This is a genomic window from Ewingella sp. S1.OA.A_B6 (genome assembly GCF_049889095.1).
Lineage (GTDB): Bacteria > Pseudomonadota > Gammaproteobacteria > Enterobacterales > Enterobacteriaceae > Ewingella.
The window spans coordinates 1-57,671 of the sequence record NZ_JBLJFK010000008.1 but is presented as its reverse complement, the minus strand read 5'-3'; the positions used below and the strand labels follow the sequence as shown (position 1 = coordinate 57,671).

Below are 57,671 nucleotides of genomic sequence, written 5' to 3'. Positions count from 1 at the left end.
CTGAAGCCGGCATACCGGACGGTTTTGAAATCGATCTGTGGGCGATGCCGGTTCAACGGCCATATAACCCGAACGCCCGCCGCATGGCGGAGATGATCCAATCTGACTGGGCGAAAATTGGTGTTAAGGCCAAGATTGTCAGCTTTGAGTGGGGCGAGTACCAGACCCGTGTGCGTAATGGAGAGCATATGGCGGCCTTGATGGGCTGGACTACTGCCAACGGTGACCCGGATAACTTCTTCGGCCCGCTCTTTACCTGTAACGCAGCTAAAGGTGGTTCTAACTCGGCCAAATGGTGTTATCCGCCGTTTGACAAGTTAATCACCGAAGCTAAAGAAACTACCGATCATGGCAAACGCGTAGCGTTGTACGAAGAAGCTCAACAGATGATGCACGACCAGGCACCTGCGGTCTTCATCGCCCACTCGACAATTTTCGAGCCAGTACGCAAAGAAGTGACGGGTTATGAGATAGACCCGTTCGGGAAGCATATTTTCTATCAGACAGATATTAAGGAGTGATGAAGGGAGGGCGGCCCTTGGGCCGCTTCAAAATTATGGGCTGCTGCCCAAACCTACCTTTTAAATTCAAATTCAAGGTCGTGGGCGTCGGCCCACACCGGGTGAGTTTGAGCTGCGACTCAGTTCGCTTTTAAATTCAACGTCAAAACCTTGGGTTGCCACCCAAACTGGCTTTAAGAGGCGCCTATCGCCGCGCCTCTTAAAAATCTCCGGCTCTTTTAAAAACAGCAGCTGCGCAGGTCACAATGGCCGTGTTTCAGTCACTGATGTTATAGCCGTAAAATGTCAGCCCTTCGGGCTTCCCGGCTGCGGGTTCGAGCCAACGATAAAGAGGTTGTCTCTCCACCGACTTGCCGGTGACATTTTGAATACGGCCGAAGCTTGTTTAAAATCCAAATCCAAATCCAAATCCAAATCCAAAAAAGATCTGTTTTGATTTTTTTAAAATGTGTGGGCCGCGTTCAAAACGACGTCGAGGGAGCGGTGGAAAACCGCGCATCTTTTCGCGCGGGTTGTAACCCGAACAGAGAGTACCGCGCAGCGGCGGAGTTTGCGGCTATAACGGAAATACCTGAAACACGGCCATCCCGATTCAGCGATAGCGCGGAGTTAAAAAAGCTCGGATTGTTAAGGCCCGAGCGACTGCGGGCCTTAACGCGGGTTTGGGCGGCAGCCCAAGGTCTTAAAAAAGCGAGTTCGGGGTGCAATCCGAAACCAGCCAGTGTGGGCGGCGAGCCCACGACCTTGAACTTAAAGAGTTAAAAGCGGGTTGCCGACGCTCACGGCTTAAGAAACGTGTTGCAGGAACTCGCGCAGGCGTTCGCTTGGCGGGTTAGCAATCAGTTCTGCCGGTGGGCCATCTTCGGCGATACGGCCTTTGTCGATGAAGATCAAACGCGAAGCCACTTTCTCAGCAAAGCCGACTTCGTGGGTCACGATAACCATCGTCATCCCTTCGTCAGCCAACTGCTTCATGACGGTCAACACTTCGTGACGCAGTTCCGGGTCAAGTGCAGACGTAGGCTCATCAAACAGCATCAGCTTCGGTTTCACCGCTAGCGCACGGGCAATGGCTACGCGTTGCTGTTGCCCACCGGAAAGTTCCGACGGATAGTGATGCGCACGTTCAGACAGGCCCACTTTAGCCAGCAGCTCTTTCGCCAGTTTATTGGCTTCATCTTTTGATGCGCCACGGACGCGGATCGGGCCGAAGGCCACGTTTTCCAGTGCGGTTATGTGCGGGAAAAGATAAAACTGCTGGAATACCATGCCCGCTTCCTGACGGATCAGACGTTCGTCCACTCTTGGGTCATTCACCTTTAGGCCATCAACAATCAGATCGCCGGAAGTGATCTCTTCCAGTTTGTTGATGCAGCGCAGCAAGGTGGATTTACCCGAGCCGGATGGCCCGATGATCACTACCACTTCACCCTGAGAAATATTCAGATCGATGTCGTGGAGCACCTGGGTTTTACCAAAGTGTTTTGAGACGTTCTTGAATTCAATCATATGATTTTCAGTTTGCGTTCGAGGCGGCGCAGAACAAAGCTCAGAGCCAGCGTGATGATCAGATAAATAACGGCAACCGCACTCCAGATCTCCATTGCGCGGAAGTTACCGGCAATGATCTCCTGGCCCTGACGGGTGAGTTCCGCCACACCGATGACAATAAACAGCGAAGTATCTTTGATGCTGACAATCCATTGGTTACCCAGCGGCGGAAGCATGCGGCGCAGCGCTAAAGGCATAATGATGTAACGTAGCGTGGCGCGGCGCGACAGACCCAGCGCCAGACCGGCTTCACGGAAACCGTTATGAATCGACAAAACGGCACCGCGAGTAATTTCTGCGATATAAGCGCCGGAGTTAATGATAATAGTCACCACCGCAGCGGTGAAGGGATCAATGCGTAAACCACTGACCATCATCGGCAGGGCGAAGTAGATAAACATCACCTGTACGACAATCGGTGTACCGCGAATAAGCTCAATAAATACCAGTGCAATGTTGCTGGTCAACCAGCCGCCAAACGCGCGGGCAAAACCCGCAATCACACCGATAATCAGGCCGCCGACCAGACCGAGGACTGAAATCCACAAGGTCAGTTTGGCGCCTTCGAGCAGGATAGGCAGAGCGGGCCAAATAACGCTCCAGTCAAACTGCATGTATTCTCTCCTGGTAAAGCAACCTGCTCAGCATTTTTTGCTGGCAGGCATTAATTTAACAACGGCTACAACATCAGGTTCGATAGATTTTATTTAGGTTCAGTGTCGAACCATTTTTTATAAATCTTGGCGTAGGTGCCGTTTTCTTTGATGGTTTTCAGCGCAGCATTGGCTTTTTCACGTAATGCACTGCCTTGCGGGAAGGCGATACCGTATTGTTGACCCGCCAGAGAGTCGCCAACCGCTTTGAACTGACCGTTACCGGCAGTTTTGATGAAGTAGTGAATGTTTGGTGTATCGTGCATCACTGCGTCAGCACGGCCGGTGCTCAATTCCATATAGGCGCTGTCGATATTCGGGAACTGACGCAGATCTTTGGTTTTCACATTAGCTTTCATGTAGTCAACCGAGCTGGTACCGCTTTTCACTGCCACCGTTTTGCCTGCCAGATCGGCAACGCTTTTGATGGTGTCGTTGTCTTTTTTAACCATGATCATCAGACCGCTGTTGTAGTAGCCGTCAGAGAAGTCGATGGCTTTTTTACGTTCTGGGGTAATCGTGATACCAGCCAGAGCCAGGTCGATGTTATGGGTTTGCAGGGCAGGAATGATGCCGCCGAAGTCCATTGGTTTCAGTTCATAAGAGACTTTCATCTCTTTAGCAACGGCGTCCCATAAATCGATATCAAAACCGACGTATTTATCGCCTTGCTTAAATTCAAAAGGTACAAACGCAGTGTCGGTAGCTACGATTAATTTTTTTTCTGCGGCATGGGAGCTAACGGCAAAGGCCAGCGTCAGTGCGGCCAGGGAAACTTTCAACAGTGACTTCATCAGTTAATTTCCTTTGTACATATTATGGGAACGATATAAGTGCTGCGGTTAATTCTATGCAATAAACGTGCCACTTATCAATTTTGTTATATTTCAATAATCTATGTTTTTGCTGAACCGAGTCAGTCAAGAAAATAATCCACTGCGCACTACGATGGTGCGCAGTGACAACGTGGCATGGCTCGTTATGGTGCAACGCTTTATCATTAACCAAATGTCGTGTTTTAAACAATCGTTAATTAACAATCGCGTTTCGTTATTGCAGCCTTACTCTAACTTTTGCATGAAAGCTCTGAAATATACGCTTAAAAATGAAGCATGGCTGCGATGTACATCCGGTGAACACTGCGGATATGAGGGGAAGAGTGAGCTATTTTGGTGCAAGCCAATAGTCATTTGCAGATATTGCAGAAAGATCAGCGCAGCTGGCTGTCTTTACTTCCACGACGGTTATAGCCAGCGCTGGCTTGTTGCTTTTTATCGAGTGCCGTCTGACAGGTAATACAGTACTGCACGCCCGGAAGCGCCTTGCGTCTTGCCTCAGGGATCGCGTCTGCGCATTCATGACAGAACTCGGCACTTTCTCCGTGTCCAAGCGCCTGTCGTGCGCGCTGAACGGCATCTTCTACTGTGGAATCAATCTGATCCTGAACGGCGCCATCTTGCGCCCATCCGCTAGCCATAAATCCTCCTGCATGGGAAATAATGAAATGATTATTTATCGATATCCAATGCAAAACGGGTTGGCAACTCTACGTCGCCAACCCGCGTAATTGCCGTATACCGGCAAAACAGCTCCAGGGCCTGAAAAGCTTATGTCTGCCCCGCACGACGGTATCGCAATTATTCGATATTTGACTCAATAAACCACAGGAATTTATCCAGGTCGCGTGATGCAGCGGTCAGGATGTCTGCGGTATCTTCATCTTCAACTGTAGTGATCGCTTTACGGGTTTCGTTGGCGGTCACGGCATAACGTTCAGCCAGCGCTTTCAGATGTTCCTGCACGGTATGAATGTTAGTCGGGTAGCTTTTCAGCGGGGTCTGGTCATTGACGATCTGCACAGTACCCAGCGCGATGCCACCTAACTGTACGATACGTTCTGCCATTGTGTCCTGATGATCGGTGATCGCCGTACGGAACCCGTCCAGCATTTCATGTACACCGATGAAGTTCACGCCACGCATGTTCCAGTGGGCCTGCTTGGTGATCAGCGACAGATCAATATATTGTGCTACCAGGCGGTTTAAAACTTTAATGGTATCGAGCTTGACGCTTTCTTCTACGTCATTACGGGTATAGATAAGCTCAGAAGATTTCGTTTTTACCAGTTTAGCGGTGCTCATATTGATATCCTCTTCAGTGAGTAGTGGTGAGTGCACAACCCTATGTCATTATATGTTGCCACTCTATTACTCGATCATTTTTATTAACAATCTGTAGGTAAACAAGACTGGAATAAGTATAGCAACTTTTACCCACTCTGCCTGAAATTCTCGGCTATCGGTGAGATAGATGAAACCTAATAACTCTTTAATGTTTGTGAAGGGCTATTGTTCCCTCATTAAAATAGGGTTTCAACATATTCACCAGTGATGTTAGTTAGGCAGTCATTCTGTGTACTAAATACAGTGGATCTCATCGTGGTTGATTTCAACCTTTGAGATGAATTTTCGTGTTATTTTATTGTTTTTTAAGTATTTTTATTTATCACTTTTTCCTGGTATTCACTGTTAAAAATAATGATTTATATTCTCATGGGAAATTACATTTTTCAGTAGTAGATATTTTTAGCGTTATTTTTAAACTTTGTTATTTCAAGATGCTTGCTGTTCGGGGAGTGTAATGCCATTTTCAATGTAATAACCTGAGGTTAATAATTCATGATATTTCTTTGAGTGTCTAAATATTTATATCCCGTCATATTAATGACGGGCGTTTTTACGGGCGATCATAAACAGGCGAGGGAAGGCCAGCATCACGCTACGGTCGGCGCGTGGCAGGTAAACCTGCTCAAGCTCTTGCCGGTATTGGGCGAGGAAAACGTCCTGTTGGTCACCATCAAGCGGTGCAAGAAACGGTCGTAAACCGGTAGCGCTCAGCCAGTCGACAATCGCTTTAGCCGATGGCATGACGTGATAATAGGTGGTGCGCCAAATATCCACCCGTGCACCATGACTGGCCAGCAGGTCGTAGTACTGCCCGGCGCTCAAAAGTGGTTTGCGCGAATTCTCTATATTGCCAATCTGTGCTTTCCAGATGTCGCTCTCCGCGACTCGATGCATCAACTGGTGCGAAGGCTGGTCAAGGTTATCCGGCATCTGTATAGCGAGGATCCCCTCCGTTGCCAGCTGTCCCATCAGGTGCGGTAGCAGTTGTTGATGGCCGGTTACCCACTGCAGCGAGGCGTTGGCGTAAATGATGTCCTGCTGCTGCTGTGGTTGCCACTCGCGGATGTCCGCCAGCTCAAAGCGGCAGGAAGGCAGACGGTCACGGGCCTGCTCCAGCATAGCTTGCGAAGAGTCGATGCCCGTGAGCAGTGCATCCGGGTAAGCGTGATGCAGCAGCTCGGTACTGTTACCGGGGCCGCAGCCCAGATCGGTGATAAATTTGGCATTCGTGTGCATTGCGCGAGCTAATAACTCTGCCGCAGGACGTGTGCGCTCGGTTTCGAACTGACGATAAAGATCCGGATTCCAGTCTTTCATTGCATGTCCTTACAGCAGTACCTGAGATAAATCCCTGCGCGCAGAGTGCAGCGATCCATGTTCCTAAATCCTAGACTGAGTTCAGGCTGCTGGCGAATTTGTGTTCAGGCGATATTGATATGAGCAAGGGGAAAGAGGTGCCACAAGGGCAAAAAAACGGGGCAGCAGGTTATCAACACTGCCCCGGTAAAAGTCGTGAAATTCTATTACATTGATCGTCAAAAGGTTAATGATTAAAGTGCAATCGCGCCGCTGTACAAGACAGCGCCGGTCGGTTGTCCTGTTGGGGAACCACCCTGCGGTTCAAGGCTGATGGCCAGCGTTGAACCAGGGTCAGGCATCCTTGCCGCCAGCGTCAATTGCGTTGGCGACGCATCACTTAACAACCCGAGCGAGCGCGGCTTGCCGCCTGCCGGGATTGTCCACAATTCAAGACTGTGATCCTTCGCGATTTCATGGGTATGCAGCGGAGTCAGCATCAGGGTGCTGCTGCGCTGGTCGACACTCACCACCCACTGTCCGGCATCATCCACTGTGCCATTGTTCGCCAGTATTGCGACCGGGGTAATGGCAGTCGGCTGAACCAGCAGACGCGGTACCAGCAGCAGCGCCGCCAGTCCGGCAGCCAGCGCCCAGCCGAGATAGCCGCGCCACGGCGTGTTCGCCGCAGGCATGGCCTCAGGGCGTTCAGGTACCGGGCCGAGCTGTAACTGAATTCTTTTCCACACCGACGCGGGTGGGGTCACCGGGGTCAGAGTGTTGTCAAGCTGGGTAAAAGCTTCCTGCCAACGGGCGACCTCGGCCAGCAGCTCAGGATCACTCTGCATGCTTTGCTCGAACTGCCGTCTGGCTGCGCCGCGTAAGGTTCCGAGCGCATATTCCGCGGACAGAGCGGCATGGTATTCCCGTCTGTTTTTCATAGGCCCACGCAGCTCTTTAAGTGCTCCAGGGCGCGACGGATCCAACTTTTGATCGTGCCAAGAGGTTGTTGTAAATGGTCTGAGACTTCGCCGTGCGATAGCCCCTGATAATATGCCAGCACCAAACTTTGCCGCTGCTCTGCCGGTAAATGCCCCAGACAGTCAGCCAGCACTTTGGCATCATTATCTTGTTGCAGCTGGCGCAGTGGTTCATCGCTGTTAACCGACAGGCTCTCTTGCATACTTTCGTCGAGTTCTGCCAGCTGATTGTCACTGCCGCGCATCCAGTCAATCGAACGGTTACGGACAATGTGTGTCAGCCACGTCATCGGTGAACTGAGCGACGGATTATATGAGCTCGCCCGGTTCCAGGCGGTGATGAAGCTATCGTGCAACACTTCTTCTGCCCAGGCATGACGTCGCAACATTCGAAGCGCTACGGCAAATAGGCGCGGTGACGTCAGGCGGTATAGTTTTTCAAATGCCTGACGGTCGCCGCATGCCATGCAGCTCATCAAATCGCGTAAAACATCCTGTGCCTCGTCCGGCGCAGATTTCACTACCAGATTGTCATGCATTCGCCAGTCCTGAAACCTAAAGTGAGCAGTGCCTGCGTTGGCACTGCTCCCAGTATAGACGGTTTTATTTAGGCATCAGCACTGTGTCGATGACGTCGATCACACCGTTCTTCTGTTGCACATCATAGGTGCTGATATTGGCAACATCGCCTTTGGCATCTTTCAACTGGATATTGTGCGGGCCATTGCCAATCAGCCACAGTGCCTGGCCATTGACGGTTTTCAACTCAGCTTTACCGGCACCCTGTTTGATCAGCTTTTGCAGATCTTTCATCTCATATTTTCCTGCTACCACGTGGTAGGTCAGGATGTTAGTCAGCGCAGTTTTATTTTCAGGTTTCACCAGATTAGCCACAGTACCTGCCGGTAGCTTGCCGAAAGCAGCATCAGTGGGAGCGAAGACGGTAAACGGCCCTTTGCTCTGCAGGGTATCGACCAGACCTGCGGCCTTCACTGCGGCAACCAGGGTAGTGTGGTCTTTGGAATTGACCGCATTTTCGACAATATTTTTGGACGGTAACATTGCAGCTCCGCCGACCATGGTGGTGTCGGACATCATTGCGGCCATTGACGCGCTGCTGAACAGAATTGAAGCACAGATTGCGGTACGGATAAGCGTTTTCATGATGTGATCCTTTTTATTGAATGGGTAAGGTCTTGCCTCACATCAGTACATACGATTCAACATGCGGTTTTGGATGCAGGAAAAAGCAGATATTTTCGAATTAAAATTAAATTATTATTAACTTATTGATTATAATCAATAAAAAACCACGCAAGGTAGCGTGGTTTTCCGTCTGACAGAGAGAATTACTTCCCGGATGGCCGGTTGCCTGCCACTTTTACCGTTTCAAGTTTGATTTTTCGCTGAATCGTCAGGGTAGAGCCCGCAGACGCTGCGATGATTGCCGCCAGTGCCAGCCATTGGGTCCCGTTAAGGTATTCGCCGAGGAAGATAATGCCTGACATGGCCGCCATCGCAGGTTCCATGCTCATCAGCGTACCGAAGGTTTTCGCTGGCAAGCGAGTCATGGCCATCATCTCCAGAGAGTAAGGCACCGCCGAGGTCAACAAAGCGATCAGCAGCCCGAGCGGCAGGATAGACAGGCTGAAAATCGAACTATGTGCCTGAATTGCGCCAATGGGGAAGAAGACCATTGCACCAATTAGCGAGCCTATCGCCGCTGTACCGGGACCATAGCTGCTGCCTGCGCGCTGACCGGCCAGAATGTAGATAGCCCAGCAGGCGCCAGCAAACAGCGCCAGGCAGGCTCCTTTCGGATCGATGCTGTCCGTATCATGGCCGAGAGGCAGCAGGAACCATAACCCGGCCACCGCCAGAATCACCCAGACGAAATCCACTGGGCGACGTGATGAGAACATGGCTACCGCCAGCGGGCCGGTGAATTCGAGGGCCACACCGATACCCAGCGGCACGGTCTGGATTGCCAGATAGAAACTGTAGTTCATGCTGCCGAGTGCCAGCCCATAAATCAGCAGTGCGCGCAGATTGCCGCCGCGTACTTTCATTCTCCACGGACGGAACCACGCCAGCAGGAGCAGGGAGCCAATCCCCAGACGTAATGCGGTAACGCCTTGTGGTCCGACCACCGGAAACAGGGTTTTTGCCAGCGACGCACCGCCCTGCAGGGAAAGCATAGCAATCAGCAACAGCAACACGGCGATGAGCGGAGAGGCGGTTTTTGGTAACACGGGTAGCGCAGGCGTGCCGAAATGCTCTGTATCCGCAGGGTACTTGTCTATAGACGAATCGCCTGTTGATACGTTTTTGTCTAACTTGGTCATCCTTTGCGCCTTAAATGTGATCCCGGTCCGGGGAATTCTTGTGTTTGCAGTGAAATATAAAAACGATGTACACGCGATGATCTACTGTAGAGTGAAAAACAGAGCGGGAAAATCCATAAAAAAGTTTTTTTAGAAAATGATTTTGCAAAAAATAGCTTATTTTTGGTCAAAAAGCGCCCAAAAAATTAAGAATTATCTGCTAAGCGAAGAAAGTTCAATAAGTTTTGCTTATGCAGTAAAAGTTTAAAAATAACATGTAATCAAATGGATAGGGCTAAGTGGAAACTTCTTGTTACACCATTTAGCGCTTTGGACACCTTATACAAGGCAGAGTTTCACGCTGCTTTTTGTTATATTTTGATGGTGAAGTTACTTTTGTTTTCCATTTGAGGTGGTTGTTATGAAAAAAATCGCATGTCTTTCCGCATTAGCTTGCGTAGTAGCACTGGGCGCTTCCAGCGCATTCGCTGACACCAGCACAGTAACCGGTGGTTACGCGCAGGGTGATATGCAAGGCGTTGCTAACAAAGCAAACGGCTTCAACCTGAAATATCGTTTCGAGCAAGACAGCAACCCACTGGGTGTGATCGGTTCTTTCACTTACCTCGAGAAAGATCGTTCTGAAGCTGACAACGGTTACGGCAAAGCACAGTACTACGGCATCACTGCAGGTCCAGCTTACCGTCTGAACGACTGGGCTTCCATCTACGGTGTAGTGGGTGTGGGTTACGGTAAATCTCAGGGCAGCACTGATACCAGCTCTACCGTTCTGCGTGACAAAGCTGGCACCAGCGATTACGGCTTCTCTTACGGCGCGGGTATGCAGTTTAACCCAATCGAAAACGTTGCTCTGGACTTCTCTTACGAGCAGTCTCGCATCCGTAGCGTTGACGTTGGCACCTGGATCGCAGGCGTGGGTTACCGCTTCTAATTATTCGAAAACTGTAGCGCTTTGACGCTGCCTTTCTTTTGGAAAGAAAAGTTTCGAAATTAAAAATCGCCTCTAGGGGCGATTTTTTTATGGTTTCTATTCAGGGTGTTCGGCCAGCCTTGGTATAAAAAGTGGCGTCAGATCCCGCTGTACCAGTTATATCCCTGATCTTCCCAGTAACCACCGGGATATTCGTTGGTAACGAATAGGGCGCCGATATGCTTGGCATTTTTGAAGCCGAGCTTGGTTGGCATGCGTAAACGCAGCGGGTAGCCGAAGTCGGGCGGCAGCGGTTTTCCGCCGAAATCCAGCGCCAGAATGGTTTGTGGGTGCAGCGCAGTCGCCATATCGATGCTGGAGTAATAGCGGTCATCACATTTGAATCCAACGTATTTGGCGGTCAGATCAGCGCCGATATGTTGCAGAAAAGTCTTCAGCGGCACGCCGCTCCACTGGCCTATAGCACTCCAGCCTTCGATACAAATCAGCCGGGTTATCTGGCTCTCTTGCGGCAAACGTTGCAACTGCTCCAGCGTCCACGGCGATTTTTTCTGCACCAGCCCGGAGACTTCCAGCCGGTAGTTAGGAATATCGATCTCAGGCACGTTGTATTCAGGATAATAAGCATTGAAGCGAAACGGCGTGGTGATTTGATCTGCACGGTAAGTTTGCGCCAGTTTTTGCCCGCCAAACAGCCATCCCTGCACCCGGTCATTCCAGCGTGACATGGCCCACAGCACTTTGTCGACTTGATCGCCATCCTGCAAATTACAGCCGGTCAGCATGGATACGGCACCCAGCGTCAGGCCGGAACGCAGCAACAGTCTTCGCTGAATATTCACCAGTTGCTTACGCTGGTCCGGCTCGACGATGATTTTTGGCCGGTTGGCTTTCTCACTCATCAGCACTCTCCTTGATGACCTGTTTTTTACCGCCGGTGATCATGGCAACCAGGGTTTTAGGTACCAGCAACACCATCAATACGTGAACAACCACAAACAGCATCACGCCGCTCATGGCAAAGAAATGGACATAGCGGGCGATGTCGAAACCGCCGAACAGCCACACCAGGCCGCTAAACTGCACCGGTTTCCAGATAGATAGCCCCGAAAGTACCAGCAGTGCGCCGAGTAGAAGTACGCCGACATACATCACTTTCTGCACAGCGTTATATTCCCCGAGCTTGTGCGGCAGTTTTAAGGTCAGCGCCTGAACGACGTCGTGCCAGACAGATTTCGGTGTAAACGGGAAAAAATGACGTTTAAAATGGCCGCTGAGCAGGCCCCATAACAAATAGATCAGTGCATTAGCCGCCAGCAACCACATCACGGCCAGATGCCAGGCGATATTGCCGCCCAGCCAGCCGCCCAACGTGGTGCTCTGAGGGAAGCTGAGGAAATTGAACAGCGGATCGGCGTTATAAATGCCCCAGCCGCTCATCACCATGCCAATCATGGTGAGCAGATTTATCCAGTGACAAAGGCGGACCGGCCACGGGTGAATTTTTCTTTTACGTGGCGGCTTTTTCAAAGCGGATTGATGGCTCACGAGGTCTCTCCTGCGTGGTCAAAAGAAGAAACAAAACGGCGCGAAAGAGGGAGGTCCGCGCCGTTGTGCTTTACTGCTGCCGTTGTGTTTACTGCTAAGAAGCGCCGCCCGTCAAATGTAGACACAGGAGATCTGGCGGCATGCTCTTTACATCGGTGGTGCTATGCCATCTTTACCCGCCGCAATACCACGGGCAACCAGCTGGCCTTTGTCATCTTTCATTGCAAACAGCACGATTTTCACGCCAGGTTTCAGCAGGCTGCGGTCACCCGGTGCCAGCAGAACAACCGGGACGTCATCTGGCACCACGACGGTTTTTTCGGCGTCATGGTATTTCACTGTCAGAGTACGGCCATTGCTGTTAACCAGCTTGCCGACGGTACCGTTGGTCATGGTATTGATTTTACCGTCAGCGGATTCAAACGGATTGAAACCTTCGCCGCTGCCGCGCAGGCTTGGGGCAAAGACGTGAACTTCCAGCGCTTTCAGCGTTCCGTCGGCCTGAGGAACTGCCGCAGTACCGATGAAGCTGTCGGCTTTGATGTCTGAAATTTGACCTTTGGTCACGCTATTGATTTTGGTCTGGTCGGTCAGTTTGACATCCAACTTCTCCCCCTGACGAGTGGTCACCTGTACGGAGGAATCATTCACTGAATCAATGGTTCCGCGGGTGGGTTTGATCACGTTATCAGCGGCGAATGCACCGCTACACATCAGCAGGGAACTCAACAGTAAGCCAGCAAGGTGCGTTGATTTCATCATAGTCACTCTCCATATTTTGCAGGTCAGTCAAGGCTGTGGTGTTGCCACCAAGCGATTTGTGCAGATCTTTGTGTAGATCAAGAATGGACGATAAACCGGAACCTTGAGATGACAACTTGATGACAAAATTGTCATCAAACATAACATACGAAACTGTTAAGCTTCGGGGATGGAATGATTGGATGATGAACGCATGCGGATACTGGTTATTGAAGATGACATCAGCACCGGCGACTACCTGAACAAAGGATTGGGCGAGGCGGGTTATCGTGTGGATCTGGCGCGTAACGGTGCTGACGGTCTTTTTCTGGCGCTGGAAGAGGGCTATGACGCCGTGATCCTCGACGTCATGCTACCCGGACTTGATGGCTGGCAGGTGATGGAAGTGCTGCGCAAAAAAAGTGACGTGCCGGTGTTATTCCTTACCGCGCGTGACGAAGTACAGGACCGCATTCACGGACTGGAGCTGGGCGCTGACGACTACCTGATCAAACCTTTCTCGTTCACGGAACTGGTGCTGCGCATCCGTACGTTACTGCGCCGCCCGACCGCACGCGAGGCTGATACTTTCTCGTTGGCTGACCTGCATCTGGATGTGCTGCGCCGGCGGGTAACGCGCCAGGAGCAAGTGATTGCGCTGACCAATAAAGAATTCATGCTGCTGCATTTACTGATGCGTCGTGAAAGTGAAGTGTTATCCCGTACCATGATTGCTTCACAGGTATGGGATATGAATTTTGACAGCGATACCAACGTAGTGGACGTGGCGGTGAAACGCCTGCGCGCCAAAATTGACCGAACGTTTGATGTCAAACTGATCCATACCGTGCGCGGTATCGGCTACGTTTGCGAAGTGCGCTCATGAGTGCCGCGGCCTCAGTCAAGCCGTCAAAACGCGCCATGTCGCTCACCTTGCGCGCCACGCTCCTGTTTGCTCTGATCGCAGCCCTGGTGGTCAGCGCCGTTGGTTTTTATCTCTATTATTCGATGGAGAAAGAGCTGATCCGTCGCGCTGACTACCAGGTGACCGGCAGAGTGCAATATTTCCGCCATCTGCTGGCCAACGATTTCCCACTGTCGCAGCTGAGCCGCAGCCCCGAGCTGTTCGAGAATATGCTTGGCAATGAGCGGGATATCCTGCAATTCAGTTTGGAAAACCAGCCGCCGATTATTAATGTCAATCCGTCGCGGCTGCCTTTGCCTGACGTCGAACCGGTAGCCGACGGCAATCAACTGTCGCTCAATTCCATCCATCATCTATCGGCAAGCGACGGCACGCCGGTTCGCTTTACCTCGGCAGCGGTGCGCATGCAGGATGGACGCACTGTGGTTATCTCTGCGGCGCATTTCATGGCCGGTGAGGCACAGATGCTGGCGGCTTTTCGCCTGGAAATCATCGGTGCAGTGGTCTTCGCGTATCTTCTGATCGCCGTGCTGGGCTTTGGCGTGATCCGTCGCGGTCTGCTCCCTCTGCGTAAAATGGCTCAGGAAGCCGCAGGGATTCATCCAACCAGCCTTTCAACACGCCTGAGTGCTGAAGATGCCCCGCAGGAGTTGCAGCAGTTGATCCTGTCCTTCAACGCGATGCTCGACCGGCTGGCCGAAGGCTATGAGCGACTGACCCAATTTTCAGCCGATCTGGCGCATGAGATCCGTACGCCGGTAGGTGCATTAATGGGCCATTGTCAGGTGGCGCTCTACCAGACACGCAGCACCGAAGAGTATGAAACCTTGCTGGCTAACAATATGGAGGAGCTGGAGCGCATCTCGCGCATGATCGAGAATATTCTGTTTCTGGCCCGCGCCTCGCATGCCCGCTCAGTACTCAATATTACTCCACTGGCGCTGGCGGCAGAAACCACCCGCGTGGCGGATTATTTCGAAGGGTTGGCGGAGGAGCGCGGCATGCAACTGGTGTGCAAAGGGGAAGGCATGCTGTACGCCGATGCGATCTTATTCCAGCGCGCGCTGAGCAATCTGGTGGCCAATGCTATCCACTATGGCGATGAAAATACGCAGATTTGTGTTCAGGTAGAGCAGGACGGGCAGGGAACGCGGATCCACGTCAACAGTACCGGTGCACCAATACCGGACGGCAAGCGTGAGAAACTGTTCGATCGCTTTTACCGGGCTGATGCCTCGCGCAGCGAAGGGGGAAGCTCCAATGGGCTGGGCTTATCCATCGTGCAGGCCATCATGGCGCTGCATCAGGGGAGTGTTACTGTGCTGAGCCTGGCACACAGTCAAACGCGCTTTACATTATACTTCCCCACCGTGCATGAAGAAAAAACCTCCATTTTTTCTCAATAGGGCTTCAATAAACCGTAAAAACTTACTTTTTTAACTTATTGAAATATAATGATTTCATTAATAATGTTACATTATTGCATTGAATGAAATGATTGAAGCCGAACCAAATGCATGGGTTGCCGGTCAGAATAAGTTATCGACGTGCCATCTACCTCCTGTTTTTGACATCTCGACACGCGCGGGCATTACAACGCACACTGACTTTTAAAAAAGAGTTACATATTACCGATGCATACATTACGCTTACTTTCGCAACAGAAAATTTCTCTGTTTATTGCGCTTTATTTGGGAATTCTGCTTAACCTTCCGATTTTCTTCCGTCGTTTTGGCCAGTTACATTACGATAATGTCTTGTCCATCGCGGTAGAAATGCTCGCCTCATTTGCGCTGGTCTACTTCCTGACATTACTGCTCTCCTTCACCGGTAAAACCGTTTTTCGCGTGCTGGTCAGCCTGATCGTGATCTCGTCGGCAGCGGCCAGTTACTACATGATTATGTTCAACGTCGATATCGGTTACGGCATTCTGGCGGCGGCGCTGGCGTCGGACTCAATCGATCTGTCGAAAGAGTCCATCGGTACGCACTTCGTAGTCTGGACTGTGCTATTCAGCTTGCTGCCGCTGTTGCTACTGTGGGCTAGTAGAATGCCAGGCTCGGCGCTGAAGGAGAGTAAACCGAAAGGCTTGTTGAAGAAGGTGGTTTTGCTGGTGGCTGCAGGTCTGACGTGTTACTTACCGCTGCAACTGATGGGCAAAGTGCAGGATAAACACGATCTGGAGAATAACCGCACGATGGCCAGCTATGGTGGCGTCGTGGCGGGAACGTATTCACCCTCCAACTGGCTCTCCGCGCTGGGATTATTTGCCTATAGCTCCTACAGCAAAGCCGAAGATAATAAAAACCTGTTCGATCCGGCCAAGCACTTCACCTATACCCCGCCAAAAGATGTCAAAGATCTCTACGTGGTGTTTGTTATTGGGGAAAGTGCGCGTCGTGACCATATGGGCCTGTATGGATATGACCGTGATAACACGCCCTATTTGAGCAAAGAGAAAAATCTCGCAGCGTTGCAGGGTTACTCGTGTGACACTTCTACCAAATTATCACTGCGCTGTATGTTCGTACGCGAAGGTGGGGCGTCCGAAGCGCCACAGCGCACGCTGAAAGAAGCCAATGTGTTCTCGGTAATGAAGAGTAATGGCTGGAGTTCAGAGCTTTATTCCATGCAGAGCGAGGCCTGGTTCTATAACAAAACCCGTGTTGATGATTATTCCCTGCGTGAGAATATTGCCTCTGAGAAGCGAAATGCCGGTAAACCGGTGGATGACATGCTGCTGGTCGACGAAATGAAAGACTCAATGGCCAATCACCCTGATGGTAAACATCTGATCATTTTGCACACCAAAGGCTCGCATTACCTCTATTCCGACCGTTATCCGCGTTCATTCGCCAAGTATCAGCCGGAGTGTATGGGCATTGATGACTCTTGTTCGACCCAGGAGATGATTAACGCTTACGATAACTCGTTGCTCTACACTGATTACTTCCTCGAGCAGGTGTTTAACCAACTGCGTGATAAGAATGCCATCGTTTTTTATGCTTCTGACCACGGTGAGTCGATCTCTAAAAGCAAGCATTTCCACGGTACGCCGCGTGATCGCGCACCCGTTGAACAACGCACGGTTCCGATCATGGTGTGGGCGTCAGACAAATTCCTGTCCGATGACCAGAACCGTGCCGGTTTCCAGCAATTGCAAAAACTGGCCGCTGAGAAAAAACCGGTGTTCCACGAGAAGCTGTTTGACTCGATTCTGGGCTGTATCGGTTACACCTCGCCGGACGGTGGGATTGTTGAGCAGCGCAACTGGTGCCATGTGCCTGCTGGTCAGTAGCGTCACCGGGTAAAGTAAAAAGCCAACTAAAAACTGATGCCGCCGTTTCGTCGTTTACCGATGAAACGGCGGCACTGTTTCATCTGAAAGCCTGCAGGCTAAATGCCTCCAGAGCATCGGTATCCGGCAGGGCGGTCATGGCCCCTTTTTCCGTGGTCGCCAGTGCACCACAGCACATCGCCTGGCGTATAATCGCCTGCCAGCGCTCTGAACTATCATCGCCCCCTCGCTGAGCCAAACCAGCCAGCAAACCCGCAACAAAAGCGTCGCCCGCCCCGGTGGTATCAACCGCTTTCACCGCCGGGGCGGCATAGCATTGGAGTGAGGCATCTATTCTCTGATAGACCAACACTCCCTTTTTGCCCTGCGTCACCAGCAACAACTCCGGGTTATAGCGTTGACATAAACGGATTAGCCCTTCTGATTGCAGGACTTCGCCGGTCAAATATTCCAGTTCGTCTTCAGAGACTTTTATCACGTCAGCCATCAACAGCGCCTGATGCAGACATTCGCGCAGCTGCGTCTCATCCGGCCACAGGTCATAACGAATATTTGGGTCAAAACTGACTTTTCCGCCGGCGGTTTTCATTTGTTCCATCGCCAGAAATGCCGTCGTTCGCGACGGTTCAGCGGACAGCGAAATGGAACACAGATGTAAAAACTGGCCCTGTTCGAAAGCGGGAATGTCGGCAGGTTGCAGGAAAAGATCGGCGCTTGGACGCACCATAAACGTGAACGACCGTTCACCGTCAGCGTCATTTTCCACCACGACCGTAGAAGTCCGGTGATAGGGGTCCAGATGCATAAAGTCGATATTTACCGCTTCGTCATGCAGCGTCTGGCTTAGAAAGTGGCCGAAAGGGTCATCCCCCACACGGCCGATAAATGCACTATCCCCGCCAAGACGGCTGATCCCAACTGCCACGTTGGCGGGCGCGCCACCAGGACATTTCAGTAAACGGTCACCTTCTTCCGGGATCAAATCAACAACGGCATCGCCCAATACCCATACCCGATTATTCATGTTCATTCCCTTTGGTCAATTCCTGATAAATGCTGGTTTATAAAGTAGAAGAACCGGTTTAGCTAATCAAGTACAAATGAATTATTAGGATTAGGTGACGATTTGCCAACAAGATCACAATTACAGCATAAGACCAGCGAACTTCGTTGCCTGAATAGCTCATAAATGATTATTGTGTGCAGGAAAACCAGTTTAGCAATTTAGCTAGATAGTTTTCCCATAATAATTAAGCTTCCTCTGGGGAATGAAAAATGATGATGAAACCACGCTATCTGGCTGTTGCTATTGGACTTATTCTTTCAACTGCCGCTCAGGGTGCTGACCCTTCTGCCAGCGCCATCGAAGCGCGGTTTAATGCGCTGGAAAAACGCCTGCAAATGGCGGAAAGCCGTGCCACCAAGGCAGAAGCCCGCGCCACGGATGCAGAACAGAAGGTGACAAAGCTGGAAACACGCACCGCCAGCAATGAACAGCAAACCCGCCAGGTGGCAAAAACCGCTGAAATTAATCAACAACAAACCGCCGATGTGGCTAAACGTACTGAAACGTTAGCCAGCACTAAAAAGAGCGATACCGATAACAGTGGGTTTAAATTCAGCGGTTATGCCCGTTCCGGCGTGATCATGAATGACTCCGGCACTTCAACAGAAAGCGGCCCTTACGTCACGCCAGCCGGTCAGACCGGTGGTGCGGTTGGGCGTCTGGGGAATGAAAATAATACCTACGTTGAAGTGAACCTGGAACATAAACAGACCATGGCCAGCGGTGCGACCTCCCGTTATAAAGTGATGCTGGCGGACGGGCAGCGCAGCTATAACGACTGGACGGCTACAACCAGCGAGCTGAATATTCGACAGGCGTTTGTCGAACTCGGCTCGCTGCCGACCTTCACCGGCCCATGGAAAGACTCTACGCTGTGGGCCGGTAAGCGCTTCGACCGCGATAACTTCGATATTCACTGGCTGGATTCCGACGTCATTTTCCTCGCCGGTACCGGTGGCGGTATCTATGACGTGAAGTGGGGCGATAACCTGAAAAGCAACTTCTCGCTTTATGGACGTAACTTTGACGATCTTGACCGAAACAATGACAACAATGACGATACGCGCATTGAGAACTACATTGTCACAGCCAATAACTTTGCCGGACCTTTCCAGTGGATGGTTAGCGGGCTGCGCGCCAAGAACAATCAGGATCGTGAAAATATCGGCACGCAGGGCGTCAGCAATGCGGCAGACACCGGCTTCCACACCATGCTGGCATACCATGGCGACAGCTTCTACGGCCTGCGTGAAGGGACATCCAAAACCGCTCTGCTGTATGGTCACGGTTTAGGGGCGGAAGTGAAATCATTGGGTTCAGATGGCCGTCTGACCGATGACGCCAACACGGTACGTCTGGCGACTTACGGTATTACACCACTGAGCAAAAACTGGAGTATTGCGCCTGCCGTTCTCGCTCAACAGAGTAAAGACCGGTACGTCTCGGGAGATGATTACCAGTGGGTGACCTTTAACACCCGCCTGATTCAGCAGATCACCGAGAACTTCGAACTGGCCTATGAAGGCAGCTATCAGTACATGGACCTCGATCCGCAGGGCTACCAAAATAACAATAAAGTGAAGGGTGGATTCTACAAGTTGACGTTCGCACCGACGTTCAAAGTCGGTGATATCAGCGACATGTTGAGCCGCCCTGAAATCCGCTTGTTCGCGAGCTACATGGACTGGAGCCATCAGTTGGACAGCTATTCTTCCAGCGATTCGTTCGGTACCGATGGCTTTGCCTCCGGCGGACAGTGGAACTTCGGTATCCAGATGGAAACCTGGTTCTAACCAGCAGGATTTGAATCACCATGACACGCCTGATTCAATCAGGCGTTGTTGCTCAGGGTAATAAAAGGAACGCTATGAACATCAATGCAATCGCGACAGAACTGCTTCCATTGTTAGGGGGTAAAGACAATATTGCCAGCGCTGCGCACTGTGCAACACGCCTGCGTCTGGTGCTGATCGATGACAGCCTGGTCAACAGAAGTGCCATCGAAAAAGTCGAAGGTGTGAAAGGTTGCTTCAGTAATGCCGGGCAGATTCAGATCATTTTTGGCACCGGTCTGGTGAACAAAGTCCACGCCGAATTTATTAAGGTGGCGGGTGTTGGCGAATCGAGTAAGTCCGAAGCGGCAAATATTGCTGCGCAAAAACTCAATCCGTTCCAGCGTATCGCGCGCGTGCTGTCCAATATCTTCGTGCCGATCATTCCGGCTATCGTGGCGTCCGGCCTGCTGATGGGTCTGCTCGGCATGGTGAAAACCTACGGCTGGGCAAATCCCGAGAGCGCGATTTTTATCATGCTCGACATGTTCAGTTCGGCGGCGTTTATCATTCTGCCGATCCTGATCGGCTTCACTGCCGCGCGTGAGTTTGGTGGTAACCCGTTCCTCGGCGCCACTTTAGGCGGCATTCTGACCCATCCGGCACTGACGAATGCCTGGGGCGTGGCCAGCGGTTTCCATACCATGGATTTCTTTGGTTTGGAGATAGCGATGATCGGCTATCAGGGCACGGTATTCCCGGTGCTGCTGGCGGTCTGGTTTATGAGTTTCCTCGAAAAACGCCTGCGTAAAGTGATCCCCGATGCGCTGGATCTGATCCTAACGCCGTTCCTGACGGTGATTATCTCCGGTTTCATCGCCTTCCTGATCATCGGCCCGGCCGGTCGTGCGCTGGGCGACGGTATCTCCTTTATTCTCAGCACCTTGATCGCTCATGCGGGCTGGTTCGCAGGGCTAATCTTCGGCGGACTGTATTCGGTGATTGTTATCACGGGTATTCACCACAGCTTCCACGCCATTGAAGCCGGGCTGCTGGGTAACCCGAGCATCGGTGTGAATTTCCTGCTGCCGATCTGGTCGATGGCAAACGTCGCGCAGGGCGGTGCCTGCCTGGCGGTGTACTTCAAAACCCGCGATGCAAAAATTAAAGCCATTGCTGTACCCTCTGCATTCTCCGCCATGTTAGGCATTACCGAAGCCGCGATTTTTGGTATCAACCTGCGCTTTATGAAACCGTTTATCGCCGCATTAATCGGTGGGGCACTGGGTGGCGCATGGGTGGTGGCGATGCACGTCAACATGACCGCCGTCGGCCTGACCGGTATACCGGGACTGGCGATTGTGCAGGCCAGTTCGATACTCAGCTATTTGATTGGCTTAGTGATTGCTTTCGGCACCGCCTTCCTGTTGTCATTGCTGCTGAAATACAAAGCGGAGAGTGAATAATGACGGAAGTAAGTTTACTGAAGCAGGCGCTGCGCAGCGTGGTGGCGGGGCAGGTAAAAGCCGCCGCCGATCCGTACCGTCCCGGTTGGCATCTTGCGCCGCCGGTCGGTTTGCTCAATGACCCGAACGGATTCGTTCAGCATAACGGTCGTTATCATCTGTTCTATCAATGGAATCCGCTGGCCTGCGCGCATGGTGCAAAATTCTGGGGGCACTGGAGTTCTGCCGATTTGCTGAGCTGGCGGCATGAGCCTCTGGCGCTGGCACCGGCGGAAACCTATGAATCGCACGGTTGCTATTCTGGTTCGGCGGTGGTGGATAACGGCCAACTGACGCTGGTTTATACCGGCAACGTGAAATATTCCGACGGCAGCCGCACGGCATTTCAGTGTCTGGCACGTGAAAATGCGCACGGTGAATTTGATAAAACCGGTCCGGTGTTGGATTTACCTGGGGGTTACACCGGCCACGTGCGTGATCCAAAAGTGTGGCAGCACCTTAGCCACTGGTACATGGTACTGGGTGCCCAGGATCTGCAGCTGCAAGGCAAAGTGCTTTTGCTGCGTTCCGCTGATTTGCTGACGTGGCAGTCACTCGGCGAAATTGCCGGATCCGGCCTGAACGGATTGAGCGAATTTGGTTACATGTGGGAATGTCCTGACCTGTTCAGGCTCTCCGGCAGCGACGTGTTGATCTGTTGTCCGCAGGGCTTACCTGCGGAATCTGACCGTTATCAGAATACGTTCCAGTCTGGTTATTTCATCGGGCAGTTGGACTATGATGAGGGGCATTTTCCACACGGTGATTTCCATGAACTGGATTTGGGTTTCGAGTTTTATGCGCCGCAAACTACGCTGAGCGACGATGGCCGCCGCCTGTTGATCGGCTGGATGGGTATCCCGGATGGCGATGAATTCTATCAGCCGACGCTCGAACAGGGCTGGCTCCATACGATGACCTGCCTGCGTGAGTTGACGCTCGAAGACGGCAAGGTCATTCAGCGCCCAGCGCGGGAGTTGCAACAGCTTCGCGGTGAGATGCAGGAATGGCAGGGTATTGCCCAGGAAGCGCCGGTCTGGGAGGTGTCGCACGCTGAAGTTGAAATCGAAACAGATCAGCCGTTCAGGGCAGATGTGGGTGGAGACCTCGCTTTGGCGTGGGACGGCGAGTGGTTGAAGCTTTCGCGCAAAAACCGCCGCAGCGGGGAACTTGAGCAACGCGTCTGGCGCGGTGCCTTACGTCATTTGAGCCTCATGTGCGACAGTTCCAGCGTTGAGATTTTCATCAACGGCGGTGAAGCGGTGATGTCCTCGCGTTATTTCCCTGTTTTACCGGCACAACTCATCTTCAGTGGAAAGCAGCCGATTGCGCTGCGCCACTGGTCGTTAGCCGATTGCGTGATAGAATAAAAGTCTTTCCGGACAACAGAATATGGCGCAGTGAAAAAGACCAAACGCATCACTATCAGCGGCATAGCCGAACTGGCTGGCGTGTCGAAATCGACTGCCAGCCAGGTGCTTAACGGACATAGCAAAAAATTCCGTATCTCTGATGCCACACGCGACCGCGTTCTCGCGGTCGCGGCTGACCAACATTATCAACCCAGCATTCACGCTCGTTCCCTCAACGTAACGCGCAGTTATACGCTGGGGCTGGTGGTGCCGGAGATGACCAACTACGGCTTTGCGGCCTGCTCCCACGAACTTGAGAACTTATGCCGTGAAAACGGCATGCAGTTGCTGATTGCCTGCACCGATGAAAACACCAGTCAGGAAATGACGGTGGTCAATAACCTCATTCAGCGTCAGGTCGACGGTCTGATTGTGGCCTCCAGTATGCTCAATGATGCGGAATATCAGAAAATCAGCCAGCAATTGCCGGTCGTGCTGTTTGACCGTCATATGAGTGACACTGAACTGCCGCTGGTGGTTTGCGAAGCTATCGAGTCATCGGCTGCGTTGGTTGAAAAAGTGGCAAAGTATCAGCAGGAGGAGTTCTACTTTCTGGGCGGGCAGCCGCGTATTTCCCCGACCCGCGATCGTCTGGCAGGTTATCAGCTCGGGCTGGAGCGTGCCGGGGTGACCCTAAAACCTGAATGGATCCTGTACGGCAATTACCATCCCAGCTCTGGCTATGAAATGTTTGCCAATCTCTGCGCCCGTCTCGGGCGGCCGCCGAAAGCGCTCTACGTGGCATCCTGCGGGTTGATGGAAGGGGTGCTGCGCTACATGAGCCAGCACAAATTACTGGAAAGTGATATCCATCTATGCAGTTTCGATGATCATTATTTATATGACTCTCTCTCGGTAAAAATTGATACTGTGGCGCAGGATTGCCCTGAGTTGGCGATCCACTGTTTTGACATTGTCATCGGCCTGATTAACGAGCAGCAGCCCGCGCAAAATCAATGTTATCTTTCACCGCAATTGCATTGGCGCCATGCCGATACCCTGAGTGAGCCTTAATTTCATGCAGACATTTCGAATTGTTGTCAGCGTATTAACCGTCATTATGACGTTGCTGACCTTACTGCCTTTATCAAAAAATCAGCGTTGGTGGGTAAGAGTGTGGGATTTCCCCCGCTTTCAAATGGCCACGCTATCGCTGATTTTTCTGCTGACTGAACTGTGGATTTTGCCATTAGGCGGCCCGCTGGCGACGCTTATCGTGCTGCTGTCGCTGGCCTGTATGAGTTATCAGGCCTGGTGGATTTTACCTTATACGCCGCTGTATCCGGTGCAGGTTAAAAAGACCCTACCCAATGGGCACCCGAGGCTAAAAATCATTAACTGCAACGTGTTGATGACCAACCGCGAATCTGCCCGTTTGCTGAACATTGTAAAAGAGAACCGCCCGGATATTCTGGTGCTGCTGGAAACGGATTCGTGGTGGGAAGATCGAATGGCGCCGCTGGAAGCGGACTATCCACACAGCCTGAGGTGCCCGCTCGACAATCTGTATGGCATGCACGTTTACTCACGCCTGCCGATCTTTGACGGAAAAATTCAGTATCTGGTTGCTGATGGTATCCCGTCGATGCACTTTCGCGTTGAGCTTACGTCAGGCGATCAGGTTATCCTGCACTGTCTGCACCCGATGCCGCCAAGTCCGACGGAAGATGACGAATCCACTAACCGCGATGGTGAGCTGGTCGCGGTTGGCCATACCGCCGCTCGCGCGAGCTATCCGACCATCGTTACTGGTGACCTGAACGACGTGGCGTGGTCGCGTACTACGCGGCTGTTTATGAAAGTCAGCGGTCTGCTGGATCCGCGTCGCGGACGTGGTATGTTCAACACATTCCACGCGAGTTTGCCGTTTTTACGCTGGCCGCTGGACCACGTTTTCCACAGTAAAGAATTCACCCTGATTGACATGCAACGCCTGCCACCGATGGGTTCCGATCACTTCCCGATTATGGTTGAACTGGCACTGACCCCACAGCAGGGAAGTAGTCAGGAAAGTCTTGAAATCGACCGCGAGGATGTGCAGGAAGCTGAGGAAAAGCTGGAAAGCGCCGGAGTGAAAAGTACTGATGTGCACCGGGCTGAGTTAGTGAATATTTAATGTTCTGATAGAAAAGTAAAAACCCGCTTGCGCGGGTTTTTTTATACCTTGTAGATCTTACTCAGGAAACGTCAGCGTATTGCCTGGCGCTTCGCGATTGATGTGCAGGAAGTTCAGATGACGTTCGTACTGATCGAGAATGTCATTGATCACCTGATGTTTGGTGAAGTCCATCAAATCATTACCCTGAGTGCCTTCCAGCAGGAAGGTTTCCAGACGGTAATAATGTGATTTTCCAGAGCGGGCCCGGTAGGTAAAGCCCGGTACGGCGTAACGCACCGGCCAGATCTGATACACAAAGTTCTGCTCTTCGCCCAGAGCCACAATCAGTTCGAAGTGATTGAGCTTCTCGTCTTCCAGCGGTTCGTGCTCGTTGAACTCTACTTTGGCACCGCGCAGTTTCAGCTCCTGCGCTACGTCGAGCATTGCCGGACGACACACCTGATCCATCATGCGCAAGGTATGCGTGGTGCCAGGGTAATTCATCACCCGCGACAGACGCTGCTTCCAGTTTAATACCGCATCACCGCCTGATGTCGGCATCGGTGCCAGCGACTGTTGCGTACTGGCCCGTCGGAAGTCTTCCAGCCGCAGTGACTTATACAAGCCCGCCATGATGAAGAAAATCACAAAGCTGAACGGTAGCCCCATGATCACTGTGGCGTTTTGCAGTGCCGAGATCCCGTCGGTCATCAACATCCCGAGGGTCAGAATTCCGATGGTCAGTGACCAGAAAATCCGCAGCCAGTTCGGCGCATCGTTATTGATATCCACCAGTTTTGAGGTGAAGTTACCCAGCACCAGTGAACCGGAATCCGCCGAGGTGACATAAAACAGTAGACCCGTAATGGTGGCAACCGACGCACTCAGTGTAAAGCCTGGATACTGCGCCAGCAGGCTGTAGACACCGCGTTCGGGATGGGCAATCACTTCGTTGGCGAAATCAAGATTGCCATGAATGATCTGGTAGAGCGCGCTATTACCGAAGATTGACAACCACAGCAGGGTGAAGACAAACGGAATGATCAGCGTACCCAATACAAATTGACGAATGGTACGGCCACGTGAAATACGCGCAAGGAACAGGCCGACGAACGGGGACCACGCTACCCACCATGCCCAGAAGAACAGGGTCCAGCTGTTCATCCACTCGGTTGGACGGTCAAAGGCAAAGGTGTTGAGCGTCATGCCCATAAAGCGGTTGATATAGTCGCCGATGTTCAGGACTAGCGCATTGAGCAAGAACTCGGTATTGCCGAAGAACAGCAGGAACAAGATCAATCCCACCGCCAGCAGTACGTTCAGTTCAGAAAGAATACGGATGCCTTTGTTCACCCCGGAGGTCACCGACACCGTTGCCATCACCACGGAGAGCAAAATTAGCGATGCCTGCACGGTGAGGTTCTCGGGGATCTGGAACAGGACTTTCAGGCCGTAATTGAGCTGCACAACGCCGATACCCAGCGTAGTCGCGATCCCAAAGATAGTCCCGACCACCGCCGCGATATCCACCGTATGGCCGATTGGGCCATAAATACGCTTGCCGAAAATCGGATAGAGCGCCGAGCGGATAGTCAGCGGCAGGTTATAGCGGTAGCTGAAATAGGCCAGCGCGATACCCATCAGGGCATACATCGCCCAGCCGGTTAAACCGTAGTGGAACAGTGTCCAGGTCATGGCCTGTCGCGCCGCCTCCAGGGTCTGTCCCTGGCCCTCCGGCGGTAGCATATATTGCGTCACCGGCTCGGCGACGGAGAAGAACATCAGATCGATGCCAATCCCGGCAGCGAATAACATGGCAGCCCAGCTCATCATACTGAATTCGGGTTTGGATTGTTCAGGGCCGAGTTTTATCGAGCCAAAGCGCGAACAGGCAATGAACAATACAAACACGATGTACAGCGTTGCAGCCAGCATGTAATACCAGCCAAAAGTTTCGGACACCCAGTTAAGCGTATGGCTGAGCCATTTTCCCGACAGTTCGGTGTAGAAAATAGACATCAGCGTAAACGCCAGAATTAATCCCGCTGAGGTGAAAAAAACCACCTTATTGAGTTCGTCACGTGGTTTATCGGACAGTTTGTCAGTCTTATCGACAGCAGCCATCGTATCCCCTGTTATATGAATAATTAACTTAATTTCAATGAATTAGAATAAATATCAGTACATTTCACATACAAATCACTAACGTACTGGAAATAAAATATATTCATTTTTAATTGAACGTTCAATCAAAAAAAAGTTAAATAGAGTCAGTAACGAGGTTATCAATGTCCGAAAGCGCAGTTTAAATTCGAGGTTGAAACGGTTTTCGGCGGGGCTATTTTTTCAGGAGTCGGACCCATGCCCAAAGTAGGAATGCAGCCGATAAGACGGCAGCAATTGATTGAAGCAACACTGGCCGCAGTCAACGAGGTGGGGATGCATGAAACCTCCATTTCGCAAATTGCCCGCCGCGCTGGCGTCTCCAATGGCATCATCAGTCACTACTTTCGTGACAAGAATGGTTTGCTGGAGGCCACCATGCGTTATCTGCTCAGTCACTTGGGGGAAGGGGTGCAGGAAAGGTTGTCACGGCTTGATGACAATGCCCCGACGGCGAGGCTCCATGCTATCGCCGAAGCTAATTTCGACGACAGCCAGACCAACAGCGCGGCGATGAAAACCTGGCTGGCCTTTTGGGCCAGCAGTATGCATCACCCGCAGTTGCATCGCCTGCAGCAGGTGAACAGCCGCCGGCTCTATTCAAATTTATGTTCTGAGTTCAGGCGTTTTTTGCCTAAGGATGCGGCGCGTTTAGCAGCCCAAGGTATGGCCGGGCTGATTGACGGTCTGTGGTTAAGAGCCGCACTCAGCGGCAAGGCCTTCAACCGCGATGAAGCGTTACAGATAACCTATCGCTTTATTGAATCACAAATTTCGCAGCCCCGTCCGGCTGCCTGAACTCAGACCGCACTGATCGAGGAGAACATCATTATGTCCCGCTACGGCACCCAAAAACTGTATATCGATGGACGCTATCAGGAAAGCACTGGCAACGAGACGTTTGATGCCATCAATCCGGCCAATGGCGAAGTCATTGCCACACTGCAAAACGCCACGGCCGAAGATGTCGATTTAGCCGTCAGCGCCGCACGTCAGGGCCAGAAAGTCTGGGCGGCAATGACTGCCATGCAGCGCTCGCGAGTTTTGCGCCGCGCGGTGGATATTCTGCGCGAACGTAATGACGAGCTGGCCGCCATCGAAACTGCAGATACGGGCAAACCCCTGTCTGAAACGACGGCGGTGGATATTGTCACCGGTGCAGACGTGTTGGAGTACTACGCCGGGCTGATCCCGGCCATTGAAGGCCAGCAAATTCCGCTGCGCGACTCTGCTTTTGTTTACACCCGCCGTGAACCACTTGGCGTCGTGGCCGGTATCGGTGCCTGGAACTACCCTATTCAAATAGCGTTGTGGAAATCAGCTCCGGCGTTGGCGGCCGGTAATGCGATGATCTTCAAACCAAGCGAAGTGACCTCACTGACCGCGCTGAAGCTGGCCGAAATCTATACCGAAGCGGGTGTGCCTGATGGTGTCTTCAGCGTGGTAACCGGCAGCGGTGCCAGCGTGGGTCAGGCCCTTACTGACCACCCGCACATTGCCAAAATCTCTTTCACAGGCGGCGTTGCCACCGGCAAGAAAGTGATGGCCAGCGCTTCTGCTTCGAGTCTTAAAGAGGTCACGATGGAGTTGGGCGGTAAATCGCCGCTGATTATTTTCCCGGATGCCTGTCTCGATAAAGCCGCTGACATTGCCATGATGGCGAACTTCTACAGTTCTGGTCAGGTTTGTACCAACGGCACCCGCGTTTTTGTGCCGAAAGCCTGTCAGGCAGAGTTTGAAGCCAAAATCCTCGGGCGCGTGCAACGTATCCGTTTGGGCGACCCGACTGATGAAAATGTCAATTTCGGCCCGCTGGTAAGCTTCGCGCACCGGGACTCCGTGCTGCGCTACATAGAAAGTGGCAAGCGTGAAGGCGCCCGACTGCTGGCCGGTGGCGACCGCATTATCGACGGCGACTATGCCAAAGGCGCCTATGTTGCGCCGACGGTATTTACTGACTGCCGCGATGATATGACTATCGTGCGCGAAGAGATCTTTGGGCCGGTGATGAGCATCCTGACCTACGACAGCGAAGAGGAAGTAGTGCGCCGTGCCAACCATACCGAATATGGTCTGGCCGCCGGGTTGGTGACACAGGACCTTAACACCGCACACCGCGTTATTCACCAGTTGGAAGCTGGAATTTGCTGGATTAACACCTGGGGTGAATCTGACGCGGCCATGCCGGTCGGTGGTTATAAGCACTCAGGTGTGGGCCGTGAGAACGGCGTCAGCACCCTTGAACATTACACCCAAGTTAAATCCGTGCAGGTTGAGCTGGGCGAATTCAGTTCGGTCTTTTAATCCGCCATCCGCATAGGAGAAATCAATGGATTACGATTACATCATTATTGGCGCAGGTTCTGCCGGCAACGTACTTGCCACCCGATTAACCGAAGACAGCAACGTCAGCGTACTGTTGCTCGAGGCCGGTGGCCCCGACTATCGGATGGATTTCCGCACCCAGATGCCTGCGGCACTGGCTTTCCCGTTGCAGGGGAAACGCTATAACTGGGCGTATGAAACCGAGCCTGAGCCTTACATGAATAACCGCCGCATGGAGTGCGGGCGCGGTAAGGGACTGGGTGGTTCGTCGCTGATTAACGGCATGTGCTATATCCGCGGCAACGCCATGGATTTCGATAATTGGGCTTCGATGCCGGGCCTGGAAGAGTGGAGCTACCTGCACTGCCTGCCTTATTTCCGCAAAGCAGAAACCCGCGATATCGGCCCGAATGATTTCCACGGCGGCGATGGCCCGGTCAGCGTTGCCACGCCAAAGAAAGGCAATAATCCGCTGTTCCACGCGATGATTGAAGCGGGCGTTCAGGCTGGTTATCCGGCGACTGAAGACCTTAACGGTTATCAACAGGAAGGTTTCGGCCCGATGGACCGTACGGTGACGCCTAAAGGCCGTCGCGCCAGCACGGCGCGCGGGTATCTGGATCAGGCCAAACCACGTTCCAATCTGACAATTATTACCCATGCATTGACCGACAAAATTTTGTTCGACGGTAAACGCGCGGTGGGTGTCAGCTATTTTAAAGGCGATGAATATAATGCCAAAACCGTCAACGCCAAACGTGAAATCCTGCTGTGTAGTGGTGCGATTGCCTCGCCGCAGATTTTGCAACGCTCCGGCGTAGGGCCGGCGGCGTTGTTGAATGGTCTGGATATTCCGGTAGTGCATGACCTGCCGGGCGTCGGCGAAAATCTGCAGGATCATCTGGAGATGTACCTGCAATACAGCTGCACGCAGCCAGTTTCACTGTACCCGGCGTTGCAGATGCACAACCAGCCGATGATCGGTGCAGAGTGGCTCTTTAAGGGGACCGGCGTCGGTGCCAGTAACCAGTTTGAAGCAGGCGGCTTTATCCGCAGCCGTGAAGAGTTTGCCTGGCCGAATATTCAGTATCACTTCTTGCCAGTGGCGATTAACTACAACGGCAGCAATGCGGTGAATGAGCACGGATTCCAGGCTCACGTTGGCTCTATGCGTTCGCCAAGCCGCGGTCGCGTGCAGGTAAAATCAAAAGATCCGCGCCAGCATCCGAGCATTCTATTCAACTATATGTCCAGCGAACAGGACTGGCATGAGTTCCGTGATGCTATCCGCATTACCCGTGAAATCATGGCACAACCGGCGCTGGACCCTTATCGCGGGCGTGAAATCAGCCCAGGCGTAGACGTGCAGACCGATGAGCAACTTGATGCTTTTATCCGCGAACACGGTGAAACTGCCTTCCATCCATCTTGTTCGTGCAAGATGGGCAACGATGAGATGTCCGTCGTTGACGGACAGGGGCGAGTACACGGCATGCAGAGCCTGCGTGTAGTAGATGCTTCGATCATGCCGCAAATTATTACCGGCAATCTGAACGCAACCACTATCATGATCGCTGAGAAAATTGCCGATAAAATTCGCGGGCGTGAGCCACTGGCGAAAAGCACTGCTGAGTATTATGTGGCAGGTGAGGCACCGGTAAAGAGGGTTAAATCATTGGTCTAATGAAGAGCCCTGCTGTCTTTATCGTTACAGCATGATAAAAAGAGATAATCTTCGGGTTATCTCTTTTTTTTAGCTGCCGTTCAACATCCACATTGTGTAATAACAGGAATATTCATGACCGATAAAAACAATGATATCGTCTGGCAGGATTCACACCACAGTAAGCTCAGCGCGGTGCAGCTTTACGCCATTCTGGCATTGCGCAGTGAGGTATTTGTGGTCGAGCAGGCTTGTGTTTATCAGGATATTGATGGGCGCGATCTGATCGGTGAAAACCGTCATGTGATTGGCTGGCAAAACGGCGAGCCGGTGGCTTATCTTCGAATCCTTAATCTGGACGACGAAGTGGCAATTGGCCGGGTGATCATTGCCCCAGTGGCACGCGGGTTGAAGCTGGGCTACCAATTGATGGAAAGGGCGCTCGCCTCCTGCAAACAGCACTGGCCCGATGCGCAGGTCATTCTTTCGGCACAGGCGCATTTGCAAAAATTCTACGGGAGTTTAGGGTTTGTGGCCTACACGGAGATCTATGACGAAGATGGAATACCGCATATTAGTATGAAATTTGAGGGCGTTTCAGGGGCCCTTTAACCGCTATTGGGCTGCTGCGCAAACCTGCTTTAAGTCTTTAATTTCAAATTCAAATTCAAATTCAAGGTCGTGGGCGTCGGCCCACACCGACCAAAGGGCGGCCAATCGCCGCCGTCCTTTGGAATCCCGGGCTTTTTAAAAACAGTAGCTGCGCAAGTTGGGATGGCCGCGTTTCAGTGGCCACTGTGATAGCCGCAATTAGGCGGTTCCTTCGCTGCGGGTTTCGAGCCTCGGGTCTCGAACCACTTGCTCAGCGCCATTTTTGAATGTGGCCTCGACATTTTAAAAGACAAGACAGTCTGGCTTTGAACTTGAACTTGAACTTGAACTTGAACTTGAACTTGAACTTGAATTTAGAAATGCTTCGGCCGCATTCAAAAAGTCACCGGCAAGTCGGTGGCGAGACAACGTCGCACTGCGACGGCCCGAAGGGCGAGGCCAAAGGTCGAGTAAACCCGCAGCCGGGGATCGCGAAGCGATGACTTTTTGCGGCTATCACTGAGATACCTGAAACACGGCCATTGTGACCCGCGTAGCTGTTGTTTTTAAGAGCCGGGGATTCTGAAGGGGCGCGGCGATAGGCGCCTCTTCAGGCCGGTTTGGTTGGCAACCCAAGGTTTTGAATTTGAATTTGACCAAGCCGGTTTTGGTGGCAACCCAAAGGTTCCGCAATGCCCCATTGCTCACCGTTCCCAATAAGGTGGCTCGCCGAATTTTTCTAACAGAAAATCAATCACCGCGCGGACTTTCATGGATGGCTGTTTACTGTTTGGGTAAACGGCAGAAATGGTCTGGGCCTCCAGCGATGTCGATACCTGATACTCATCCAGTACGCTGACCAGCCGGCCGTCATGCAAGGCGTCGCCTATCAGCCAGGTCGGGAAGACCACCAGCCCCATGCCGTTTATAGCGGCCTGCGTCAGGGTTTCCGCATTATTGCTGGTGAGCACACCCTGCAAGCTGTAAGGCTTCCATGTCGTGCGAGGTTGGCGAAAGAACCAGCGCTGCGAGCCGGCAAAACCTTTAAATACCAGACAACTGTGCTGTTCCAGTTCCTCAGGGATAGCGGGAATTCCGGCGCGTGCCAGATAAGCTGCACTGGCGGCCAGTTTGAAATGCTGATGCCCAAGCGTGCGTGACTGCAGGCTGGAATCGGCCATCACGCCGATGCGGATCAGTAAATCGGTGGCGTCGTGCAAGGGATCGATAAAATCATCGGTTTGCATCAATTCAACGTTCAGTTTGGGATAGCGGCTGCACAGCTCATGCAGCCAGGGGGCAATATGGCGTTGGCCAAACACCACCGGCGCATTGATCCGTACCAGGCCGCCCGGCTCCAGATCCTGTTCCTGTAAACCGCGCATTGCCTGCTCAAGCTGCCCGAGCACCTGACGGGCGTGGTGAGCGAGCAGTTTACCGGATTCAGTTGGGCTTACCGTTCGGGTATTGCGATAGAGTAATTGCGTTTTCAGCGCCTGCTCCATCTGCTTGATTACCCGCGAAATGGTGGACGGCGAAATGGCCTCGCGGCGAGCCACTTCTGAAAAACTGCCCTGATCCAGTACCGCTACAAAGAGTCGCAGTGACTTGAAGTTGATCTGATTAAAATCTTCCATTTATGCGTATCTCGCAAAAGTGTTTTTCTGATTATCCTGTTTTTAGCAATGCTACGCTACGTTATAGTCCGCTTCTTTTTTCGCGGCATAACAGGAACACAATGAATCTGATCTTAATTCCGCTGGTGGTGTTGGCGGGTATGGGGCTATCAGTTGAGGCTGGGCTGATTGGTCCGTTGGGAACTGAAGTTGGCCATTTATGGGCCACGCTGAGTATTTTTGGTGTTGGATCGGTGCTGACAGGTTTACTGGTGCTTTTCTTTAGCCCACGCAATGCACCTGCATTTACTCAACTACCTGGATGGCAACTGCTGGGTGGAGTGCTGGGGCCGGTTTATGTGATTGTCCTGACGCTGGCCACGCCGCTGATTGGTATTGGCCTGACGATGATCGCCATTCTCTCTGGTCAGGTCGCCAAAAGTCTGATGATTGACCACTTCGGTTGGTTTGGCAGTCCGGCGAAAAAAGTCGGCAGCGAACGTTTGCTTGCGTTGGCGTTTATATTGGCCGCGTTGATTTTGATTGCCTGGAGCTGAACATGACTGAACTGTTAATGATTATTCTGGCCGTGATCGCCGGTGCAGCCTTAAGCATGCAGGCAGCGGTCAATGGCAAACTGGGCGAAAAAGTCGGGGTACTGAAAAGTGCTTTTCTGACCTTTAGCGTGGGCGCGGCGATCACCGCTGTGCTGATCCTGTTTATTGAGACACCACAAACCGCGACTCTGCTGACGGTGCCTAAGTGGCAACTGATGGGCGCACTGCTTGGCGTACCCTACATTATTATTATGGTCACTGCCGTCCCGCGTATTGGCACTGCTGCGGCGACGGTGGCTGTCATTCTTGGGCAACTGACGATGGGTATGCTAATTGATAATTTCGGTTGGTTGCAGAACCCGACTATCGAGCTTTCATGGCAACGTATCGCGGCAATTCCCTGTCTTTCCATTGCATTATGGTTAATTTACCGCAGTAATCGCCGCTCGTCTTAACGTGCATCTCGTGTCTGGCCTTATGTCAGACGCGGATCAAACACCATGATTTCTGTCTGTACAGTCTCAAGCAGAGCGGCGAAATCTGCATGCTGTGGATTCATAATGGCGTTGAATTCACTGGGTACAATCACTGAGGGTACCCGTAAACCTACGCTTTCGCCGGCCAGCAGCCATTGCTCCCCCAGACTTTGGGTGCTGTCCGGTGGCGAGGGGTCTTTCCAGTCAGACTGTAACTGAGACAAATCCAGCTGCGGTAATTTGTCTTCTGGGATCTCAATACTCAGCAAGGTGTAGGTCTGTAATAGCAGGCTGCTTTGCAAATGCACCATGATCTCCAGTATCGCCAAAGAAATGCTGGTAGCGAGATACACCACTGGCTTACCCGGCGGATTCCACCGGCCACCAAACAGTTGCGCACCTGAACCCGACCATGCCGTCGCCAGATGTTTGGTTTTGACGATGCGATAGAGCTTCAACCAAACACTCCGTACTCCAGCCTGCCAATCAGGCGGTTAACTTCCAGCGCGCCAGCTTCTGACGTTAACATTTCCACCGGTGGCATTCCGGCCAGCGCAGGGGAAGGGCGGCGTATCCACTCAAGAGCGGATACACGATCCCCTTCGAACAGATCGGTGGCGGCATCAATAATACGAATCAGCCGTGCAACACGCTCGCTCTCATCTGTTTTCAGCAGGCCATTTTCCGCTTTGCGGCGGGCGAAGCTGCGTTCGTTAATTCCCATAATTTCAAGCAAAGCCATTTTTGACCACCCCAGTTCGGCATTCAGGCGATTGATACTATCCACCGAAAAACCTTTCTGTATGGCATTAATCAAACTTATTCCTCCGCTTGCGGGAAGCCCCGCAGATTGCCAAAGACGCATTGCAGGAACGTGCGAGTTTTTGGAGTGCAGATCTGAAATTTTAGTTTGCATGAGGATCCCCTTATTTTGCTAATTGTCATCATGTTATCACGCCAGTTGTCATATGTGCATATTTTGCTCAATAAATGTTTTCCTCAGCATAAAAATGCGCTTATCAGCAATATGTGAAGCTTGTGTGACTCCCATCACACAAACTATGTATCAGGATGAAACAAGAATTGACAAACATTGACCAAGTCTATTTATTAGCTAACAAAAGTTGAATCCGATTTGGAGTGACTGGAAATTGCCCAACCTCTGCATTAATGGCTCGGCAATTTGGTGCAGACCACAGTTTCAGATTCTTTTTTATGCGTAGTGATGTGGCATGCCAATTACGGTTTTAAACAGGCAGTGGTCCTGAGCAGAGATTCAGGCGTGCATGTTTCTTAAAAATTGTCTCCTTCTGGCAGGGAGTAGCTTCCTAATCCGCTTCTGGTAAACAAATGAACAATAAAATTATTGCAGCTGGCGCACTTTTAGCCTTGTCTTACAGCGCAACAGCGCTGGCGGATGACACTAACGGGGAATTCGTTTCCGACTGGTGGCATCAAAGCGTTAACGTGGTAGGCAGCGCCGATACGCGTTTCGGACCAACGATTCGTAATGACGTCTATTTAGAATATGAAGCCTTCGCGCACAAAGACTGGTTTGATTTCTACGGCTATATTGATATTCCAAAAACCTTCGGGGCCGGTAACGGCAACGACACCGGGATCTGGGATAAGAACGGTTCCCCGCTGTTTATGGAAATCGAACCGCGTTTCTCTATAGACAAACTGACCAATACCGATCTGAGCTTCGGGCCGTTCAAAGAGTGGTACTTCGCCAACAACTATATCTACGATATGGGCCCGGACAGCGATAACCGTCAGAACACTTGGTATATGGGTCTGGGTACTGACATCGATACCCACTTGCCAATGAGCCTGTCACTGAATGTGTATGCAAAATACCAGTGGGAAAACTACAGCGCTGCCAATGAAAATAGCTGGGACGGCTACCGTTTCAAAATTAAATATTTCGTGCCATTGACTCCACTATGGGGCGGTAACCTGAGTTACATCGGCTTCACCAACTTCGACTGGGGTTCCGATTTGGGTAAAGACGACTTCACTGATGTGAATGGCCGTAAAGCGCGTTCAAGCAACTCTGTCGCATCCAGTCATATTCTCTCGCTGAACTATACCCATTGGCACTACTCGCTTGTGGCACGTTACTTCCACAACGGTGGCCAGTGGCAAGACGGTGCTGAGCTGAACTTCGGCCAGGGTAACTTCGACGTGAAGTCTACCGGCTGGGGTTATTACGGCGTGATCGGCTACAACTTCTAATCGCCCATCAGCACCAATATTTTAGAGAAAACCCGGCATTGCCGGGTTTTTTTATGGCGCTATTTTTTAGCCTCAATCGCAATCACTACTTGATTGTTATTCTCCGCTTTCAGGGTGAAATCGACAACTTCCCCTTCGTTGATGCCTTTTAACAACGCCGGATCCACCACGTTGAACTCCATGGTCATGGCTGGCCAGTTGATGGCGGCAATCGGGCCGTGTTGCAGCGTTACCTTGCCAGCGGTGATATTTACATTTTCCACGATGCCGCTGGCATAGGCCGTGTCATTTTTTACCGGATTGTCTGCCATTTTCATTCCGGTAATATCACCGGACAGGTTTTTTTCAGCAGCCATCGCCGTTGCAGAAAATAGTATCGAGATAGCAATAACAGTGATGATTCTAAACATGATATTTCCTTTACGGGTTGAGGTCATGAGAATGAGGTGTTGGCAAAGAGGCTGAGGATTTACGTACAGAGAATTTGCGTTCGGCGATCAGCCGCCAGACAGCGGGAATGATAAACATCGACAGTAGAGGCGCGCTGATCATGCCGCCCACCATTGGCGCAGCTATCCGGCTCATCACTTCTGAGCCAGTGCCGCTGCTGAGTAAAATAGGTACCAATCCGGCCAGTATCACCGCCACGGTCATGGCTTTTGGCCTGACGCGTAAGGTTGCTCCTTCACGAATGATGGCATCCATTTCTGACGCCGTCAGCGGCAGGTTTTGTGGGTTGTGCCCGGCCATAGCCTGACGCAGATAGACCAGCATGATCACGCCGAATTCTGCCGAAACACCGGCCAGAGCGATGAAGCCGATGCCGGAAGCTATCGACAGATTGTAGCCAAGCAGATAGAGCAACCAAATGCCACCGATCATGGCAAAAGGCAGGGTCAGCATGATCAGTGCCGCTTCTTCCAACCGACGGAAAATCAGATAGAGCAGGAAGAATATGATGGCAAGCGTTGCTGGAACCACCAGTTTCAGGCGTTGCATCGCATGTTGCAGATATTCAAATTGCCCTGCGTATTCGATACTGACGCCGGGTGCGAGTTGCAGTTGCTGATCAACCGCATGGCGCAGCGCCTCAGCAACACGGGCAATATCGCTGTTGTTGGTGTCGATATAGACCAACCCCGAAAGACGTGCATTCTCCGTTTTGATCATCGGTGGCCCCTCGCTGATGTTCAACGTTGCCACGGTGGCCAGGGTGATTTGTTGCCCTGATGGGGTGTATATCGGCAGGTTACGTAATCCGCTGAGTGAGTCGCGGGTTTCACGTGGATAACGTAGGTTGATCGGGTAGCGCGCCAGCCCCTCCACCGTTTCCCCAATATTTGCCCCACCGATAGCGGAAGAGACAATTGCCTGGACGTCAGCAATGTTTAGGCCGTAACGGCTGGCGGCGGTACGGTTGATATCGACGTCAATGTAATGACCGCCTGTCAAGCGCTCGGCTAATGCAGAGTTCACGCCCGGTACCGTTTTTGCGATCCGTTCTACGGCTTGCGCGGTGTTGTCGATAGCACTTAGCGTAGGGCCTGAGATTTTCACCCCGATCGGACTTTTAATCCCGGTGGCCAGCATGTCGATCCGGTTGCGGATCGGCGGCACCCAGATATTGGCTAGGCCCGGGACTTTCACTACATCGTCCAGCGTTTTCACCAGTTTTTCCGGCGTCATGCCCTGGCGCCATTGATCCCGAGGTTTGAACTGAATAGTGGTTTCAAACATCTCCACCGGAGCAGGGTCAGTGGCACTTTCAGCCCTTCCTGCTTTGCCAAATACACTCTGCACTTCAGGCACGGTTTTGATCAACCGGTCAGTTTGTTGCAGCAATTCGGCCGCTTTCGATACCGAAAGACCGGGCAGGGCCGACGGCATATACAGCAGGTCACCTTCATCAATGGCGGGCATGAATTCCGAACCGATGCGGCTGAGCGGCCACAGCGTGGTCAACAGAATAAGAACGGCCAGTAGTAATGTGATTTTAGGGCGGGTTAATACTCCATCGAGCATTGGCCGGTAAACGCGGGTCAGACCACGATTTATTGGATTGCGGGTTTCGTCGGGGATGCGGCCGCGTATCCAGTAGCCCATCAGCACCGGGATCAGGGTCACCGACAGCAGGGCTGCACCGGCCATGGCATAAGTTTTCGTGAAGGCCAGAGGGCTAAACAATTTGCCTTCCTGCGACTCCAGCGTGAAGACCGGAATAAACGACAGGGTGATCACCAGTAAACTGAAGAATAGCGCGGAGCCGACTTCGGTTGCCGCCTCGGTGATCACCTCCCAATGCGCCTGTCCCTCCAACTTCTCTCCGGGATGTTCTGCACTCCAATATTCGATTTTTTTGTGGGCATTTTCGATCATCACGATAGCCGCATCGACCATTGCCCCGATGGCAATCGCAATCCCGGCCAACGACATCATGTTGGCGTTGATCCCCTGAATTCGCATCAGAATAAAGGCGATCATGATGCCGAGCGGCAGCGAGATGATAGCCACCAGCGCAGAGCGGAAATGACACAAGAACAGCGTACAAACCAGCAGTACCACGACAAACTCTTCGATCAGTTTATGGCTGAGGTTATCGATGGAGCGGTCAATCAGCTTGCTGCGATCATACACCGGCACGATCTCGACGCCGGTGGGTAAACTGCGCTGTAATTCGTGGAGTTTCTCTTTCACGCTGGCAATGGTGGTGCGGGCATTTTCGCCGGAACGCAGAATAATAACGCCGCCGACGGTTTCCCCCTGACCGTTAAGTTCTGCCACACCCTGGCGTAATTCCGGGCCGATATGTACTGTGGCAACGTCCCCCAAGGTAACCGGAATGCCATTCACGATGCCGAGCGGGATCAGCCTGAAATCATCCAGGGTTTTCAGGTAGCCGGAAGCCCTGACCATATAATCTGTTTCAGCCAGTTCTACCGCAGACCCGCCGGCTTCCTGATTAGCCTGCTGTACGGCGGCGATCACCGTCTGCTGAGGCAGGCGATAGGCGGCCATTTTTAGCGGTTCGAGCACAATCTGATACTGCTTCACCATGCCGCCGATGCTGGCCACTTCGGCAACATTTGGAATACTTTTCAATTCGAAGCGCAGGAACCAGTCTTGCAAACTGCGCAACTGGCTTAAATCCTGTGTTCCGCTTTTATCCACCAGGGCGTATTCGTAAATCCAGCCGACACCCGTGGCATCAGGCCCAAGGGAGGGTTTGGCTCCGGCAGGTAAACGCGACTGCACCTGGCTGAGGTACTCCAGCACCCGCGAACGCGCCCAATACAGATCGGTGCCTTGCTTAAAAATTACGTAGACAAAGGAGTCACCGAAAAAGGAATAACCGCGCACGGTCTGTGCGCCCGGCACCGAGAGCATGGTCGTGGTCAGCGGATAGGTCACCTGATTTTCAACCAACTGTGGCGCTTGCCCGGGATAACTGGTCCTGACGATCACTTGGACATCAGACAGGTCGGGCAGGGCGTCCACCGGCGTGGTGTTGATGGCCCAGACACCGGCAGCGGCGATAAACAGCGTTGCCATCAGTACCAGAAAACGGTTGGTGACCGACCAGCGAATCAATAGTGCAATCATGGCTGGCTCCCCTTGTTTTCTGCGCTGCCCATCCGCCCCAGAAGACCTTGCAGGCTGGCTTCTGAGTCAATCAGGAATTGGCCGGAAGCCACCACCTGTTGGCCTTGAGTAAGGCCGGAGATAATCGCTGTTTTCCCCGCTGCGTCTGGCCCGAGGGTGACATCAACTGGCGCAAAATGATGACTCCCATCGCTGACGATCACTACATCGCGCAGGCCGGTGTGGATCACCGCCTCGCTGGGTACGGTGAGGTAATCCGGTGCGCTGCTGTTGCGCAGACTGACCTGAGCAAACATGCCCGGTCTGAACTGCTGCTGAGGGTTCGCCAGTTCCACCCTGACTTTCAGCGTCCGGCTGGCGGCGTCGGCGACCGGCAAAATAGTGCTGACTTTGCCAGTGAAGGTTTTTCCGGGATAAGCCGGGAAGATTATCTGTACCGGTTGGCCCAACACGACCTGCGAGCCTTGTGCTTCAGGTACCGCTACATCCAGCCATACGGAGGAAATACCGTTTAGCATCATCAGCGTATTCCCGCCGGAAACCGCCATTCCCTGGCGGACATCAAGGGACTGAATCACCCCAGTGATCGGCGCGGTTAGGGTAAATATCGGTTGCGGTTTGCCGCTTTGTTCCACTTGGCGTATCAGGGAAGGAGGCATCCCCAGCAGTAACAGCCGCTGCTTAGCCGCGTTGGTCAGTGCGCGGTCGCCGGTGCTGCGCATTGCCAGATATTCACCCTGCGCACCGGCCCAGTCTGGCATCAACAAGTCCACCAGAGGTGACCCCACCTTCACAACGTCACCCACTGCCAGCGGATAGCTGTGTTGCACAAAACCATTACTGCGCGCCTGCACAATTGCGACATCGCGATCATTGAGTACCACGTTGGCGACCACACTGACGCGGTTGTCGATCTGACTTTTGACCACTGTCGTCAAGCGGATGGCCAGATTCTGCACCATGCCTGCGTCAATGCGCACGCCCTTATCTGAAGTTGTTTCGTCAGCGTATTTCGCTATTAATGGCATATCCATAAACGGCGATTTTCCCGGCTTATCAAAATGCTGAGCCGGGGCCATCGGGTCATACCAGTAAAGGGCTTGACTCCCCGCCGGTGCAGCGTCTTTGGCGATTTCATCACGCTGAGTGATAGCCTGCGTGTTGGCGTACCAGTAACCCGTCGCGCCACCCACGGCAATACACACCACGGCCAGAGCCGCCAGTTGAAAGGCATTCCGTTTCATTGCTGGACTCCTGCAAAGGTGTAATAGAGGGTCGCTGCCCGTTGTGCGCGCTGACTTTGCAGCCCGACTTTGCGAATTTGCTGCTCAAGCACTGCGCTGCGGGCGTTTATCAGTGCCGCGCTATCGCTGGTGCCGCGTGCATAACCCGCGTTCAGCAACGTGACTTTCTGCCGGGCAAGCGGTAGCCAACGTTGGTCGATGCGTTGAATCTGGTGGGTGAGGGTGGCGTAATCTGCGAGGTCGTTATTCAGTTGATTAGTTTGCTGGCGGATAGCCGCATCACGCAGCTCGCCGACCTGCGTCAGGTCGAGGGTTTTGGCCGTGATAAGCGGGTCCTGACGACTGGCGGCAAACACCGGCAGGCCGACGGTAAATTGCACCGACACCATGTTGCCGTATTGCGGGTCGCGCCGCTGGTAATCCAGCTCGACACTCCAGTCAGGTTTTTTCTCGGCTTGTGCCGCCCGCAGCTCAGCTTTCGCTTTCGCCGTCTCACTGTTGTAAGCCTGAATCTTTGGCGTTTTATGCAGGGTTTTCAGATAGGTCGCAGCATCGACCGATAAGTCAGGGGCGCTGCCCACCAGCGGCTGTTGCGCGTCAGCGCCGATATAGCGGCTGAGATTAGCTATGACGGTGCGCAGTTCACCCTGAAGCTGGTCTTCACGATCGGCCAGTTCGGCCTGTTTTTCGCCTGCATTCAGAGAATCAGCAAGGGGAGTTCGTCCCGACACGATCTGTGCCTGCAATGCCGTTCCCAGTACGTCATTTTCACGTTCAAGCTGGTGTAATAATCCAAGCTGTTGTTCGAGATAATAACGGCTGAGCCACGCCACAGCGGCACCCTGCGCTACGTCAACCTGCAAGATGCTGTGTTGTGAACCGGCCAGCTGGATCTGCGCGCTGGCAACCTCCTCGCGGGCATCGCGTTTGGCTGAGTTGGGAATTTCCTGCATCAGCCCGATTTTCTCCATGGTCATGGATTCTTCGGTCAATGAATTCGCCATCGGGCCGGATACCGGGAAGTTGTCGAGGCCGGTGATCAGTTTCGGGTCAGGCAAGCTACCGGCAGGAATAGCTGAAGATTGCGCTGAGTGAATCGCCGTCTGGCTGGCAGAGAGTTCGGGAGATTGTTGCAACGCGCTGCTTACCGCATAGCTAAACGTCAGTGGTGCCGCGTGGACGAAAAAGGGCATTCCCGCGAGCAGAAGCTGCGCAGAAAAACATAACGATTTTAATGGCATCGGATTGATTCCATGAAAGTAACGGCACACCAAAAGGCATACCTGTGTCCGTCAGCCAAAGGCTGAGCGGCGTTAACAGTCGTTAAGAATCAGACGGACCTTGGAGGTCGCCATTGGCCTTCCAGAACCGGGAAGGAAGGCGTTTCGGGTGCAGGTAATGCATTATCCTGATAAGGAGAAGATAACGTCAGGGGAGTAAAAGAGGGCAAAATGGTGCTGAGATTACAGTTAGCGCCAAACTTACAGTTCTGGCTGCTTTGCTGTTTATCACTTGAGGACATGGCACTTTTTTGCGTCATGCAGTCATCAGGGGAATCGGTCATCTCGGACATAGCCGCATGCCCGCTGCTGGTGGTCATTTCCGTCGGTGTAGAACACTGCGCCATCAAATTCACCGACGCCAGCCCTAAAGAAGGCAGCGTGATGCTAAGAATAAGCACAATAAAAAGACGGATTTTCTTCATGAGCGCGAGTATAAGACAAAGCGCCAGGACATGCATCAGTTCAAAATTAGCAAAAAGTTACCGATGTGGGGCGATTTGCCTGAAAAACAACCACCCCAACAGGCGATCTCCCGCCGCCGTTGTGGCATAATGCGCGCCAAATCACATTCCTAATTAAGAGCGAGCGTCGTGTTAAGCACTTATAACATCACCATGCAATTCGGCAGCAAGCCGTTATTTGAAAATATTAACGTGAAATTTGGCGGCGGTAACCGTTACGGTTTGATCGGTGCTAATGGTTGCGGTAAATCCACTTTCATGAAAATCCTCGGTGGCGATTTAGTGCCATCTGGCGGCAACGTGGTACTCGACCCGAACGAACGTCTGGGTAAATTGCGTCAGGATCAGTTCGCTTTTGAGAAGTTCACCGTGCTCGACACCGTGATCATGGGCCACGCTGAACTGTGGGCCCTGAAAGAAGAGCGTGACCGCATTTACTCTATGGCGGAAATGAGCGAAGCAGACGGTTATAAAGTCGCCGACCTTGAAGTCGAATATGGCGAAATGGACGGCTACAGCGCAGAGTCTCGTGCGGGCGAACTGCTGCTCGGTGTCGGTATTCCGGTTGAACAACATTACGGCCTGATGAGCGAAATTGCACCGGGCTTTAAACTGCGGGTATTGCTGGCGCAGGCGCTGTTCTCTGATCCGGAAATTCTGCTGCTCGATGAGCCGACGAACAACCTGGACATAGATACCATTCGCTGGCTGGAGCAGGTGCTGAACGAACGTAACAGTACTATGATCATCATCTCCCATGACCGTCACTTCCTGAACATGGTCTGTACGCACATGGCGGATCTGGACTACGGCGAACTGCGCGTGTATCCGGGTAACTACGACGAATACATGACTGCTGCAACGCAGGCGCGTGATTTACTGAGTGCCAATAACGCCAAGAAAAAAGCGCAGATTGCAGAACTGCAATCCTTCGTTAGTCGTTTTAGCGCCAACGCATCAAAATCTAAACAGGCAACATCACGTGCCCGCCAGATTGACAAAATTCAGCTCGACGAAATCAAAGCTTCCAGCCGCCAGAACCCCTATATGCGTTTTGAGCAGGACAAGAAGTTATTCCGTAATGCGCTGGAAGTGGAAAAAATCACCAAAGGTTTTGATAACGGCCCGCTGTTTAAAAACCTCGGTCTGATGCTGGAAGTCGGCGAGAAAATTGCCATTCTGGGGGCTAACGGTATCGGTAAAACCACGCTGTTGCGCACCTTAGTCGGCGACATTGAGCCGGACTCAGGCAGCGTCAAATGGTCTGAGAATGCCAAAATCGGTTACTACGCGCAGGATCACGAGTATGAATTCGATGATAGCCTGAACGTATTTGACTGGATGAGTCAGTGGAAGTCTGAAAAAGACGATGAACAGGCTGTTCGCGGCATTCTGGGGCGTCTGCTGTTCGGTCAGGACGATATCAAGAAGAAAGTCAAAGTGCTTTCTGGTGGCGAGAAAGGCCGTATGCTGTTCGGAAAACTGATGATGCAGCGTCCTAACATCCTGATCATGGATGAGCCGACCAACCACCTTGATATGGAATCTATTGAGTCGCTGAATATGGCCCTGGAAATGTACGAAGGCACGTTGATCTTCGTCTCCCATGACCGTGAATTCGTCAGCTCACTGGCTACCCGCATCATTGAAATGACGCCGAGTAAAATCATCGACTTCTCCGGCAACTACGAAGACTACCTGCGTAGCCAGGGCATCAACAACTAATCCGCGTCATCCTTCGCGTTGACTCTGCGTTGGCTGCCCTTATTCATCCCGGTCACTTACTGATGTAAGCTCCAGGGATTCATTCGGTTGCCGCCTTGATTCAACACGAATGATTTTGCGGATATTGAGTTTGAATAAAAAAACCGCCAGATATGGGTTTCAGTCCATATAGGCGGTTTTTTTGTATCAGTAATGTGACGTCAATTCAGATAAAGACCTTTCAGCCTGCTTTCACTGTGCTACATTTTTCTCTTCTATTTTCCCAAAAGCATCTTCCCCAATGTAACGATTTCTCATCGCTAACAGTTTTTTGCTCTCCCTGTTGCTTCTGCGCAATGCGGGGTTTCTGTTATTTCAGATGAGAGTCTCTCTTCATGAATACGTTATTGATTGCGCTGGTACGCGCATTACGCAGCTACCGCTGGCTGCGGTTGTTAGGCTGTGCTTTTATTTTATCGTCACTGGGAAATGGCCTGACACAGGTTGTTGTTTTTGGTCAGTTACTCCGCTGGCACGCTTCGCCGACCACGCTGACGTTGGCTTACATGCTGGCTACGTTACCCGGGTTTTTAGGCAGTGTATGGGGCGAATATTTGAGCCGAAAAATATCGCCACTGAAGATTCTGATCCTTTGCGAAGTGTTGGGCATGCTGGCGCTAATATGCCCACTATATGGGCTGCTCCGGCACAGTATTCCTGCATTACTGGCGGTACAATCGGCCGAAGCCTTGTTTAGTGGAATAAGTTACCCAGCGCTGGCGCTGCTGCTCAAGCGTGGATTGGGTGACGATGAACTGCCCGCCGCGACGGCGATGGAGACGCTGATATTTGCCTCACAGGTTTTACTCGGCACCGGATTGGGCGTTGTGCTGTTCGATGTTTTTTCACCTCTGACCCTGCTGGCTATTGATGCGATGAGCTTCTGCGCTTCTGCCGTATTACTTGCGTGCTCAATGGGCGTTTTTTACGCTGTAAAGCCACAAGTCGCCACCCTATCACCAGATAACCCCCGACTGCGCTGGAGAAACTGTTCCCCTTTGCAACGCCGCAGTCTCTTGCTGCTGCCTGCGCTTGCTGCCGTAGGCTCACCTGCGATGGCGTTATTACCGGCAGTGGCCCAGCAAATGCGGCCGGAGGAAACGACGGCGCTGGCATTGCCTCTATTGTTTGCCCGCAGTCTGGGGCAACTGTGCGGACCTTTGCTCATGAATGCTGACAAACTTCAGCGTTATGGCGCCAGTAATACGCGGTTGCTGTTATGTCTGGCGTTGTTTCTCGGTGGCTATTTTTTGTTACCTCTGCTGGGCGTAAATCCGGTCACTGGACTGGGACTTATCTTTGGCGCGCATCTGGCGTCGAATGTGGTGTTTGCTCTGGGCACCTTCGGCGTGCTGCGGCATTTCAGTGCAGAACAGGTGGCGACGGCCAGCGCAATGGCCTGGCGCGGACAAGTGTTGATTGCTGCCCTAGCGGTGGGTTGTGCAGGTATATTGGCGGAAAGTATCGGTGCTACCCGTGCGCTGTACGGCGTTTCGCTCATCAGTCTGGTGTGCGTAGCCATTCTACTATGGTGTTACCGGGAGTAAGAATATGAAACCGGCAGAGGGACATAAATAATGCCGGTCATTTACTTACCAGAGCCCCTAAGTTTGGGACTCTGGCTAAACTTGTACGCTTACTCAATAGTTTTGTTTAAACACACTTCACATGCTGGATTCTTCATCAACTTCATCTCCCGAAACTGCATTGTCATGGCATCAAACATCAATAAACGGCTGCGAAGCACTTCACCGAAATCGGTGAGCAGCTTAATTGCTTCCATCGCCTGCAGACTGCCGATGGTGCCGACCAGCGGTGCCATAACGCCCGCTTCGACGCAGGTGAGTGCATTTTCGCCGAACAGGCGGCTGAGGCAGCGGTAACAGGGTTCGTCAGGCTGGTAGGTGAATACGCTGAGCTGACCTTCCATACGGATTGCTGCGCCGGAAACCAGCGGCGTTTTCGACATAAAGCAGGCACGATTAAGCTGGTCACGAGTAGCGACGTTGTCGGTACAATCCAGCACGATGTCACAACTTGCGATAAGCACGGTCAGTGCCGCGTCCTCCAGCTGGGTATCCATCTGTGTGATAGAAGCATGCGGATTAATCGCTTGCAGCGCCTGCGCCGCTGAGGCCACTTTTTTCATACCGATGCGGGCGTCGGTATGCAGCGTCTGACGCTGCAAATTGGACAGCGACACAGTATCGAAGTCCAGCAACGTTAGCGTCCCTGTGCCTGCTGCGGCCAGATATTGCGCTGCTGCGCAGCCCAGGCCGCCCAGCCCCACAATCAGGGCGTGACTGGCTTTCAGTTTTTCCTGACCGTCGAAATCAAAGCCTTTCAGCACGATCTGGCGGTTATAACGCAGGGTTTCAGCGTCGGTCAGTTCCGGCAGCATTGTCATATTCAGCCCCGTAGTAGTGCGTTAAAGGGTTCGACGTCGACCAGTTCACCGGCGGCTACGCGGCCACGCTCGCGTTCGAGCACCACGAAACAATTGGCCTGGCTGAATGAGCTGAATACGTGAGATCCCTGATGGCCGGTAGTGCGGACTTCCAGTTCGCCGTTGGCATTGGCGCTGAAAATACCCCGCTGGAAATCCAACCGGCCCGGCGATTTATTAAATGGCGTTGTGGCTTTAGCTTTCAGGCGCAGTGGCATAGACCAGGCCGTATGACCGCTCAGCCCGGCGATAAACGGCTGCACCAACTGATAGAAGGTCAGGGCGGCGGAAACCGGATTGCCCGGCAGGCCGCAGAACCAGGCCTTTTTCAGCTTGCCGAAGGCGAAGGGTTTACCCGGTTTGATCGCCAGTTTCCAGAAACCCACTTCGCCCAGCTCATCCAGCATTTTCTTGGTGTAATCGGCCTCGCCGACCGACACACCGCCGCTGGAGATCACCAGATCGGCAAAGTCATTGGCCTGTTCAAAGGCGTCGTGTAGCGCCTGCGGGTCATCGCGGATAATGCCTAAATCCAGCACAGTGCAACCGATCTGCTCAAGCATCAGGCGCACTGCGAAACGGTTTGTGTCGTAAATTTGTCCCTCCTGCAACGGGGTGCCGACCGGTTGCAGCTCGTCGCCGGTGGAGAAAATAGCCACTTTCAGGGGCTTGAATACCTGAACCTGCTCAACGCCAAGCGACGCTAGCAGCGGCAACTCAGCAGCGCCGAGGCGAATACCTTGTACCAGTACGCTATCACCTTGTTTGATGTCATCGCCAATCAGGCGAATATTCTGGCCTGTTACTGCCTCTGCGGTGAAATACACGCCTGCTTCTGACACTTCCGCTTGTTCCTGAATGATCACCGCGTCCGCGCCATTCGGTACCGGTGCACCGGTCATGATGCGGATACAGCTTCCTGGCGGCCAGTCTCCGTGGAAAGGTGCGCCGGCAAAGGCTTTGCCCGTTACCGGCAAAACTGCGCCTGGGTGAAGATCGGCACAGCGTATGGCGTAACCGTCCATGGCTGAATTATCAAACGGCGGCACAAACACCGGTGAGCGAACCGGTGCAGCGGTAATGCGCCCGGCTGCAGCGGCCAGCGGCACGGATTCAACATCCTGCGCTGTTTTAGCAGGAATATGCGCGAACATTTTATCCAGCGCGTCCTGCTGTGAGATCAAACCGGCGGTATTGAATTCCATCATAAATTCCTTATAGTGCGCCCGTGCCGGACGGCAGCGGAGTGCGGAAAAAGCCTCTGGCTATTATGTCAGAGTAAAGAGTGGCAGAGAAAGCCGTGCTGACTAAAAGGTTTTTCGATGTAAAAAACCGCAGCTTTTTTCTAAAAATTGAGATCGATCCCAAAATTAAGCTGAAAACTTGCGTATTATTACCCTTTGTTTTGTGACTTGAATCACAATTAATTGTCGATGCTGACGGGGGTTGCACTGTGATGAAAAAAAAGCGCCATCAGGACATTCTCCGGTTGGTGGATAAACATGAAGTGGTACAAGTGAGTGAACTGGCACAGTGGCTGGACGTCAGTCTGGAAACTATTCGCCGCGATCTCAGTGAAATGCAGGATCAGGGGCTAATTTTGCGTCGCCACGGCCGCGCCCGCCGCTTGATCCAGCAACCGGTCACCGGCTGGATGAACAGTTTGCAGCGCGCTCCGCAGCTTTAAAAACCATTCAGTGTTCATCATGCAAAAAGGGAAAACACTCGCGTGTCTTCCCTTTTTTACATGTGCAAATTAACCTTTATCAGTGCGCAGGCGCGTCGTGATGGATCCTTTCTGCCTTACTCTTAACTCCGGCAATTATGACGGCAATCACCAGCAGAACGTAGGAGATGCTGGCGATGTTCAGCGCCCAGAACAGGCCAAATTCGCGGTGAACGAACGAGGAGAACGAGGCGAAAATCAGCGTACCGACCGAGGCGGTGGTTAGCAGGGCGGAAGTCAGCGTTGGAGGTGATTTCTTCACCTGCAGGCTACCGTAGCTCATCAGGCCGGAGAACATCCCGGAGTTACAGAAACCAAATACGCCGACGGCAATCAACACCAGCGTAGTCGATTCGCTGTGGGTGACGATACTCAGACTGATCAAACCCACGATGGCTGATACCAGCAGGAAGGTGCGCAATTTTACGAAACGCACGGTGAACTGGTTCAGGAACAGGCCGATGGCTTTAACCGTCCAGTAAATCGTGATGTAAAACGCGGCACGGTCTGCATCCAGCCCGAAGTGTTCAAGCAACCAGCTTGGCATCCAAAGCGTGAAGACCAGCTCGCTGAATACGAAGGCAAACAGGGCGAAACAGAGAACGTAGGCGGCAATCCCCCACGGTTCTTTGGCCACGCGATCGCTTTTGGCCACTTTTTCCGGCTGTGGCACCGAAGGGAATTTCTGCCCGACGCACAGCAGGATCATCAGCAGACTCAATGTTCCCATAATGCCGTACATAGCCAGCCAGCTTGCGCCGTGCTTGAACAGGAATCCCAGTACCAGAGAGAGGGTCATGCCGGACAGTGCAAAGAAGAAATCGGTGAAGATCAGGTTAGCCGAGCGTTGTTTCGGGTCATCATTGATACGCACGACCAGATAGCTGCCGATAGACATCATCAGGCCTGCCGTTGCGCCAATCAGGAATACGCCAACACCAAACAACGTAATTGACGGCATCAGGAACAGGGCAATACAGGTTAGTACGGAAATAACGGAACCGGTGATCAGCTGTTTGCCTAAATCGAATTTACGCATCAGGATGCCACTGATCATGATCGGCAGGAAGAGACCGATGTTCATCAGTGAAAACATGAGTCCGATAAAAGCAGGGTCTTTATTAAACGCAGTCGCCACGGGGCCGATAACAATACCCAGGGTAGAAACCAGTCCGCCAGTAAAAAAGTAGCTTAGCCAGGAGATCACATTGATCCGCCGGCGATTATAAACAGTATCCATTAACTGATTCCTAGAGAAATTGAAGGGGGGTAAAAATCACGGAACAGCCCTGTCAGCGATTAATTTCCGATGATTAAGACGTTTATTATTCCTTTTATTCAGGCTTTTGTCCCGCGTGTTTATTCGATCTCCGTATTTGATTCTCCCAAATATTCTAAGTAACTCGCCTGTTTTTTCTGTTTATCCATTAATGCTTTACATACTGTAGTGGGCTAAATATAGTCAAAATAATCCCATCATCTGTCTACGAACATTGATACAACAACACAGGGTGCAACGCGAATGAGTTCTCCTACTGGTAATTCAGCATCTTCCGTTTCGAATAAAAAGCGTCCGGTCATTGCCATTCACGGTGGTGCAGGGGCCATTACCCGAGCGGCAATGAGCGCTGAGAAAGAGCAACATTATCTGAAAGCACTGGAAGATATCGTCGCCAGCGGGCAAGCCATACTGACCGCTGGAGGGAGTGCACTGGATGCTGTCACCGAGGCTGTGCGCCTGCTGGAGGAGTGCCCGTTATTCAATGCGGGTAAGGGGGCTGTGTTTACTCATCAGGGCACTCACGAGCTTGATGCCAGCATTATGGATGGCCGCACGCTCGACGCCGGTGCCATCAGCTGTGTGAACCATATCCGCAACCCGATCCTTACCGCGCGCAAAGTGCTGGAAGTCAGCCCGCACGTGATGTTTACCGGTGCAGGTGCAGAACACTTTGCCCGTGAAAACGGCCAGGAAATGGTCGGAGCTGAGTTCTTCTTTACGCAAGACCGTTACGATCAGCTGCAACGCGCAATCGCTGCAGACATCGGCGTGATGCTCGACCATGACGGCGCAACGCTTAATGATACGCCATCCGATGATCCTATCGATCCCGAACGTAAATTTGGCACGGTGGGTGCCGTCGCGATGGATGCTTTAGGCAACCTGGCGGCTGCCACCTCCACCGGCGGGATGACCAACAAACAGGCTGGGCGCGTCGGTGATTCCCCCATCATCGGTGCGGGTTGCTACGCCAGTAACCGTACGGTGGCGGTCTCCTGCACGGGTACCGGCGAGGTCTTTATGCGCACGCTGGCGGCCTATGACGTAGCTGCACTGATGGATTATGCCGGGCTGACACTGCAACAGGCCAGCGACAAAGTGGTGATGGAAAAACTGGTGGCGCTCGACGGCTCCGGCGGCATGATTGCCATTGATAATATGGGCAACGTGGCCCTGCCGTTCAACAGCGAAGGTATGTACCGCGGGGTTGGCTACGTTAACGAGGCTCCACAGGTAGCGATTTACCGGTGAACAGTTATCCTTTAATTCTTACCGACAATCAGGTACTGGCTGCCCGCAACCTCAGCGTGCGCTTTGAGCATGAAGGTCAGGCGATCGATGCCGTGCGCGGTTTGAGCTTTGAAGTAAACCGTGGCGAGACACTGGCGATTGTCGGCGAGTCTGGCTCCGGTAAATCGGTTACTTCGCTGGCGCTGATGCGGTTGGTGGAGCAAGGCGGTGGACAGATCACGCAGGGTGAGATGCAGTTTCGGCGTCGCAACGACGAAGTGGTGAACATCGCCGCCGCCTCACAGTCTGCCATGCGCTCACTACGCGGTGCTGACATGGCAATGATCTTTCAGGAGCCGATGACCTCGCTGAACCCTGTGTTTCCGGTCGGCGAGCAGATTGCTGAATCTATCCGCCTGCATCAAAGCAAAGATCACCGTACCGCCCGCGCTGAAGCACTGCGCATGCTCGATTTGGTTCGTATTCCCGAAGCGCGGAATATTCTCGATAGCTACCCGCATCAGCTATCCGGTGGTATGCGCCAGCGGGTGATGATCGCCATGGCGCTGTCATGCAAACCGGCATTACTGATTGCCGACGAGCCCACGACCGCGCTGGACGTCACCATTCAGGCGCAGATCCTGCAACTGATTCAAGTGTTGCAAAAAGAGATGAACATGGGGGTGATCTTTATCACCCACGACATGGGCGTGGTGGCAGAAATCGCCGATCGTGTGCTGGTGATGTATCGGGGTAATAAAGTGGAAGTGGGGGACGTGGCGACCGTTTTCGCCACTCCGCAGCACATCTATACCAAAGCGCTGCTGGCCGCCGTGCCGAAACTGGGTTCGATGACTGGCAAAACGCTGCCAGCGCGTTTTCCACTGTTACATCATGACGAAATCCTGACCGGTTCCACCAGCGACCTGACTCAAAATACGCTGACGCCCGGCGCAGCTCCGGTGTTACAAGTGCGCGATCTGGTCACCCGTTTTAACCTGCGCAGCGGTATTCTCAACCGCGTTACCCGACAGGTGCATGCGGTAGAGAAAGTCAGCTTTGATCTTTATCCCGGCGAAACCCTTGCGCTGGTGGGCGAGTCCGGCTGCGGTAAGTCCACCACCGGGCGCTCGCTGCTGCGATTGGTAGAGAGCCAGAGCGGCAGCATCACTTTCAACGGGCAAGTTATTACCGATCTCAACGGTTCTGCGCTGCAACATTTGCGGCGTGACATACAATTTATCTTTCAGGATCCTTACGCCTCGCTCGATCCGCGCCTGACGGTCGGTTACTCGATCATGGAGCCGCTGCTGGTGCATAACGTCGCGCGTGGCAAAGAGGCGCAGGCGCGCGTAGCGTGGCTACTGGACAAAGTGGGCTTACTGCCAGAGCACGCCCAACGCTATCCGCATGAATTTTCTGGCGGACAGCGGCAACGAATCTGTATTGCCCGCGCGCTGGCGCTCAACCCGAAAGTGGTGATTGCTGATGAGTCAGTGTCGGCGCTGGATGTCTCTATTCAGGCACAGATTGTCAATTTGCTGATGGATTTACAGCGCGAATTCGGCATCGCTTTCCTGTTTATTTCCCACGATATGGCGGTGGTGGAGCGCATCAGTCACCGTGTGGCGGTAATGTACCTCGGCCAGATTGTGGAGATCGGCCCGCGCCGCGCGGTGTTTGAGCATCCTCAGCATGCCTATACGCGAAAGTTAATGGCTGCCGTACCGGTAGCTGACCCGGCACATCGTCGTAAAAAACAGACACTGCTGGTGGATGAAATCCCTAGCCCTGTGCGTGCGTTACACGATGAACCCATTGTTGTTCCTCTGGTTCAGGTAGGCGAAGGACATTTTGTCGCGAGGCATAGGGTGGGTGGTTTGTACTGATTGGCGTAGCGTTTTTTGTGACCTTTAACGGGTAGTTTACTTTGGACAGAACAAGGAATAATTATGACTCAGACTAAGGCAGGACTTCGCAAAACCATCCTCGCGATTGCCATCGTTGGCGGACTGGTTTCTGGTTCCGCATGGGCAGCGAAAGATGTCACCATCGCCGTGGGATCGAACTTCACCTCACTTGATCCTTACGATGCCAATGACACACTGTCGCAGGCGGTGGCGAAGTCGTTCTATCAGGGCCTGTTTGGTTTCGATAAGGACATTAAGCTGGTCAACGTACTGGCTGAAAGTTACACCGTCAGCAAAGACGGCCTGGTTTACACCATCAAATTGCATCCGGGCGTGAAGTTCTCCGATGGCACTGATTTTAATGCCGCAGCGGTAAAAGTGAACCTTGATCGCGCCAGCAATCCTGACAGCCATCTCAAGCGCTATAACCTGTTTAAAAACATCGATAAGACTGAAGTGGTTGACGCGATCACGGTGAAAATTACCCTGAAGACGCCATTCTCTGCCTTCATTAACAACCTTGCACATCCGTCAGCGGTGATGATTTCTCCCGCTGCGTTGACTAAATATGGCAAAGAGATTGGCTTCCATCCGGTGGGTACCGGTCCGTATGTGCTTGATCAGTGGAATCAGACCGATTTTGTGAAAGTGAAAAAATTCGACGGTTACTGGAAAAAAGGTGAGCCGAAGCTCGATACCATCACCTTCCGCCCGGTGGTTGATAACAATACCCGTGCAGCCATGCTGCAAACCGGGGAAGCGGATTTAGCCTTCCCTGTGCCGTACGAACAGGCTGCGTTGTTGGCGAAAAACAGCAAACTGGATCTGGTGGCTGCGCCGTCAATCCTGCACCGTTACATCAGCTTTAACGTGACACAAAAGCCGTTTGATAACCTGAAAGTACGTCAGGCGATTAACTACGCTATTAACAAAGATGCGCTGATCAAAGTAGCCTTTGCCGGTTACGCCGTGCCGTCTGAAGGCCCGCTGCCGCAGGGCATTGAGTACGCTGCCAAATTCAAACCCTGGCCTTATGATCCTGCCAAGGCGAAACAGTTGCTGAAAGAAGCGGGTTACCCGAACGGCTTCACCACCACGCTGTGGTCATCGCATAACAGCAGCACCGCGCAGAAAGTGATTCAGTTCGCTCAGCAGCAACTGGCACAGGTGGGGATTAAAGTCACCGTGACCGCCATGGATGCCGCGCAGCGTGCCGCTCAGGTAGAAAACGTCGGACAGAAAGAGTCTGGTCTGCGCATGTTCTACACCGGTTGGTCTGCGTCTACCGGTGAAGCTGACTGGGCGTTAACGCCGCTGTTTGCCACTCAGTCAGCACCGCCAAAACAGTTTAACACGGCGTTTTACAGCAACCCGCAGGTTGATAAAGACCTGGCTGATGCGCTGAAAACCACCGACAAAACCGAGAAATCCAAACTGTATGACGACGCGCAGAACAGAATCTGGGCTGATGCGCCTTGGGCATTTTTGGTTACCGAACGTCTGGTGTCTGCCAATAATAAACGCCTGAGTGGTTTCTACGTGATGCCGGATACCTCGTTTAATTTTGATAACGCGGACATCAAATAATCCTTTTAAACGTATAAAGCTTCATTTTAGGGGAAACGGGGCGTGCTCTTCCCGCCGGGAGGATCACGCCGCGGTCGCCCCGAGTATATCGGGTTAACCAATGAACGTATCTGGTCTGCCATGCTGAATTATTTTCTAAAACGATTACTGGGTCTTATTCCTACGCTGCTGATTGTGGCGGTACTGGTATTTCTATTTGTGCACATGCTGCCGGGCGATCCGGCGCGGCTGATGGCCGGGCAGGATGCTGACCAGAGCGTGATCGAACTGGTGCGTAAAGACCTGGGCCTCGATAAACCGCTCTATCAGCAATTTTTTACCTTCTTTACTCACGCCTTGCAGGGCGACTTCGGCCATTCGATGGTCTCGAAACGCCCGGTGATGGATGAAATCAGTTCGCGTTTTCTGCCTACCCTGTGGCTCACGCTAACCAGCATGGTGTGGTCGGTGATTTTCGGTTTGGTGATTGGTGTGGTGTCTGCTGTCTGGCGAAACCGCTGGCCGGACCGTCTGGGTATGGCACTGGCTGTTTCAGGCATCTCTTTCCCGGCTTTTGCGCTCGGTATGTTGCTGATGCAGGTCTTCTCGGTGGAGCTGGGCTGGTTGCCAACAGTGGGCGCGGACAGCTGGCAGCACTATATTTTGCCGTCAATTACCCTCGGTGCGGCGGTGGCGGCCATCATGGCACGCTTTACCCGCGCGTCGTTTGTCGAAGTCATGCAGGAAGATTACATGCGCACGGCGCGGGCCAAAGGGGTACATGAGTTTCTTGTGGTGATAAAACACGGCCTGCGCAATGCCATGATCCCGGTCGTGACTATGATGGGGCTGCAGTTTGGCTTCCTGCTCGGCGGCTCCATTGTGGTGGAGAAAGTCTTCAACTGGCCTGGCCTCGGGAGGCTGCTGATTGACTCCGTCGAAATGCGCGACTACCCGGTGATACAAGCCGAGGTGCTGCTGTTCTCGCTGGAGTTCATCCTGATTAACCTGTTGGTAGACATGCTGTACGCGGTCATCAACCCTTCTATCCGATACAAGTGAGCATGCGCATGAAAAACTGGCGGCGAAATGCCGTACTGGCGTCCATACCGGTAATGACCACGGAGTCGGTGAAACAACAGGCGGTGCGCACTCCGTGGAAAGCTTTCTGGCGGCGTTTCCGCCAACAGCATATCGCGATGATGGCGGGCGTTTTCGTTTTGCTGATGATCGTCGTGGCGGCGCTGGCTCCGTGGTTGGTGCCCTTTGATGCAGAGAACTATTTTGACTATGACCGTCTCAATCAGGGACCATCGTTGGTGCATTTTCTGGGCGTCGACTCTCTCGGGCGGGATATCTTCAGCCGCATCCTGATGGGCGCGCGGATATCCCTGACTGCGGGCGTACTGTCGGTGGTGCTGGGCGGCGCAATGGGCACCGTTCTGGGGCTGATGGCGGGTTACTACGAAGGCTGGTGGGATCGTATTACCATGCGTATTTGTGATGTGCTGTTCGCTTTCCCCGGCATTTTGCTGGCGATAGCTGTGGTAGCCGTGATGGGTAACGGCATGTCGAACGTCATCATTGCGGTGGCGATTTTCAGCGTCCCGGCTTTCGCCCGTTTGGTGCGCGGCAACACGTTGGTACTGAAACATCAGACCTACATTGAGTCAGCCCGCAGCATCGGTGCGTCGGACGCAACCATTCTGTTTCGCCACATCCTGCCCGGAACGCTGTCGGCCATTGTGGTCTATTTCACTATGCGCATCGGTACCTCCATTATCACCGCCGCCAGCCTGTCATTTCTTGGTATGGGCGCACAGCCGCCTACGCCAGAATGGGGTGCGATGCTCAACGAAGCCCGCGCTGACATGGTGATGGCACCGCATGTGGCGATTTTCCCAAGTTTGGCGATATTCCTGACGGTTCTGGCGTTTAATTTGCTGGGAGATGGGTTGAGGGATGCGCTCGATCCGAAATTAAAAGGGTAATTTTGGGAGGCGGCCCAAATCCGCTTTTAAATTCAACTTCAAGGTCAAGGTCAAGGTCGTGGGCGTCGGCCCACACTGGTTTTTAAATTCAACGTCAAAACCTTGGGTTGCCACCCAAACTGGCCCAAAAGGAGGCGTAAACGCGCCTCCTCTTGGAACTCCTGCGTTTTTTTCTGAGACACCGACAGCTTCGCCGCTGGCAGGGCGCGTGTTTCAGCCACTTCCGTTCACGGCGCAAAATGTCACGGCTACGCCGTCCCCGTATTTCGGGATTCGAGCCTCAGGTCTCGAACCGCTCATCCGGTGCCATTTTTGACTGCGCCTTCGCGGCTATGTAAATCAAAAGACAAGAGACAAAAGACGGCTTGGTTTTGAATTTAAAAAAGTTTCGGCCGCATTCAAAACGACGTCGAACGAGAGGTGGAAAACCGCGCGTCAGTTTGCGCGGGTTGTAACCCGAAGAGAGAGAACCGCGCAGCGGCGGAGTTTGCGGCAATAGCAGAGATCCCTGAAACACGGCCATTGTGACCCGCGCAGCTGCTGTTTTTAAAAGAGCCGGGGATTCTGAAGGGGTGTGGCGATAGGTATAGACCGGTCACATGGGTTACAGATCTGACCGGCCACATAGGTAACACATTTCCTTTAATCGATACGAAGGATTTGGTGTTCTGCTTTGTCATAATACGCAAGGATCAGACGGTCGAACAAGA

At 52.6% G+C, this 57,671-nt stretch carries 51 protein-coding genes (1 of these 51 running past the window's edge); 25 read left to right on the top strand and 26 right to left on the bottom strand.

Features of this window, described 5'->3' with window-relative positions; genetic code table 11:
• Positions 1-521, top strand: partial view of an ABC transporter substrate-binding protein gene (locus ACMV8I_RS15180; RefSeq protein ID WP_498866048.1) — the 3' portion only. 1,075 nt of this gene lie to the left of the window's left edge; the window shows 521 of its 1,596 coding nt (coding positions 1,076-1,596); the start codon falls outside the window, past its left edge; it ends in the stop codon at positions 519-521.
• A gap of 786 nt (positions 522-1,307) precedes the next feature.
• On the opposite strand, the gene glnQ is transcribed toward ACMV8I_RS15180, so the two are convergent.
• From glnQ to rhtA, 10 genes are all read right to left on the bottom strand, one after another.
• Positions 1,308-2,030, bottom strand: a complete 723-nt coding sequence (glnQ, locus tag ACMV8I_RS15175) for a glutamine ABC transporter ATP-binding protein GlnQ (RefSeq protein ID WP_498866047.1) — start codon at positions 2,028-2,030, stop codon at positions 1,308-1,310.
• Positions 2,027-2,686 carry a glutamine ABC transporter permease GlnP gene (gene glnP / locus ACMV8I_RS15170; protein ID WP_498866046.1) on the bottom strand — a complete coding sequence of 220 codons (660 nt, stop codon included), beginning with the start codon at positions 2,684-2,686 and terminating at the stop codon, positions 2,027-2,029. The genes glnQ and glnP overlap by 4 nt, the downstream gene beginning before the upstream one ends.
• A gap of 89 nt (positions 2,687-2,775) precedes the next feature.
• Positions 2,776-3,519 (bottom strand): glutamine ABC transporter substrate-binding protein GlnH, encoded by a 744-nt coding sequence (gene glnH, locus ACMV8I_RS15165; protein ID WP_498866045.1) that lies wholly within the window; start codon positions 3,517-3,519, stop codon positions 2,776-2,778.
• Positions 3,520-3,935: 416 nt separating this feature from the next.
• A complete protein-coding gene (locus ACMV8I_RS15160; protein WP_498866044.1) occupies positions 3,936-4,202 on the bottom strand; it encodes a DksA/TraR family C4-type zinc finger protein in 267 nt (88 codons plus the stop codon).
• Positions 4,203-4,362: 160 nt separating this feature from the next.
• Complete coding sequence (gene dps, locus ACMV8I_RS15155) at positions 4,363-4,866, bottom strand: DNA starvation/stationary phase protection protein Dps (protein ID WP_498866043.1); 504 nt, start codon at positions 4,864-4,866, stop codon at positions 4,363-4,365.
• Positions 4,867-5,445: 579 nt separating this feature from the next.
• Entirely contained in the window at positions 5,446-6,228 is a 783-nt protein-coding gene (gene tam / locus ACMV8I_RS15150; RefSeq protein WP_498866042.1) for a trans-aconitate 2-methyltransferase, read from the bottom strand.
• 233 nt (positions 6,229-6,461) lie between these two features.
• The gene (locus ACMV8I_RS15145) at positions 6,462-7,148 is read right to left on the bottom strand and encodes an anti-sigma factor (protein ID WP_498866041.1); all 687 of its coding nucleotides are present in this window, start codon (positions 7,146-7,148) and stop codon (positions 6,462-6,464) included.
• The gene (locus tag ACMV8I_RS15140) at positions 7,145-7,663 is read right to left on the bottom strand and encodes an RNA polymerase sigma factor (protein WP_498866132.1); all 519 of its coding nucleotides are present in this window, start codon (positions 7,661-7,663) and stop codon (positions 7,145-7,147) included. Before ACMV8I_RS15140 ends, ACMV8I_RS15145 begins: the two co-directional genes overlap by 4 nt.
• A gap of 127 nt (positions 7,664-7,790) precedes the next feature.
• Complete coding sequence (locus ACMV8I_RS15135) at positions 7,791-8,351, bottom strand: fasciclin domain-containing protein (RefSeq protein ID WP_498866040.1); 561 nt, start codon at positions 8,349-8,351, stop codon at positions 7,791-7,793.
• A gap of 185 nt (positions 8,352-8,536) precedes the next feature.
• Positions 8,537-9,532 (bottom strand): threonine/homoserine exporter RhtA, encoded by a 996-nt coding sequence (rhtA, locus tag ACMV8I_RS15130; protein ID WP_498866039.1) that lies wholly within the window; start codon positions 9,530-9,532, stop codon positions 8,537-8,539.
• 400 nt (positions 9,533-9,932) lie between these two features.
• Here rhtA and ompX point away from each other — a divergent pair, with 400 nt between their 5' ends.
• A complete protein-coding gene (ompX, locus tag ACMV8I_RS15125) occupies positions 9,933-10,463 on the top strand; it encodes an outer membrane protein OmpX (protein WP_498866038.1) in 531 nt (176 codons plus the stop codon).
• Between the two features lie 137 nt (positions 10,464-10,600).
• Here the strand turns inward: ompX and ACMV8I_RS15120 are convergent, their stop codons facing one another.
• From ACMV8I_RS15120 to ACMV8I_RS15110, 3 genes are all read right to left on the bottom strand, one after another.
• Positions 10,601-11,365, bottom strand: a complete 765-nt coding sequence (locus ACMV8I_RS15120) for a molybdopterin-dependent oxidoreductase (protein ID WP_498866037.1) — start codon at positions 11,363-11,365, stop codon at positions 10,601-10,603.
• Positions 11,358-12,011: a cytochrome b/b6 domain-containing protein gene (locus tag ACMV8I_RS15115; RefSeq protein WP_498866036.1), complete on the bottom strand. Its 654-nt coding sequence runs from the start codon at positions 12,009-12,011 to the stop codon at positions 11,358-11,360. Before ACMV8I_RS15115 ends, ACMV8I_RS15120 begins: the two co-directional genes overlap by 8 nt.
• Positions 12,012-12,158: 147 nt before the next feature.
• Positions 12,159-12,773 (bottom strand): hypothetical protein, encoded by a 615-nt coding sequence (locus ACMV8I_RS15110; RefSeq protein ID WP_498866035.1) that lies wholly within the window; start codon positions 12,771-12,773, stop codon positions 12,159-12,161.
• Between the two features lie 193 nt (positions 12,774-12,966).
• Between ACMV8I_RS15110 and ACMV8I_RS15105 the strand changes: the two genes are divergently transcribed.
• The 3 genes from ACMV8I_RS15105 to eptB all read left to right on the top strand — a co-directional run bounded on the left by ACMV8I_RS15105 (position 12,967) and on the right by eptB (position 16,976).
• On the top strand, positions 12,967-13,638 hold the full coding sequence (locus ACMV8I_RS15105; protein WP_498866131.1) for a heavy metal response regulator transcription factor: 672 nt from the start codon (positions 12,967-12,969) through the stop codon (positions 13,636-13,638).
• Entirely contained in the window at positions 13,635-15,083 is a 1,449-nt protein-coding gene (locus ACMV8I_RS15100; RefSeq protein ID WP_498866034.1) for a heavy metal sensor histidine kinase, read from the top strand. Before ACMV8I_RS15105 ends, ACMV8I_RS15100 begins: the two co-directional genes overlap by 4 nt.
• Before the next feature lie 228 nt (positions 15,084-15,311).
• Positions 15,312-16,976, top strand: a complete 1,665-nt coding sequence (eptB, locus tag ACMV8I_RS15095; protein WP_498866033.1) for a kdo(2)-lipid A phosphoethanolamine 7''-transferase — start codon at positions 15,312-15,314, stop codon at positions 16,974-16,976.
• Positions 16,977-17,055: 79 nt separating this feature from the next.
• On the opposite strand, the gene cscK is transcribed toward eptB, so the two are convergent.
• Positions 17,056-18,000, bottom strand: coding sequence for a fructokinase (gene cscK, locus ACMV8I_RS15090; protein WP_498866032.1), 945 nt, complete (start codon positions 17,998-18,000; stop codon positions 17,056-17,058).
• 251 nt (positions 18,001-18,251) lie between these two features.
• On the opposite strand from cscK, the gene ACMV8I_RS15085 reads away from it, so the two are divergent.
• The 5 genes from ACMV8I_RS15085 (at position 18,252) to ACMV8I_RS15065 (ending at position 24,847) form a co-directional block, all read left to right on the top strand.
• Positions 18,252-19,835, top strand: a complete 1,584-nt coding sequence (locus ACMV8I_RS15085; RefSeq protein WP_498866031.1) for a carbohydrate porin — start codon at positions 18,252-18,254, stop codon at positions 19,833-19,835.
• A gap of 74 nt (positions 19,836-19,909) precedes the next feature.
• Positions 19,910-21,280 carry a sucrose-specific PTS transporter subunit IIBC gene (locus tag ACMV8I_RS15080; RefSeq protein WP_498866030.1) on the top strand — a complete coding sequence of 457 codons (1,371 nt, stop codon included), beginning with the start codon at positions 19,910-19,912 and terminating at the stop codon, positions 21,278-21,280.
• Positions 21,280-22,689, top strand: coding sequence for a sucrose-6-phosphate hydrolase (locus ACMV8I_RS15075; RefSeq protein WP_498866029.1), 1,410 nt, complete (start codon positions 21,280-21,282; stop codon positions 22,687-22,689). Before ACMV8I_RS15080 ends, ACMV8I_RS15075 begins: the two co-directional genes overlap by 1 nt.
• A gap of 30 nt (positions 22,690-22,719) precedes the next feature.
• The gene (locus ACMV8I_RS15070; protein ID WP_498866028.1) at positions 22,720-23,745 is read left to right on the top strand and encodes a LacI family DNA-binding transcriptional regulator; all 1,026 of its coding nucleotides are present in this window, start codon (positions 22,720-22,722) and stop codon (positions 23,743-23,745) included.
• A gap of 4 nt (positions 23,746-23,749) precedes the next feature.
• The gene (locus ACMV8I_RS15065; RefSeq protein WP_498866027.1) at positions 23,750-24,847 is read left to right on the top strand and encodes an endonuclease/exonuclease/phosphatase family protein; all 1,098 of its coding nucleotides are present in this window, start codon (positions 23,750-23,752) and stop codon (positions 24,845-24,847) included.
• A 57-nt stretch (positions 24,848-24,904) separates the two neighbouring features.
• Here ACMV8I_RS15065 and ACMV8I_RS15060 read toward each other — a convergent pair whose 3' ends face one another.
• Positions 24,905-26,953 (bottom strand): choline transporter, encoded by a 2,049-nt coding sequence (locus ACMV8I_RS15060; RefSeq protein WP_498866026.1) that lies wholly within the window; start codon positions 26,951-26,953, stop codon positions 24,905-24,907.
• 237 nt (positions 26,954-27,190) lie between these two features.
• On the opposite strand from ACMV8I_RS15060, the gene betI reads away from it, so the two are divergent.
• From betI to ACMV8I_RS15040, 4 genes are all read left to right on the top strand, one after another.
• Positions 27,191-27,790 (top strand): transcriptional regulator BetI, encoded by a 600-nt coding sequence (gene betI / locus ACMV8I_RS15055; RefSeq protein ID WP_498866025.1) that lies wholly within the window; start codon positions 27,191-27,193, stop codon positions 27,788-27,790.
• 33 nt (positions 27,791-27,823) lie between these two features.
• The gene (betB, locus tag ACMV8I_RS15050) at positions 27,824-29,296 is read left to right on the top strand and encodes a betaine-aldehyde dehydrogenase (protein WP_498866024.1); all 1,473 of its coding nucleotides are present in this window, start codon (positions 27,824-27,826) and stop codon (positions 29,294-29,296) included.
• Positions 29,297-29,321: 25 nt separating this feature from the next.
• On the top strand, positions 29,322-31,001 hold the full coding sequence (gene betA / locus ACMV8I_RS15045; protein WP_498866023.1) for a choline dehydrogenase: 1,680 nt from the start codon (positions 29,322-29,324) through the stop codon (positions 30,999-31,001).
• Between the two features lie 114 nt (positions 31,002-31,115).
• Complete coding sequence (locus tag ACMV8I_RS15040) at positions 31,116-31,592, top strand: GNAT family N-acetyltransferase (protein WP_498866022.1); 477 nt, start codon at positions 31,116-31,118, stop codon at positions 31,590-31,592.
• Positions 31,593-32,275: 683 nt separating this feature from the next.
• Here the strand turns inward: ACMV8I_RS15040 and ACMV8I_RS15035 are convergent.
• Positions 32,276-33,208, bottom strand: coding sequence for a LysR family transcriptional regulator (locus ACMV8I_RS15035; RefSeq protein ID WP_498866021.1), 933 nt, complete (start codon positions 33,206-33,208; stop codon positions 32,276-32,278).
• A gap of 101 nt (positions 33,209-33,309) precedes the next feature.
• Here ACMV8I_RS15035 and ACMV8I_RS15030 point away from each other — a divergent pair, with 101 nt between their 5' ends.
• Complete coding sequence (locus ACMV8I_RS15030) at positions 33,310-33,744, top strand: DMT family transporter (protein WP_498866020.1); 435 nt, start codon at positions 33,310-33,312, stop codon at positions 33,742-33,744.
• Positions 33,745-33,746: 2 nt separating this feature from the next.
• Positions 33,747-34,199 (top strand): DMT family transporter, encoded by a 453-nt coding sequence (locus tag ACMV8I_RS15025; RefSeq protein ID WP_498866019.1) that lies wholly within the window; start codon positions 33,747-33,749, stop codon positions 34,197-34,199.
• Between the two features lie 20 nt (positions 34,200-34,219).
• On the opposite strand, the gene ACMV8I_RS15020 is transcribed toward ACMV8I_RS15025, so the two are convergent.
• Together ACMV8I_RS15020 and ACMV8I_RS15015 are read right to left on the bottom strand one after the other, a co-directional pair.
• A complete protein-coding gene (locus tag ACMV8I_RS15020) occupies positions 34,220-34,678 on the bottom strand; it encodes an RES family NAD+ phosphorylase (RefSeq protein ID WP_498866018.1) in 459 nt (152 codons plus the stop codon).
• On the bottom strand, positions 34,675-35,136 hold the full coding sequence (locus tag ACMV8I_RS15015; RefSeq protein WP_498866017.1) for an Xre family toxin-antitoxin system antitoxin: 462 nt from the start codon (positions 35,134-35,136) through the stop codon (positions 34,675-34,677). The genes ACMV8I_RS15020 and ACMV8I_RS15015 overlap by 4 nt, the downstream gene beginning before the upstream one ends.
• Before the next feature lie 434 nt (positions 35,137-35,570).
• On the opposite strand from ACMV8I_RS15015, the gene ACMV8I_RS15010 reads away from it, so the two are divergent.
• The gene (locus ACMV8I_RS15010) at positions 35,571-36,458 is read left to right on the top strand and encodes a nucleoside-specific channel-forming protein Tsx (RefSeq protein ID WP_498866016.1); all 888 of its coding nucleotides are present in this window, start codon (positions 35,571-35,573) and stop codon (positions 36,456-36,458) included.
• A 59-nt stretch (positions 36,459-36,517) separates the two neighbouring features.
• On the opposite strand, the gene ACMV8I_RS15005 is transcribed toward ACMV8I_RS15010, so the two are convergent.
• From ACMV8I_RS15005 to ACMV8I_RS14985, 5 genes are all read right to left on the bottom strand, one after another.
• Positions 36,518-36,868, bottom strand: coding sequence for a copper-binding protein (locus ACMV8I_RS15005; RefSeq protein ID WP_498866015.1), 351 nt, complete (start codon positions 36,866-36,868; stop codon positions 36,518-36,520).
• A 10-nt stretch (positions 36,869-36,878) separates the two neighbouring features.
• Positions 36,879-40,058, bottom strand: a complete 3,180-nt coding sequence (locus ACMV8I_RS15000) for an efflux RND transporter permease subunit (protein WP_498866014.1) — start codon at positions 40,056-40,058, stop codon at positions 36,879-36,881.
• Positions 40,055-41,302, bottom strand: coding sequence for an efflux RND transporter periplasmic adaptor subunit (locus ACMV8I_RS14995; protein WP_498866013.1), 1,248 nt, complete (start codon positions 41,300-41,302; stop codon positions 40,055-40,057). Before ACMV8I_RS14995 ends, ACMV8I_RS15000 begins: the two co-directional genes overlap by 4 nt.
• Positions 41,299-42,543, bottom strand: a complete 1,245-nt coding sequence (locus ACMV8I_RS14990; RefSeq protein WP_498866012.1) for a TolC family protein — start codon at positions 42,541-42,543, stop codon at positions 41,299-41,301. The genes ACMV8I_RS14995 and ACMV8I_RS14990 overlap by 4 nt, the downstream gene beginning before the upstream one ends.
• An 89-nt stretch (positions 42,544-42,632) precedes the next feature.
• The gene (locus ACMV8I_RS14985) at positions 42,633-43,007 is read right to left on the bottom strand and encodes a hypothetical protein (RefSeq protein ID WP_498866011.1); all 375 of its coding nucleotides are present in this window, start codon (positions 43,005-43,007) and stop codon (positions 42,633-42,635) included.
• A gap of 168 nt (positions 43,008-43,175) precedes the next feature.
• Between ACMV8I_RS14985 and ACMV8I_RS14980 the strand changes: the two genes are divergently transcribed.
• Complete coding sequence (locus ACMV8I_RS14980; RefSeq protein ID WP_498866010.1) at positions 43,176-44,771, top strand: ABC-F family ATPase; 1,596 nt, start codon at positions 43,176-43,178, stop codon at positions 44,769-44,771.
• Between the two features lie 374 nt (positions 44,772-45,145).
• Positions 45,146-46,357 (top strand): MFS transporter, encoded by a 1,212-nt coding sequence (locus ACMV8I_RS14975; RefSeq protein WP_498866009.1) that lies wholly within the window; start codon positions 45,146-45,148, stop codon positions 46,355-46,357.
• Between the two features lie 89 nt (positions 46,358-46,446).
• Here the strand turns inward: ACMV8I_RS14975 and moeB are convergent, their stop codons facing one another.
• Positions 46,447-47,211: a molybdopterin-synthase adenylyltransferase MoeB gene (gene moeB / locus ACMV8I_RS14970; protein WP_498866130.1), complete on the bottom strand. Its 765-nt coding sequence runs from the start codon at positions 47,209-47,211 to the stop codon at positions 46,447-46,449.
• A gap of 8 nt (positions 47,212-47,219) precedes the next feature.
• On the bottom strand, positions 47,220-48,464 hold the full coding sequence (gene moeA / locus ACMV8I_RS14965; RefSeq protein WP_498866008.1) for a molybdopterin molybdotransferase MoeA: 1,245 nt from the start codon (positions 48,462-48,464) through the stop codon (positions 47,220-47,222).
• A gap of 248 nt (positions 48,465-48,712) precedes the next feature.
• On the opposite strand from moeA, the gene ACMV8I_RS14960 reads away from it, so the two are divergent.
• On the top strand, positions 48,713-48,943 hold the full coding sequence (locus tag ACMV8I_RS14960; RefSeq protein ID WP_498866007.1) for a DeoR family transcriptional regulator: 231 nt from the start codon (positions 48,713-48,715) through the stop codon (positions 48,941-48,943).
• A gap of 79 nt (positions 48,944-49,022) precedes the next feature.
• Here ACMV8I_RS14960 and tsgA read toward each other — a convergent pair whose 3' ends face one another.
• Complete coding sequence (gene tsgA / locus ACMV8I_RS14955) at positions 49,023-50,222, bottom strand: MFS transporter TsgA (RefSeq protein ID WP_498866006.1); 1,200 nt, start codon at positions 50,220-50,222, stop codon at positions 49,023-49,025.
• Positions 50,223-50,504: 282 nt separating this feature from the next.
• On the opposite strand from tsgA, the gene ACMV8I_RS14950 reads away from it, so the two are divergent.
• The 5 genes from ACMV8I_RS14950 to gsiD all read left to right on the top strand — a co-directional run bounded on the left by ACMV8I_RS14950 (position 50,505) and on the right by gsiD (position 56,961).
• Positions 50,505-51,515 carry an isoaspartyl peptidase/L-asparaginase family protein gene (locus ACMV8I_RS14950; protein WP_498866005.1) on the top strand — a complete coding sequence of 337 codons (1,011 nt, stop codon included), beginning with the start codon at positions 50,505-50,507 and terminating at the stop codon, positions 51,513-51,515.
• Positions 51,512-53,383, top strand: coding sequence for a glutathione ABC transporter ATP-binding protein GsiA (gene gsiA / locus ACMV8I_RS14945; RefSeq protein ID WP_498866004.1), 1,872 nt, complete (start codon positions 51,512-51,514; stop codon positions 53,381-53,383). Before ACMV8I_RS14950 ends, gsiA begins: the two co-directional genes overlap by 4 nt.
• A 63-nt stretch (positions 53,384-53,446) precedes the next feature.
• Positions 53,447-54,991 (top strand): glutathione ABC transporter substrate-binding protein GsiB, encoded by a 1,545-nt coding sequence (gene gsiB / locus ACMV8I_RS14940; RefSeq protein WP_498866003.1) that lies wholly within the window; start codon positions 53,447-53,449, stop codon positions 54,989-54,991.
• 120 nt (positions 54,992-55,111) lie between these two features.
• Positions 55,112-56,032 carry a glutathione ABC transporter permease GsiC gene (gene gsiC, locus ACMV8I_RS14935; protein WP_498866129.1) on the top strand — a complete coding sequence of 307 codons (921 nt, stop codon included), beginning with the start codon at positions 55,112-55,114 and terminating at the stop codon, positions 56,030-56,032.
• 2 nt (positions 56,033-56,034) lie between these two features.
• Positions 56,035-56,961 (top strand): glutathione ABC transporter permease GsiD, encoded by a 927-nt coding sequence (gene gsiD / locus ACMV8I_RS14930; RefSeq protein WP_498866002.1) that lies wholly within the window; start codon positions 56,035-56,037, stop codon positions 56,959-56,961.
• Positions 56,962-57,671: the final 710 nt, after the last annotated feature.

Excerpts from the sequence above, each read along its gene's own strand:
- glnQ (WP_498866047.1), bottom strand. The coding sequence starts at position 2,030 with ATGATTGAATTCAAGAACGTCTCAAAACACTTTGGTAAAACCCAGGTG.
- glnP (WP_498866046.1), bottom strand. The coding sequence starts at position 2,686 with ATGCAGTTTGACTGGAGCGTTATTTGGCCCGCTCTGCCTATCCTGCTC.
- glnH (WP_498866045.1), bottom strand. The coding sequence starts at position 3,519 with ATGAAGTCACTGTTGAAAGTTTCCCTGGCCGCACTGACGCTGGCCTTT.
- ACMV8I_RS15160 (WP_498866044.1), bottom strand. The coding sequence starts at position 4,202 with ATGGCTAGCGGATGGGCGCAAGATGGCGCCGTTCAGGATCAGATTGAT.
- dps (WP_498866043.1), bottom strand. The coding sequence starts at position 4,866 with ATGAGCACCGCTAAACTGGTAAAAACGAAATCTTCTGAGCTTATCTAT.
- tam (WP_498866042.1), bottom strand. The coding sequence starts at position 6,228 with ATGAAAGACTGGAATCCGGATCTTTATCGTCAGTTCGAAACCGAGCGC.
- ACMV8I_RS15145 (WP_498866041.1), bottom strand. The coding sequence starts at position 7,148 with ATGAAAAACAGACGGGAATACCATGCCGCTCTGTCCGCGGAATATGCG.
- ACMV8I_RS15140 (WP_498866132.1), bottom strand. The coding sequence starts at position 7,663 with ATGAGCTGCATGGCATGCGGCGACCGTCAGGCATTTGAAAAACTATAC.
- ACMV8I_RS15135 (WP_498866040.1), bottom strand. The coding sequence starts at position 8,351 with ATGAAAACGCTTATCCGTACCGCAATCTGTGCTTCAATTCTGTTCAGC.
- rhtA (WP_498866039.1), bottom strand. The coding sequence starts at position 9,532 with ATGACCAAGTTAGACAAAAACGTATCAACAGGCGATTCGTCTATAGAC.
- ompX (WP_498866038.1), top strand. The coding sequence starts at position 9,933 with ATGAAAAAAATCGCATGTCTTTCCGCATTAGCTTGCGTAGTAGCACTG.
- ACMV8I_RS15120 (WP_498866037.1), bottom strand. The coding sequence starts at position 11,365 with ATGAGTGAGAAAGCCAACCGGCCAAAAATCATCGTCGAGCCGGACCAG.
- ACMV8I_RS15110 (WP_498866035.1), bottom strand. The coding sequence starts at position 12,773 with ATGATGAAATCAACGCACCTTGCTGGCTTACTGTTGAGTTCCCTGCTG.
- ACMV8I_RS15105 (WP_498866131.1), top strand. The coding sequence starts at position 12,967 with ATGCGGATACTGGTTATTGAAGATGACATCAGCACCGGCGACTACCTG.
- ACMV8I_RS15100 (WP_498866034.1), top strand. The coding sequence starts at position 13,635 with ATGAGTGCCGCGGCCTCAGTCAAGCCGTCAAAACGCGCCATGTCGCTC.
- eptB (WP_498866033.1), top strand. The coding sequence starts at position 15,312 with ATGCATACATTACGCTTACTTTCGCAACAGAAAATTTCTCTGTTTATT.
- cscK (WP_498866032.1), bottom strand. The coding sequence starts at position 18,000 with ATGAATAATCGGGTATGGGTATTGGGCGATGCCGTTGTTGATTTGATC.
- ACMV8I_RS15085 (WP_498866031.1), top strand. The coding sequence starts at position 18,252 with ATGATGATGAAACCACGCTATCTGGCTGTTGCTATTGGACTTATTCTT.
- ACMV8I_RS15080 (WP_498866030.1), top strand. The coding sequence starts at position 19,910 with ATGAACATCAATGCAATCGCGACAGAACTGCTTCCATTGTTAGGGGGT.
- ACMV8I_RS15075 (WP_498866029.1), top strand. The coding sequence starts at position 21,280 with ATGACGGAAGTAAGTTTACTGAAGCAGGCGCTGCGCAGCGTGGTGGCG.
- ACMV8I_RS15065 (WP_498866027.1), top strand. The coding sequence starts at position 23,750 with ATGCAGACATTTCGAATTGTTGTCAGCGTATTAACCGTCATTATGACG.
- ACMV8I_RS15060 (WP_498866026.1), bottom strand. The coding sequence starts at position 26,953 with ATGGCTGCTGTCGATAAGACTGACAAACTGTCCGATAAACCACGTGAC.
- betI (WP_498866025.1), top strand. The coding sequence starts at position 27,191 with ATGCCCAAAGTAGGAATGCAGCCGATAAGACGGCAGCAATTGATTGAA.
- betB (WP_498866024.1), top strand. The coding sequence starts at position 27,824 with ATGTCCCGCTACGGCACCCAAAAACTGTATATCGATGGACGCTATCAG.
- betA (WP_498866023.1), top strand. The coding sequence starts at position 29,322 with ATGGATTACGATTACATCATTATTGGCGCAGGTTCTGCCGGCAACGTA.
- ACMV8I_RS15040 (WP_498866022.1), top strand. The coding sequence starts at position 31,116 with ATGACCGATAAAAACAATGATATCGTCTGGCAGGATTCACACCACAGT.
- ACMV8I_RS15035 (WP_498866021.1), bottom strand. The coding sequence starts at position 33,208 with ATGGAAGATTTTAATCAGATCAACTTCAAGTCACTGCGACTCTTTGTA.
- ACMV8I_RS15030 (WP_498866020.1), top strand. The coding sequence starts at position 33,310 with ATGAATCTGATCTTAATTCCGCTGGTGGTGTTGGCGGGTATGGGGCTA.
- ACMV8I_RS15025 (WP_498866019.1), top strand. The coding sequence starts at position 33,747 with ATGACTGAACTGTTAATGATTATTCTGGCCGTGATCGCCGGTGCAGCC.
- ACMV8I_RS15015 (WP_498866017.1), bottom strand. The coding sequence starts at position 35,136 with ATGCAAACTAAAATTTCAGATCTGCACTCCAAAAACTCGCACGTTCCT.
- ACMV8I_RS15010 (WP_498866016.1), top strand. The coding sequence starts at position 35,571 with ATGAACAATAAAATTATTGCAGCTGGCGCACTTTTAGCCTTGTCTTAC.
- ACMV8I_RS15005 (WP_498866015.1), bottom strand. The coding sequence starts at position 36,868 with ATGTTTAGAATCATCACTGTTATTGCTATCTCGATACTATTTTCTGCA.
- ACMV8I_RS15000 (WP_498866014.1), bottom strand. The coding sequence starts at position 40,058 with ATGATTGCACTATTGATTCGCTGGTCGGTCACCAACCGTTTTCTGGTA.
- ACMV8I_RS14995 (WP_498866013.1), bottom strand. The coding sequence starts at position 41,302 with ATGAAACGGAATGCCTTTCAACTGGCGGCTCTGGCCGTGGTGTGTATT.
- ACMV8I_RS14990 (WP_498866012.1), bottom strand. The coding sequence starts at position 42,543 with ATGCCATTAAAATCGTTATGTTTTTCTGCGCAGCTTCTGCTCGCGGGA.
- ACMV8I_RS14985 (WP_498866011.1), bottom strand. The coding sequence starts at position 43,007 with ATGAAGAAAATCCGTCTTTTTATTGTGCTTATTCTTAGCATCACGCTG.
- ACMV8I_RS14975 (WP_498866009.1), top strand. The coding sequence starts at position 45,146 with ATGAATACGTTATTGATTGCGCTGGTACGCGCATTACGCAGCTACCGC.
- moeB (WP_498866130.1), bottom strand. The coding sequence starts at position 47,211 with ATGCTGCCGGAACTGACCGACGCTGAAACCCTGCGTTATAACCGCCAG.
- moeA (WP_498866008.1), bottom strand. The coding sequence starts at position 48,464 with ATGATGGAATTCAATACCGCCGGTTTGATCTCACAGCAGGACGCGCTG.
- ACMV8I_RS14960 (WP_498866007.1), top strand. The coding sequence starts at position 48,713 with ATGAAAAAAAAGCGCCATCAGGACATTCTCCGGTTGGTGGATAAACAT.
- tsgA (WP_498866006.1), bottom strand. The coding sequence starts at position 50,222 with ATGGATACTGTTTATAATCGCCGGCGGATCAATGTGATCTCCTGGCTA.
- ACMV8I_RS14950 (WP_498866005.1), top strand. The coding sequence starts at position 50,505 with ATGAGTTCTCCTACTGGTAATTCAGCATCTTCCGTTTCGAATAAAAAG.
- gsiB (WP_498866003.1), top strand. The coding sequence starts at position 53,447 with ATGACTCAGACTAAGGCAGGACTTCGCAAAACCATCCTCGCGATTGCC.
- gsiC (WP_498866129.1), top strand. The coding sequence starts at position 55,112 with ATGCTGAATTATTTTCTAAAACGATTACTGGGTCTTATTCCTACGCTG.
- gsiD (WP_498866002.1), top strand. The coding sequence starts at position 56,035 with ATGCGCATGAAAAACTGGCGGCGAAATGCCGTACTGGCGTCCATACCG.